This window comes from Bradyrhizobium jicamae (genome assembly GCF_018130695.1).
Classification (GTDB): Bacteria; Pseudomonadota; Alphaproteobacteria; order Rhizobiales; family Xanthobacteraceae; genus Bradyrhizobium; species Bradyrhizobium jicamae_B.
In genome coordinates, this window is record NZ_JAFCJX010000014.1 from 166,043 (window position 1) to 213,314 (window position 47,272).

Genomic DNA, 47,272 nt, shown 5'->3' on the forward strand with positions numbered 1-47,272 from the left:
TAATTCCGGCGGCATCGTCATCGCCCAGGTCGAGCGCGTCGCCGAAAGCGGCAGCCTCGATCCGCGCCAGGTCAAGGTGCCCGGCATCCTCGTCGACTGCGTCGTGGTGGCGAAGCCGGAGAACCACTGGCAGACGTTCGGCACGCAGTACAATCCGGCCTATTCCAGCGAGATACGGCTGCGCGCCGGCGCGCTGCCGCCGATGCCGATGAGCGAGCGCAAGATCATCGCGCGGCGCGCCGCCTTCGAGCTGAAGGCCAACAGCGTCGTCAATCTCGGCATCGGCATGCCCGAGGGCATCGCGGGCGTTGCGAACGAGGAGCGGATCATCGACCTGATCACGCTGACGGCCGAGCCCGGCGTGATCGGCGGCATTCCGGCGAGCGGGATCGATTTTGGTGCCGCGGTCAACACCCAGGCGGTGATCGACCAGCCCTATCAGTTCGATTTCTACGACGGCGGCGGCCTCGACGCCGCCTTCCTCGGCCTGGCCCAGGTCGATCGCGTCGGCAATCTCAATGTCAGCAAGTTCGGCCCGAAGCTCGCCGGCGCCGGCGGCTTCATCAACATCAGCCAGAACGCCAAGGAGGTGGTGTTCGTCGGCACCTTCGGCGCCGGGCGCCAGCGCGTCGGCGTCACCGATGGCAGGCTGGTCATCACGGAAGAGGCGAGGGCACGCAAATTCGTCGAGACCGTGGAGCATGTCACGTTCTCCGGCGCGGTCGCAGCCAGGCGCGGCCAGCGCGTGCTCTATGTCACCGAGCGCTGCGTCTTCACGCTGCGGCCCGACGGGCTCGAACTGACGGAGGTTGCTCCCGGCATCGATATCGAACGCGACATCCTCGCGCTGATGGATTTCAAGCCGCTGATCCCGCGCGATCCGCTGCCGATGGATGGCCGGATCTTCCGCGACGGGCCGATGGATTTGCGCGAGGACCTGCTCGCCATTCCGCTCGAAAGGCGTTTCACCCTCGACGATCAGCAGAACCTGTTCTTCATCAATCTCGAACGCTTTGCGGTGCGCGGCCAGCCCGATATCGATGCGATCGCGAGCACGGTGGCGGACCGGCTCGGCGGCCTGGATCGACGCGTCTACGCGATCGTCAACTACGACAACTTCTCGATTCTTCCCGAATTGCTCGATGCGTATTCGGCGATGGTCCGCAGCCTGACCGACCGCTTCTACTCCGGCGTCTCCCGCTACACCACGTCAGGCTTCCTGCGCATCAAGCTCGGCGAAGCCCTGGAGAAGCGCGGCCTCGCCGCCCACATCTTCGAAAGCGCGGCCGATGCGCAGTCGGATTGGCGGAGTGTGGAGGAGGCAACACGATCGTAGGGCGGATTAGCGAAGCGTAATCCGCCGTTCTTCGCAGCGACACGCGTCGGCGGATTACGCTTCGCTAATCCGCCCTACGGTTTTCGCCGGGCTGCGGACCTGCGCCAAAAATCGAAATTTCTGAGCACGATCAAGGCGATTTGCCCTGTCCAGTCTCGCATGTAAAAATATTCTCCTTTTCAGAACACCAAATCAGCGGTATAACTCCGTCGTCTCACCCGACACGAGGGGCGCTCGCGAACGCCACGAACGTGGGTGCAGATGCGGTGGCCGCCGAGCGTGCGACAGGCGTATGCGCGCAAGGCGGATGGTGAAGTCGTGTGGGCCTGCCGCCCCGATGCAGGTGGCAAGTCCGTGAGAGGCCCAAAGCCGATTGCGGATGATGGTGGCACAAAAGCAGAGTCTCACCAGGGCGAGCACGTATAAGCCGTAAGACCATCGCGCAGGGAAGGCCGGATGCCTCCGCCGAACCTGTATGCTCGTGTGCGCACTTTCTTTTGTGCACATTGCACGCGAGACCGCGGGTGCGGCGTGCACCCGGCTTTCCCTGCGCCCTCGATTTCGAGAGAGGGCGAAACGAGATGAAAAACTCGGGCAAATCATGTCGCGAGAACGCGGACTTATATCTTCAGTGTCGTCGCCCGCGCATGCGGGCGATCCAGTACGCCGCGGCCCTTCGGCTCAAGCACAACCGTCTCTGGAATACTGGATCACCCGCATGCGCGGGTGATGACACCGTTAGGCTGTTTGACGATTGAATCCGAACAAACCCCTTCGCCCGGACGACACTACAAATACCACGCAAGCACCGCCTTCAACGCTGCGTGCTCGATCACGGGCAGCACCACGATCTGGTTCATGCCTGCCGCCCGCGCCGATGCGGCGGAGATCGTTTCGTCCTGCTTCAGATGCTCGTTGAGCGCGGGCATGCCCGTGGCCCAGGCGCCGCCGATGCTGCCTTCGCCGCGGCGGATCGTCTTGCCGTCATAGAGCGCTGCGAGATCGGCCTGCTTGCTGCAATCGCCGGAATGAAACGTGAGCGCCGATCGCGACGCATCCGGCACCCAGATCTCGAAGCGCCGGGCGATCGGCGTCGCCTGGGCGGACAGGAACGTCATCACCCAGGTCTCGTCGCCGGTGGTGTAGGGAATGCCGACGCCGCAGTTGATGCCGATCTCGGAGGCGTCCTCCCAACGCAGAAAGCCCTTGGCGTTGTGCAGGTCCTTGATGATCAAGGGCATGCCGGCCTTCCAGGTCCGGCCGGGCAGGCCGAAGCCGCGTGGAAATTTGGTGTGGCGCGAGTTGAACTCGAACATGTCGGCGGTGCCGTAATAGCCGTCGACCAGTCCCATCTCGTGCGACTTGTCGGGATCGTTGTGCCAGAGCTCGATCGCCCCGACATGCTTGGCATCGTCGCCGCAGAACAGCACCATCACGGCCATCAGGAATTCGCCGGCGAACACCGGCAGCGCGACGCCGCAGGTCAGCCCGGCCTCGACCGCCTCGTCGGTGCGCTTGAAATAGGAGTTGGCGAATTTGGTCAGGATCACCGGATGGCCGCTCGCCCAGGCCTTGCCCGGCAGTCCCTCGTCATAGGCGAACAGCGCGTTCTCGCTGACCGCACGGAATTCCTCGAACTCCGCGCTGCACAGGCTGCCGCCGAATTCCAGCCGCGTCCGTGTCCGGTCCGGCACCCACAATTCAACCACGCGAATGAAAGTCTTCATCGCTCACGCCTCGCGTCTCGCCGTGCCCAGCATCGGCGATTTAGCGACGAAACGTGCGCTCAAATTGCGGGCAGGCCGCGCCCAAACTTGATGCGAAAATCCGGATCGCCATTGGCGTGCGCGGGCCTTCGATGTCAGTATGCGGAAAAGAACGAAGGCAACCAGATAATGAACAAACGCAACATCCGTATCGCCGTCCTGCACTTCTCGCACGAGACCGTTACCTTCCTGCCGAACGAAACGACGCTAGAGGATTTCATCTATCCGGGTTCGCCGGCCAGCGGTGAGGACCTGCTGCGCTTTGACCCGAAGGGCTACATGGGCGGCTTCGTGCAGGCGGCGCGCGAATTCGCCGAGGTGGAACTGGTCGGGATCGAATCGCCGCTGTGGCCGAAGACCGGGATCGGATCGGGCTGGGTGACCGAGGACGCCTACCACACCTTCACCGGCAAGATGATCGCGGGCCTGAAGGAGCAGGGGCCGTTCGACGGCGTCTATCTCTGCCTGCATGGCGCCATGGCGGCGCACGGCGTGCTGCGGCCGGAAGCCGATCTGGCGCGGCGGGTGCGCAAGGTGGTCGGACGATCGGCCTTCATCGCCGCCACCTTCGACCTCCATGGCAATGAGGACGAGGCATTCCTCGCACAGGCCGACATGGGCTTCGCGGTCAAGTATTTTCCGCACTATGACATGCACCTGCAGGGCGAGCGCGCCGCGCGCACGCTGGTGCGGGCGATCCGCGGCGACTACAAGCCGGCGCATGTCACGATCAAGGTGCCGGTGATCTCGCCGACGGTCCTGCAATGGACCGGCGCCTCGCCCTGGATGGATCTCGTGCAGCGCGCGCTGGTCTGGGAGGCGCGCGAGGTCGACGTCTACGTCAACATTTTCTTTGGTTTCCCCTTCGCCGACGTCCCCGATGTCGGCATGACCGTGCAGGTGTTGACCAACGACAATCCAAAGCTGGCCGAGCAGGTGGCGCGCGATCTCGCCGGCACGATCTGGCGGCAGCGTGAGGCGCTGCTGAAGTCCACCAGGATCCACCGGATTGCCGACGGTGTGCGGCTGGCGAAGCAGGCGGTCGCGGATGGCCGGACGCCGGTCGTGCTGGCCGATCACAGCGACCGCTCAGGCTCGGCGACCTGGATCCTGCGCGAGATCATCGCGCAGGACGTGGGCAATGCGCTGATTGCCACGATTGCGGACGCCAGGACGACCGCCGCCTTGCAGGCCGCGGGTGCCAAGGCGGGCGATGCCTTTGATATGGAGATCGGCGGCCGCGTCGACGACTCCGCCGGCGAGGCGGTGCGCATCCAGGGTACCATCCTGACCGCGGTCGAGGGCTATGGCCAGTTCTGGGTCTGCATCGGCTTCGGCCGCAACAACGTGCTGATCCTATCCACTTATCTGGTGCAGATGATGGAGCCGTTCTCGCTGAAAGCGCTCGGGCTCGACATCGGCAAGTTCGACGTGATGGCGATCAAATCGCGCGTCCACTTCCGCAGGGGCTTTGACGACAACGGGTTTGCCAAAACCATCCTGCTGGTCGAGCCGGACCAGCCGTTCCTCGGCACGACGCGGCTCGACGGACTGCCGTACAAGAACGTCGATCTCGCAAAATTCTATCCCTATGGAAACCCGACCTTCTCGGCGTGATCTATTTTCGATGCCGGCTGCCGAGCGCAATCGCGGCGGTTTCGGGATTGCGGATGCGTTCGGCCAGCATGGCAATGCGATCGCCGCCCCAAAACAGCTCGCCGTTGAACACCATGGTCGGCACGCCGAACACGCCGAGCGTCTCGGCTTCGTCGATGATGCGATCATGCTCGGCGCGCGCGGGGCCGGCGACATAGGCTCCGAAGTCTGCGGCAGAGCCGCCGACCTCGGCGATCACGGCAGAGATGGCCGCGAGATCGTCGACCTCCAGTTCGTGACTCCAGAAACGCCTGAACACGGTCTTGTGATAGGGGCGGAACAGCCCGTGGCGCTGGGCAAACAGCATCCCGGCACTGGCGTAGAACGCGTCGTAGATCCGCCGCGGGCCCTTCATGACGAGGCCCTGCGCATTGGCGAAGCGGCGGGCGTCCATATAGAGGTAGCGGACCTTGCGCCAGAAATGCGGCGTGCGCGCTTCGACTGTTCCCATGAATTCCGGGATGCGCAGCGTGTAGGGCAGCCATTCCAGCTCGACGCCGTATCTGTCCTCGAGCTCGAACAGCCTGTCGTCAGCGACAAAGGCGTACGGACTCTTGTAGTCGGTGTAGATCCGGACCCGCGGCTTCTCCATGACGATTCCCCCGTATCTGCGCGCGATTGTTCACGACGCCTGCCGCCGACGCAATCCGGCGCGTGGTCTCGGTTACGTCGAGATGTGTTCGGGATGTTTGGCGCAAACGAATGGGCCCCGGTGCAGCTATGGCATCGCGGGGCCCTGAATCTTCGTTTTAGCGAAGGGGTTCTGGTAGAGACCAGTGAACTTTCACGATCGAAACAGCGCGTGGCCTTTGCGCTCCGATCCTGCGGATATATTCAGATTGTTGTCGGCGCATCGCGGCTAGCAGCTGCTGTTCGCTCAACCTGCGCCGTTGCCTTGCCGCTGAGCAAGGCCGCTGGCTTGTGCCGGTGGCGTCATGCTCCTCTCCAAGAGTGGGCCGACGGACCTCTGTCCGCTTCGACTGCCTGCCGTTCGACTACATCATCGAACACCAATTCCCGCGCGGTGTGGAGCTGTTCGCTCCTGTACCCCAACAGGTGCAGCATGCGAAATGCTGCGGCAGATATCGGCGGCTGTCAAGCTGATGCGGGCCGGAAATTTCTCGCAAAGTTCCCGTCATTTCCGGGTTTGGCGATATCGGCTGAGATCGGGATCGTGGGTCATTTTCCAGTAATCCACGAAGCGCCATGGCATCGCCGAGAACACGCGTCCGCGGCTGTTGCGGTAGTAGGTGGTCATGCCCGGATGCGTCCAGATCAGCTGCTCGTGCTCGGCATCGACGTCGCGAATGTATCGGTCGTGTGCTTCGGGGCGCACGTCGATCGCGGCGATGTCGTTCTCGATCATCTCGACCAGGCAGGCCGAGATGTAGCGGCTCTGGCATTCCGACTGGAAGATCACGCTGCCGCCATGCGCAGGGCCCGAGTTCGGGCCGAGCATCAGGAAGAGATTCGGGAAGTCGGGCACGGTGAGGCCGAGATACGCAGTCGGGTTGTCGTGCGACCAGGCCTGCTTCAGGGTCTTGCCGTCGCGTCCGGTGATGTTGAGGCGCGCCGCCATCTCCGACACCTTGAAGCCGGTGGAGATCACGATGATGTCGTGCGTACGCGGCTTGCCGTCGGCGGTGACGATGCCATCAGCCGTGAAGCGATCGATCTTGTCGGTGACGAGCTCGACATTCGGTTTGGTCAGCGTCCTGAACCAGTTGTTGTCGAGCAGGATGCGCTTGCCATAGGGCGGATAGGACGGCACGCATTTGTCGATCAGGTCGGGACGGTCCTTCAACTCGGACAGGATGAATGCGGTCAGCTCCTCGCGGTGCCGGTCGTTGCCCTTGTTGACGGCGCGGTCCGGATGCGGCCAGGCCGGGTCCTTGCGCAGGAAGGGCAGCAGGCCGTCGCCGTAGCGCCAGAACATGTTGAAGCGATACCACTGCACATAAAACGGCAGATGCGCGAGCAGCCATTGCGCGCCCTCGGTGATCGGATCGGAATAGCCCTTCACCGGCCGCGCCCATTGCGCGGTGCGCTGGTAGACGGTGACGGAGGCGACGCGATCGGCGATCGACGGCACGAGCTGCATTGCGGTTGCGCCGGTGCCGATCACGGCGACATGCTTGCCGTCGAGCTTGATATCGTCGGACCAGCGCGCGGAGTGAATTTTCAATCCCTTGAAGCTCTCGTCTCCCTCGAAGCGGGCAGGCGAGGGGTCGTTGAGCTGGCCGATCGCGCTGACCAGCGCGGTCGACTCGAAGGTCTCGTCGCCATCAGCCGTTCTGAGCGTCGAGATCCAGCGGCGCTTGGCTTCATCCCAATGCGAGGCGACGAGCTCGGTCTTGAGGCGAACGTTCCTGCGGATGTCGTACTCGCGGACGACCTTGAGCAGGTAGTCCAGCAGCTCCTGGCGCTGCGCGAAATAACGCGTCCAGGGATTGCGGGCGCCGAAGGAGAAGGAATAGGAGTGGTTCGGCGTATCGACGCCGCAGCCGGGATAGCGGTTGACGTACCAGGTGCCGCCGATCTCGGCTTCCTTCTCGACGATGGTGTAGGGGATGCCGAGGCGACCGAGCGCGACGCCGAGCGCGATGGCACAGACGCCGGCGCCGACGATCAGGACGTGCTGCGCGGCGAGCGTCTCGTCGGACGGGCGCGTGCGCCAGCTGATGTCACGGGGCACAAAACCCATCTCCTCGCGCATCAGCGGCGCATATTCCGGTGTGACGTTCTCGCCGAGTGTGGCGCGCATCATCCGCAGCATCAACTCGTCGCCGGGATCGGTGATGACGGGCGTCGGCGTGCCGTCGGCAAACAGATTCAGGACCGCCGCGCGAATCTCGTCCTGGATTTCCCTGGGCACACCGGCATCGGGATCGGGGATCAGGCGAACGTCGCGCTTCGGCTTGTACGGCGGCTCCAGCCACTTCTCATCGCCGGTCATGTGGAACAGGACCATCAGCAGCACGCGGATGTCGCCCTCGGCGATCGCCGACGCCAAATCGAGGGTCTTGCGCGGGAGCTCGATATTCATGTCACGTCCTCAGCTCGCCGGCGCGTCGGGCAGGCCGCCATAGGCGGCCCAGGTGGTGCCGACGATGTAGCCGGCATCGACGGGCAGGTTGATGCCGGTCACGCCGCTGCTCAGCGGCGACAGCAGCCAGGCGATCGCCTGCGCCACCTCCATCGGCTCGACCAGGCGGTTCATCGCGGTCGGACGGCAGAGCAGATCCTTGTTCAGTGCACCCGAGGCAATGCCGGCTTCGAGCGCCACCGTGCGTGTGAAGCCGGGCGACACGGCGTTGACCCGCACGCCGCTGCGGCCCCATTCGGCCGCGAGCGTCTGGGTGATCTGGATGACGCCGGCCTTCGCAGCCGTATAGGCGTGGATCGGGCCCGACGTCATGCCGGCGACGGAGGCGACATTGACGATCGCCCCTAACCGGCGCTTTGCCATCCGTACACCGACGCTGCGTGCCACCAGGAAGGTGCCACGCAGGTCGATATTGACCTCGCGGTCCCATTGCTCCATCCGCACCTTCTCCAGCGAATGCATCTTGCCGAACACGCCCGCCGCGTTGACGAGGCCGATGATCGGCCCATGCGCCGCCTCGATATCGGTGACGCCGGACACCACGGCGTCTTCGCTCGCGACATCGAATGGCGCGGGCCACAGGATGGTGTCGGTGCCGGGAATTGGCTCCGGCGCGATGTCGACGATCACGACCTGTTGTCCGAGATCGGCAAGCAATGTTGCCGTCGCGGCGCCGATGCCGCGGCTGCCGCCGGTGACGAGGATGATGCCGTCAGCGCTCATGGGGAGATCCTTCGTTGAACAGTCCGCGCGTGAGCAGCTTGCGGTAGGCCGAGATCACGTGCTCCGGGACCGCCGTGACGCCGTCCTTGGAGTAAGAATAGCGGCGGCTGAGATAACTGCGCGCGCCCATCAGCACATGCACGATCGCCTCGAATTCCTCATCGCTGAAATCCTTGATGGCGCCCGCGGTGCGCGCGCGGCGGAGGATGCGGACATAGGCGCTCGAGATGTTGTCGAGATGCTTCTGGTAACCCGCCGGCGCGAAGAATTCGGCCTCGTTGAGGATGCGCAGGAATTCCGGCACCTCGCGGATGAAGTCGAAGAAGGCGCCGAAGCGCTCGATCTCCTGCCGCGCCGCGCTGGCGGTGCCGGTGCGTGCGCGGATGAAGTGGACCATGTCGAGGCCGATCTTCGGCAGCAGCTGGTCGAGCAGCTCCTGCCGGTTCTCGAAATGATTGTAGAAGGTGCCCTGCGCGACGCCGGCAGCCTCGGTGATGCGGGCAACGGAGGCTTCTGCATAGCCATACTTGCCGACCACCTTGGTCGCGGCCTCGAAGATCTTCTGCTTGGTCCAGGCGTTACGCTCGACGCGGTTGAGTTTGGTCACTTTGGCAGATGTCGCTTGGGTCATGTGGTCGTCTCGAGTTCGGCGCGCAGCACGCGCTTGAGCACTTTTCCGGATGGATTGCGGGGCAGGCTGTCGCGGATGATGAGTTGCTTCGGGATCTTGAAGCTGGCGAGCCGTGTGCGGCAGTGGTCGATCAGTGCGGGCAGCGCGAGGCTCGCATGATCAGAGAGCACCACGATCGCCACCGGTGTCTCGCCCCAGCGCGGATCGCGCAGGCCGATCACGGCGACCTCGCGCACCTCAGGCATCTCGTAGATGACGCGTTCGACCTCGGAGGAGGCGATGTTCTCGCCGCCGGAGACGATCATGTCCTTCTTGCGATCGGTGAGATAGAGAAAGCCGTCGTCGTCGAGATAGCCGACATCACCGGTGCGAAACCAGTCGCCGAAGAAGGCGGATGCGGTCTTCTCGGGATCCTTCCAGTAGCCCTGCGTGATCTTGGGTCCACGCAGGCAGATCTCGCCGTTCGTGCCGGCGGGGAGGCGCTTGCCGGCATCGTCGCGGATATCGATCTCGACATGAGCGATGGCACGGCCGGTCGAGCCGATCTTCTCGATCTCGCGACCGGCTTCCATGAAGGTGTCTCCGCCGCAGCTTTCGGTCAGGCCGTAGGCATCGATGTAGCGTGCATTCCTAAAATAATCGGAGAAGGCGCGGATGCGCAGCTCCGGCGTCTTCTCGCCGCCGCCGATCGCCCATTTGAGGCTCGACACATCGTAACTGGTACGATTGGGGCAGGTGAGGAGAGCGGTTGTCATCACAGGCGCGAACCAGGCCGCGTTCAGTTTCTCGCGCTCAATCGCGGCCAGCGCAGGCTCGGGCTCGAAATTGCGATGGATGCAGAGCAGGCCGCCATGCCAGAGCACCGCAATGCCGGGCAGGTCGAGCGCGCCGACATGATAGAGTGGGCCGACGACCAGCAGCCGTGTGTCGGCGTTGAGCCCGAGCACCAGCGTCTGATCGGCCGACTTCCAGTACATGTTCTCGTAAGTCAGCATCACGCCCTTGGGGCGATCGGTCGTGCCCGACGTGTACATCAGCCGCATCAGGTCGCGCGGTTGGCGCACATGCATTGGTGCGGGTGCGATGTCGGGCGCGAGCGCGGTGACGCTCGCTTGCGCGCGTTCATCGAGCAGCACCACCGGCGCGTTGCCGGCGGCGATCGCGGCGAGCTCTTCATCGGCGATCAGGAGCCGCGCGCCGGAATTGCTGACGATGTAGCCGACCTCATCGGCCGAGAGGCGATAGTTGATCGGCAGGAACACCGCGCCGACATGGCTCGCTGCAAACACCAGTTCGAGGAAGGCCGTGCTGTTCTTCATCAAGATGGCGACGACGTCGCCTGGCCCGATGCCGCGCGTGGTGAGCCAGCCGCCGACCTGCCGGATCCGCAGGTCGAAGGCCGCGTAGGAGATGTCTTCCCCGCGATACTTCAGCGCACAGCGGTCCGGCGTCCGCCGGGCATGAAACGCGATGAAGCTGGAAAGATTGATCATTTCGCCGCTCGCCGCGCCGGTTCGCCGACGTCGCGCCCTCCTTGATGAATTCTGACTCGTAATTCATCTTTGGCTTGACGTCACCCCCCTTGCTCTGAAAACATTGTGGGCATGGAGACGGAACGATCTCCGGCAGGGAGTTGGCGGTGCCAACCCGAAAAGGGAGGGGAGAATGAAGAGAACCCGCACAACGGGCGTCAGCCGCCGCTCGACTCTCGCGCTGATGGGCGCCGGTGCCGCGACTATTGCGATGCCGTGGGTGGCGCGTGCGCAGGCCAAGACCATCAAGATCGGCATGCCGACGATTCTGTCGGGACGTGTGGCACAGCTCGGCACGTCCTCGCGCAATGCGGTGATGCTGGAGGTCGAGAAGGTCAACGCCGCCGGCGGTCTCGCCGGCCGGCAGATCGAGATGGTGATCCGCGACTCCAAAGGCCAGCCGCAGGAGGCCGCCCGCATCTCCCGCGAACTCGTCAATACCGATGGCTGCGAGCTCCTGATCGATGCCGAAGCTTCATCCGGTGCGTTCGCCGTGCATGAAGTCGCGCGCGACCTCGGCGTGTTCTGCATTCACACCAATTCCGAAACGTCGTCGCTGACCGCCGATCCGAAGCAGCATATCCCGAACGCCTTCCGCACCGCGCGGCAGGGCGTGCACGACTCGATCGTCGGCGGCAGCTATGCGGCCGGGATCGCCAAGGCCAAGGGCCTGAAGAAATGGGCGACGTGCTCGCCTGACTACGCCTACGGCCGCGACACCACCGGCGAGTTCACGTTGTATCTGAAGCGCTTCGCGCCCGATGTCGAGATCATCAGCGATTCCTGGCCAAAGCTGTTTCAGCCCGACTATACCGAGGTGGTGACCAAGATCCTGCAGGCCAAGCCGCAGGCGCTCTATTCATGCCTGTGGGGCGGCGACCTTACTTCCTATATCGACCAGGCCAACATCTACGCGCTGTTCACCCAGATGGAGGTGTTCGCGGTCAACATGGCCGACTACACCGCGCTGACGGTGGTGAAGAACCTGCCGAAGGGCATCCACTCCGGCAACCGCTACATCAAGACCTATCCGGGGACGCCGGAGAATGCCGCCTGGGGCGATGCCTACAAGGCGAAGTACAATGAATATCCGACCAACTGGTCGTGGGAGAATGCAACCGCGATCATGCTGATCGCCGAAGCGTCGAAGAAAGCCAATTCCGCCGACGGCAAGAAGATCGCCGAAGTGCTGCGCGGGCTCACGATCAAATGCCCGTTCGGGGCCGATGGCACGGTGACCATGCGCGGCGAGGACCAGACGCTGATCGGCTATGCCATCGGCTGGGGCACCACGATCCCGCAGGAGCCCTACGTGCCCGAGGTCAAGGCCGGCGACTGGAAAACCATCCTCGAGCTCGAAGCCGAGTGGAAGAAGAGCAAGGGCTATACGTGATCTCGCTCGCGAAGCGGAGGCGGCTGACGCGGCCTCCGCCTGTCACTGAACGTCCGTCGCGCGCGCAATCGCTGCGGCCCGCTGCAATGAAAGTGCTCCCGTGGATCTCGACGCGCTCGCCGGCTGTCTCGCCAGTCCCGCCTGCTTGGTGACGCAAACCACCAGCGGCCTCATCATCGGCATGCTGCTGTTCCTCGTTGCCGTCGGGCTGACGCTGATCTTCGGCGTGCTCAAGGTGGTCAATTTCAGCCACGGCGCCTTCTACATGTTCGGCGCCTATTTCGCGATGACGGCCTATCAGTTCACCGGCAGCTTTGCGCTGGCGATGCTGTGCGGCGCGGCCGGCACCGCGATCCTCGGCCTGATCTTCGAGCGCGTGTTCATGAGCCGCGTCTACGGCGCCGACGTGCTGATGCAGTTGCTGGTCTGCTACGCCTTCGTGCTGATCTTCGATGACGTCGTGCGGATGATCTGGGGTCCGGAATTCAAGTCGATGGGCATGCCCAGCGCGTTTCAGGTGCCGCCGCTGTTCATCGTCGGCGGCGTGGTGCCGCCTTATTACCTGCTGCTGATCGGCGTCGCGCTCGCGGCTGCCGTGGTGCTCGGCCTTGGTCTCGCGCGCTCGCGGATCGGCAAGGTGATCCGCGCGGCCGCGCATAATCCGGGCATGGTTTCGGCGCTCGGCATCAACACCGGCCTGATCTATGGTGGCGTGTTCGCGCTCGGCGGCATGCTGGCGGGGCTTGCGGGGGCGCTGGCGGCCCCCGTGCGCTCGCTGACGCCGGGCATGGGGTTCTCGGTGCTGATCGAATCCTTCATCGTCACCGTGATCGGCGGCATGGGCTCGATCCTCGGCGCGCTGATCGGGGCGCTCTTGATCGGCTTGATCCGATCCTTCGGCTCGCTCGGCTTCCCGCTGTTCACCGAAGGCTTGATGTATCTCTTCATGGTGATCGTGCTGGTGTCGCGGCCGACCGGCCTGTTCGGCAAGGAGGTCGCATGACCGAATTGCAGGCCGGAGAGGGCGCGCAGGCGGTCGGCATCGCGCGGCCCCGGGCGAGGCCACGGCGCAACCGTGATGTCTTGATCGCGCTTATCGCCTTTATCGTGCTCGCGGCGCTGCCGATGATCTTCAGCAGCAAGTTGCTGCTCGACTTCGTGATCCGCTGCGCAGCCTACGGCTTGTTCGCGACGTCGTTGAACCTGCTGGTCGGTTACACCGGCCTGATCTCCTTCGGCCATGGCATGTTCTTCGGTCTCGGCGCCTACGGCTTTGGCCTGATGATGCAGAAGACCGGCGTGCCCGTCCCGGTGGCCTTCGTCGCGACGCTTGCGATCACGTTCGTGGTCGCCGCTGTGATCGGCGCGATCTGCGTGCGGCTGAAGGAGATCTACTTCGCCTTCGTCACGCTGGCGTTCCAGATGCTGATCCACTCGACCATCCTGTCCTGGGTCTCGCTGACCGGCGGCGATCAGGGCCTGCGCGGCGGCATTCCGCGGCCGCCGTTCCTCGGCATCGATCTGTCGAACCATCACCATCTCTACATCGCGGCCTGCGCACTCCTGGTGCTCGGCCTGTTGCTGATGCGCCAGATCGCGCAGTCGCCGTTCGGCTACACCTTGCGCATGATCCGCGACAACGCGACACGGGCGAGCTTTGTCGGCATCGACGTCTGGCGCGCCAAGCTGACGATCTTCGTGCTGGCGGCGCTGTTCGCGTCGACCGGCGGCATCATCATGGCGCTGTTCGTCTCCGGCGCGTATCCCGAATTCGCCTACTGGACGATCTCGGGCGAGGGCATCTTCATCAACATGCTCGGCGGCGTGACGACGTTCCTCGGGCCGATGGTCGGCACCGTGCTGCTGTTGATCCTCAACGACACCGTGACCCGCCTGACCGAATATCACGGCATCGTGCTCGGCATCGTGATCCTGTTTTTTGCGATCGGTCTGCGCAAGGGGCTGATGGATTTCGTCGTCGAATGGGCTGCGCAACGGCGTGGCAAGGCCGAGGAGCGCGCGCCATGAGCAAGGGACGGATCAGCGTCGTCACCGGGGGCGCCAGTGGCATTGGCGCGGCCTGTGTGCGTGAATTGGCGGCTGCAGGCGATCAAATCGTAATCGTCGATCGCGACCTGGCAAAGGCGCAGGGCGTTGCCGCGGAGTTCGGCGGCAGGGCTTACGCGGTCGATGTCGGCGACGAGAAAGACGTCGAGGCTTGCGCTGCGACCATCGAGCGCGAATGCGGCCCGGTCGATGTTCTCGTCAACAGCGCCGGGATCATCCAGGTGCCGCTTCGGCCGCATGATCTGCAGATGACGGCATGGGATGACGTGGTACGTGTCGACCAGCGCGGCACCTACGTCGCCTGTGTGGCCTTCGCAAAGCGCATGATCGCGCGCAAGCACGGCAGCATCGTCAATATCGCGTCCATCGCCGGCATGCGCTCGATGCCGCTGCACGCTTATGCGCCAGCCAAGGCGGCGGTGATCGCGATCACCGAGTGCCTGGCCGCCGAGTGGGGGCCGTCGGGCATTCGCGTCAATGCGGTGTCGCCCGGCTACACGCTGACGCCAGCATTGAAGAACGCCATCGACAAGGGCGAGCGTGATGTCTCCGCCCTCACAGCCAACGCCGCGTTGCGCCGCCTGGTCGATCCTGCCGAGATCGGCCGTGTCGTCGCGTTCCTCGCCTCCGACGCTGCGTCTGCGATGACCGGCGCCAATATCCCGGTGGATTGTGGCTGGCTCGTCGGCACCTCCTGGAGCACCTATGGCGGATTGCGGGAGGCGAACGGCTAGCCATGCTGGAGATCCGCGGGCTTTCAAAATCATTCGGCGGAGTCAAGGCGACGGACAACGTCTCGCTCGACTTCGCCGACGGCTCGCTCACCGCCGTGATCGGCCCGAACGGTGCGGGCAAGAGCACGTTCTTCAATTTGATCACCGGTGCGTTGAGGCCTGATGCCGGGCAGGTCCTGCTCAACGGCATCGACATGGCCGGCAAGACCCCGCCGGAAATCGTGCGTCATGGCATCGGCCGCGCGTTTCAGGTCGCGAGTATCTTCCCGTCGCTGACGGTGGAGGAGACGATGCTGGCGGCGGTCTGCGCCGACCAGCGCCGCGCCGGCGTGCTGCACCGGCGCTTTCCGCTTCCCGAGACGCGCGACCGGGCCGAGCATGCGATGGAGTTGCTGGGGCTTGTCAATAAGCGTGGCCGCACTGCGGCGACGTTGTCGCACGGTGACCAGAAGCTGCTCGACATTGCACTGGCGCTGGTGCTCGATCCCAAGGTGCTGCTGCTGGACGAGCCGACCGCGGGCATGGGCACCGAAGAGCGCTGGCGCATGATCGACAAGGTGCGCGAGCTCTGGGAGCGCGAGAAGATCACCGTCGTGTTCATCGAGCACGACATGGACATCGTGTTCAAGATCGCGCCCGAAATCGTCGTGCTCTGCTACGGCCGTATCCTGGCGACGGGAACGCCCGACGCCATCCGCAGGAACGACGCCGTGATCGAGGCCTATCTCGGCAGCGAGGACCATGCAGGAGCTGTGGCATGAGCGCGCTGCCGGTGGTGCAGGTCGAGGACCTCGACGTCTACTATGGCACCAGCCAGATCCTGTTCGGTGTCGGCCTCTCGGTGCGGCAGGGCGAGACCATGGCGCTGCTCGGCCGCAATGGCGCCGGCAAGTCGACCACCATGAAGGCGATCATGGGGCTGGCGCCGGCGCGGCGCGGCAAGGTCACGCTGCGCGGGACCGTCGTCTCGGGCATGAAGCCGCATCATATCGCTCGCGCCGGACTCGGCTTCGTGCCGGAAGACCGGCAGATATTCCCCGAGCATACCGTGGAGGACAATCTCGTTATCGGCCAGAAGAAGGGGCCTGATGGCGAGGATGAGTGGTCGATCCGCCGCGTCTACGACGTGTTTCCGTTGCTGGAGCCGCTGCGCTACCGGATCGCCGGCCGGCTGTCCGGCGGCGAGCAGCAGATGCTGGCAATCGCGCGCACGCTGATGGGCAACCCGGCGCTGCTGCTGCTGGACGAGCCGAGCGAGGGGCTGGCACCGATCATCGTGCAGCGGATCGGCGAGTTGCTGCGCCAGCTCCGCAGCACCGGTGCCACGGTGCTGATCGCCGAGCAGAACATGCATTTTTGCCTGGGCCTTGCGAGCCACGCGACGGTTATCGACAAGGGCCAGATCGTCTACACATCCTCCATCGAAGAGCTGAAGGCCAACGACAATATCCGGCAGCGCTATCTGGCGCTGTAGCTCTTCGGAAGGGAGGAACGATGGCGGGCAAACTGACGCCGACGCATGAGGCGCCGTATCGGGGCTTGCGGGTGCTGGATTTCGGGCAGGGGATCGCCTCGCCCTATTGCGCGATGCTGCTCGGCGTGTACGGCGCCGATGTCATCAAGGTCGAGCCGCCCGAGGGCGACTGGTCGCGCTTTCTCGGCACCACCTATGGCAATCACACCACGCTGTCGGCGGTCTACAACCGCGGCAAGCGCAGCCTGAGCCTCGACATGAAGCACAAGGACGGCATCGCGATCGCACAGCGGCTGGCGAAGGAGGCCGACGTGCTGATCGAGGGCTTTCGGCCCGGCGTCGCGGCGCGGCTTGGCCTCGGCTACGACAGCCTCTCCCAGGAGAATCCCGGCCTGATCTATCTGTCAGTCAGCGGCTTTGGGCAGAGCGGACCTTATGCGAAGCGGCCTGGCTCGGATTCGGTCGCACAAGCCTTTACCGGACTGGTCTCGGTCAACCTCGGCGCCGACGGTGTGCCGCACCGGGTCGGGACCACGATCTCGGATGTCGTCACCGGCGTCTATGCCTTCCAGGCGATCGCGACGACGCTGTTCGCGCGCGCCACCGTCGGCACCGGCCGCTGGATTGACGTCAATCTCTGCCAGTCGACCTCGGCCTTGCTCGGCCACAAGGTGGCCGAGTTCATCCTCGAAGGTGGCGCGCCACGCGCGCTCAACGTGCCGGCCGGCACCTACCAGACCCAGGATGGCTGGATGATGGTGACGCTGGTCAACGAACCGCAATACAAGCGGCTCTGCGCCGCGATTGGACGCGAGGATCTCGCCACCGATCCGCGCTTCGCTGATTTCACAAGCCGAGCCGACACAGCCGACGCGCTGATCCCGCAATTGCGCGAGGTGTTCCTGACGCAGCAGACGGAGGCTTGGCTGACGCGTCTGCACGCTGCCGACGTGATCGCCGAACGCATCCTCAATCCCGGTGAGTGGCTGCGCAACGCGCATGTCGAGGCGACCAGGGCCGCGGTGTGCCAGGACACGCCGGGTGTCGGCGCGGTCTACGCGCCGCGCACGCCGGGCATCGCGAGCCTGTCCGAGGATAATCTGTGTCCAGCACCCGATGTGGGGCAGGATAGTTATGCCGTGCTGATGGAGGCTGGGTTCGAACGATCGGCGATCGACGAGCTCGTTGCTTCAGGTGCGGTTCGTCAAAAGGGAGCCCAGGCATGAGTGCCGATCTCGTCCGTTATTCGGTTTCAAATCATGTCGCCGAGATCATGCTCGATCGCGGACCGGTCAATGCGCTCAGCATGGACCTGATTGACGCGTTGCTCGCCGCGCTGGCCAAGGCGAGGGACGATCAAGCCGTCCGCGCCGTCGTTGTCGGCAGTGCCCACAAGGTGTTTTGCGCCGGGCTCGATCTCGACATTGTCAGGGGCAAGCCGGGGATCGAGACCAAGAAATTCCTTGAGCGACTGTATTTCGCATTGAACGATATACAGTACCGGATGGGCAAGCCGACGATTGCGGCCGTGGATGGCGCGGTGCGGGCCGGCGGTATGACGATCGCAATCGCCTGCGACATGATCATCGCCGGCGACGCCTGCACCTTTGGCTACCCCGAGATCGACGTCGGCCTGATCCCGGCGATTCATTTCGTGCAGCTGCCGCGGCTGGTCGGCAAGCATCAGGCGTTCGGGCCCTTGTTCCTCGGTGAGCCTTTTGATGCGGCGACGGCGTTCCGCATGGGGCTCTTGAGCGAAGTCGTGCCCAAGGGCACCGCGCTCGATCGCGCCCGCGAGATCGCCGGCAAGCTCGCGGTGAAATCGCCGATCGTGATGAAGATCGGCCGCGACGCCTTCATGCGCGCGGTTGATGCCGATTTCCGCCGCGCGGTCGAAAATGCCGCCGAGAGCTTTGCGCTGGTGGCGACGACGGAGGATTGCCAGGAAGGACTCAATGCGTTCGTCGAGAAGCGGGCGCCGAACTACAAGGGACGGTAACGGTCAGGCAGGGCGGTATGCATTGCCGGCGAATTGACTCCGTCGGCGGATGAGCGGCAAATGCCTCAAACAGAGATAGATGAGAGGAAACCACCATGGCTGACGCGCTGATCATCGATGCATGCAGGACGCCGCGCGGTATCGGCAAGGCCGGCAAGGGTGCGCTGTCCGGAATTCATCCACAGCAGCTTGGCGCCACCGTGTTGCGCGCTTTGGCCGATCGCACCGGCATCAAGACCGCCGATGTCGACGACATCATCTGGGGCACCAGCTCGCAGCGCGGTCCACAAAGCGGCGATCTCGGGCGGATGTCGGCGCTTGATGCGGGCTACGACGTGAAAGCGAGCGGCGTCACGCTGGACCGGTTCTGCGGCTCGGGCATCACCAGCGTGAATATGGCGGCCGCTGCCATCATGTCCGGCTCGGAGGATCTGGTGATCGCCGGCGGCACCGAGATGATGTCGATGGAAGGACGCCGCGGCGAGGGGCCGTTCATGATGGACGCCGGCAATCTGCGCCTGCGCGCGCGGCATCCGCAGTCGCATCAGGGCGTCTGCGCCGATGCGGTCGCCACGCTGGAAGGGATCTCGCGGCAGGGCGTCGACGAGCTCGGCCTGGAAAGCCAGAAGCGCGCGGCGGCCGCAATCAAGGGTGGTCATTTCGACAAGAGCCTGGTGCCGGTCCATCGCGAGGACGGTTCGCTCGCGCTCGACCGCGAGGAGTATCCGCGGCCGCAGACCACGCTGGAAGGGCTTGCGGCGCTGAAGCCCGCGTTTCCCGCGATCGCCGATTACGCACTCGACGACAAGGGTACGACCTATCGCCAGCTGATCCTGGATAAATATCCTGATCTCGACATCAACTTTGTCCACCACGCGGGAAATTCGTCGGGCGTGGTCGATGGCTCGGCGGCGATCCTGCTTGCATCGCCGGACTACGCCAGGAAGCACGGCCTGAAGCCGCGCGCCCGTGTGGTGGCGATGGCCAATATGGGGGATTCGCCGACGCTGATGCTGAACGCGCCGGTGCCGGCCGCGCGCAAGGTGCTGGCCAAGGCCGGGCTGACGCTCGACGACATCGACCTGTTCGAAATCAACGAGGCCTTTGCCGTCGTCGCGGAAAAGTTCATCCGCGACCTCAAGCTCGACCGCGACAAGGTCAACGTCAATGGCGGCTCGATCGCGCTTGGTCACCCGATCGGCGCGACCGGTTCGATCCTGATCGGAACGGTGCTTGACGAGCTGGAGCGGCGCGATCTCAAGCGCGGCCTGGTGACGATGTGTGCGGCCGGCGGCATGGCGCCGGCGATCATCATCGAGCGCGTCTGAAGATCAGGCGGCCGGAAATTCAAGCTCGAAGGTCACGCCGGCGTCTGATGGCCGCAGATGGATCGATCCGCCATGGCTGATCATGATGGCCTGGACGATCGCGAGCCCCATGCCGGTGCCGCCGGTGTCGCGACGCGTGGTGAAGAAGGCATCGAAGATCCGGTCGCGATTGGGCTCCGAGATCGGATCGCCGTCATTGCTCACGGTCATCCTCACGATACTGCGATCGTCGATCGCCTCGATGCGCACATTCCTGGCGTTGTGGCGGATCGCATTCTCGGTGAGGTGCACCAGCACGATCTGGGCCTTCTCGCCGGACATGGCGATAGAACGGTCGAGACAGCCGATGGCGATGATCGCCCGGCCTGGAAAGCGCGCCATCAAGCCGTTGACGACCGCGCCAAGCTGGATCCGCTCGTTCTGGGGGACGCTCTCGGCGCGCGCCAACTCGCGCAACCGGTGGCCCATCGCCTCCAGCCGCTCGGCGTCGCCGAGAATGTTCGAGACGAACGTCTTTTGCTCGGTTCGCGTGAGCGTGTCCGACTTGCTCTGCAGCGAATCGAGCAGCAGCTCGGCAGCGCCCTTGATCGATGTCAGGGGCGATTTCAATTCGTGGGTCAGGTGGGCCGAGAACGTTGCGATGTAGTCGGAGCGGCGCGAGAGCTGCTGCGCCATGCCGAGAAAACTGTCCGACAGCTGCGCGAGCTCGCGCGTGCCGTAATGCTGCAGCGGCCGAAACGCATCGCGATCGCCGCGGCCGATCCGCGTCGCGCGGTCGACCAGCTCGCGCATCGGCCGCGTCACGGTGCGGGAGAAGATCAATCCGATCGCGATGGTCGCGAGCACGACGGTCAAGGCCGCCAGGATGAACTTGCCGCGCTCCAGATAGATGTGCTCGAAGATGTTGCTTGGCGTTCGCGAAGTGTAGATCACGCCGGCCACGCGATTGTTGACGATGACGGGCATCGCGGAAAAGACGTGAACGCCGACGCCGCGGCTGATCGAATAGATCGGAGGTGGCGGCTTGTCGGGAACGCGGATGCGCAGGGCGGCGCTGTACTGCCCCTTTAACGCGGCCGCGACCTCTTCAATATGGGCGAGCGACTGCCCGACCTCCTGGCGCCCGGCGATCACGGTGCCGTTCGGATCCAGGATGCGAAAGCCTGCCAGCGTCACTTTTTGCGTCTCGCGGATGATCGGCATCAAGCGCGCGCCGATCTCTAGATAGGCCGGGTCCGCTGGCTTTGTTGCCGGCAATGCGTCGGGCCGGCGGCGCAGCAAATCGTTGCCGGCGAGATCGAGGGTCGGTCGGATGGGGGTGAGTTCGCCGGGATCAGGCACGGCTTGCGGTGGCAACTCGACCCCTAGGGGAATGCCGCGGTCGAGCCGTGCTTGCACCTCCTGAGCACAGATGGCCGCAAGCACGCGGCTTTGCGCGATCAGCTCGGCCTGGGTCTGGTGGATCAGCTGGTTGTCGTAGAGGCGGAACAGGAACAGCCCGACCAGCGGGAGCGTTGCCACGGTCGCGAGCACGACAAAGACGACGAGGCCGAGCGAAGGCCGCCACTTTTCGCGCGCGCGGAACAGCGTCATGCCTGCAGCTCGCACCGGCCGAGCTTGAAGCCGACGCCATGGACGGTCTCGATGACATTGTCGCAATTCACCGCTGCGAGCTTGGCTCTGATGTTGCGGATATGGCTGTCGATGGTGCGGTCCGAGACCTGGATGTTGAGCTGATAGGCCGCGCTCATGATCTGCTCGCGGCTGAACACCGACGCCGGGCGGGTCAGGAAGGCGCGGAGGATGCCAAACTCGATCGCGGTCAACCGAAGCGGATGGCCGGCGAAGGTTGCCACATGCTGCTCAGGATCGACGGATAGATTGCCCTGCGTGAGCGCGGCAGTCGCCTGTGTCCCATTGCTGCCCCGCGCACTCATCCGGCGCAGGATGACATTGACCCGCGCGACGAGTTCGCGCGGGCTAAATGGCTTGGTGACGTAATCGTCGCCGCCGATCTCGAGGCCGAGGATTCGGTCGATCTCGTCGTCGCGTGCGGAGAGGAAAAGGATCGGCACGTCGGACGACTTGCGGATCTCGCGGCAGACATCGAGCCCGTCGAACTCGGGCATGCCGATGTCGAGCACGATCAGGTCCGGCCGGTCGCTGGCAAAGCGCGTCAGCGCCTCCTTGCCGTCGCGCGCCTCGGTGACGCTCATGCCGGCCTTCTTCAGCGCGACGCGGATGACCTCGCGGATGTGGAGGTCGTCGTCGACGATGAGGATGCGGTGGGTCAAAAGGTCTCTCCGAATCGAAGGTCGTCAACCTGCCGCCGGGCCGGGCTGATCGGCAGCCAGATAACGCTGCAGTCGCCAGGAACGAAAACTCCAGCCGCGCCAGGACGTCGCCTGCTGGCGTTGCTGTTCTACAAGCCAATTGCGGTGCAAGACAAGGCGAGGATGGACGGAGCCGAGCTTGACCGCCTTGTCGATCGCCGGCAGGGCTTCCGGGCCGAGCTGCATGAGATAGTCGATATCGAGTTGTACGCCCTTGCCGGCCACCTCGCTGCTGTGGGCGACGTTGTAGTCGGCGACGAAGGCGGCGAAATTGACCAGCGAGCAGGTGTAGAGGACCGCAGTGAGTGCGAGCAGATTGGCGCAGACGAGCCAATGGTTCGATCGCTGCAGCGCGATCCGCGCGAGAATCAGGGCGAGGCCGACGGCCACCAGCAGCATCCAGACGAAAGCCGCGATGCGCCAGTATGTGAGCAGGTAGGTCTGCACATAGAGGTCAAGGCGCAGCATGGAGGAAATCACGAGCAGGATGTTCTGGCCGACCCAGAGATAGACCAGCGGCCGGATCATCCGCGCGTGCTCGGCGGGACCAGCGGGCCGCATCGCGACCAGGACGAAGCCGGCGGCCAGCAGGGCCGTCACGATCAGCGGATAGGCGCCGCGATGGGCGTAGGACGCAAAGGTGATGTCTGATGGCAGCGCTCCGTTACCCCAGAGATAGATCATGTCGAGGATCGTCTGGACCGCGAACAGCAGGTTGAACAGGACCAGCGAGCGCAGGATGGTCGGGGCACCGAAGAGATCGATGAGTTCGGACGGCCGAGTTGGGAGGGCCTCCCTGACTTCAGCCGGCTTGCTCGCGATCGCAGCCTTCTGCTGCCACCGCGCCTGGATGAAGGGCCAGATCAGCGCCAGCGCCGCCGTCCAGAACAAGGTCCGGCCCAGGCTGAGATAGGACGAGGGATCGCCGGGGTTCAACTGAGTGATCCACTTCGCGATCAGCGGATTGGCGGCTGCGAACAGGAATACGAAGATGCATCCGAACAGGAGGGGCACGAACCACAGTGCGAAGCCTCTGGTGAGGGCAGGCAGATTGAAGGCACGGATAAGGTCCGCGAAGAATCGGAACGGGCCGACCAGATAGAGGTCGAACAGAGCGGCTGCACCGGCCGCGAGGCCGTCAAGATGTCGGTTCGTCGTCAGCACCAGCGCTGAACCGAGTGTCAGCATCACAAACGCCAGGGACAGCGCATTGATGTCTTCCAGGCTGGGGATCAGTCCGAGCATGACGAGGGCGACCGCGATCAGCAGTCGCTTGTGATCGAGTGTTCCTCGATTTGCGCAGAACGAGGTGCAGGCCAGGACAAGCGCGAACAGTGCGGCCGAAATGCCGACGCGCTGATCGTAGAAGAGCCAGTCGGCGAATCCCGCGAGGACAAGCGTCGCGATCGCTTTCGCCGGCGGAATAGGCGCGGGAGATACGCCGGCATCGGTTTCTCGTGAAGCAAGGCTCGTCATCGTGTTCTCTGTCATTGTTCAAATCCATCCTGTCGATGGTGTCACCGGCCGGCTCTTGTTGGAGACGCCCTGACGGTCGCTGCCTGAAACGCCGTGCAGTTTGATTGCTGCTTGTGCAGATAGCGGGAGCGGGCTCTGCAGGAATTCAGGATTCTTATGCAGAGTATGTGCAGGAGTTGTTATTCGTTCGCCTGCGCGCAAGTCGTTTGATAGATGCGGTCACATCGCACTCCTGCGCACAATCGTTGCCTCAGATGTCATTGAGCAAACGCGTCGGCATCGTCCTGCTCTGGCTTGCCGCGCCGGTCCTGATCTTCGTTGGTGTCAAGAATAACGATCCGTATCTGGTTCACCTCCGGGGCGCCGGGAATATCCTGATGACGATCGCCGGTGTTGCGATCGTCCTCCTGCTGGTCAGGCGCGGCTATTGGCGGAGATGGGGCGGGCGGCTCCTCATCGTGTTGTGGGGCCTAGCGCCGCTGATGCTTGCGAATGCGCATCTCACCTTCGAGATCAGGAAGCGTCAGGTCCTGCAAACCGAGTCGGTGCAGGCCCGCCAGCTCGGTCAGCATTTCGCCGTGGGCTATTCGTCATTCGACGATGTTGCGGCGCTGTCCGAGAGAGGCTTGATCTCCGGCATCTACGTCACCGGCCGCAATCTTCGCGGCAGCAAGACGGCCGAGACGCTCAAGGCGGAGATCGCAGCACTGCAGAACAAGCGTCGGTCCGTGGGATTGCCGCCCTTGATGGTCGCGACCGACCAGGAGGGCGGGATCGTCTCGCATCTGTCGCCGGCGTTGACGAGAATTCCCGCGCTCGCCACGCTGACTGAGCTGCCGCCGGCCGAGCGGAAAGCCAAGGCTGAATCATTCGGGCGGACCCACGGACAGGAGCTTGCCGAGATCGGCGTGAACCTGAATTTCGCGCCCGTGCTCGATCTGCGGCCGGAAGCAAAGCGCAACCGGTTTGACTTCAATACCTTGATCGGACAGCGCGCGATCTCGGACGACCCGGCGAAGGTCAGCGAGATTGCCGAGGCCTATATCCACGGGCTCGAGGCGTCCGGCGTCAACGGGACGGTCAAGCATTTCCCCGGTCTTGGCCGCGTCCGTGCCGACACCCATCATTTCACCGCGAAGCTGGCAACGCCGATCGATCAACTCGAGGCGACCGATTGGCGTCCATTCCGCGAGGTGCTGGCGCGGACCAACGCGCGGCTCATGGTGGGTCATGTGGCGCTGACGGCGATCGATCCGGATCGTCCGGCGTCACATTCCAAAGCCGTCATTGACGGGATTATCAGGAAGACCTGGGGCTATCAGGGGATCGTCATCACCGACGATTTCGTGATGGGTGCGATCTACCAGGGCGATGTCTGCACGTCGGTCGTGGAGGCGCTGAATGCTGGCGCCGACCTCGTGCTGGTGGCCTATGATGGTGCGCAGTTCTACCGCATCTTCGCCTGCGCGGCCGCAGCCGCAAAGCAGGGGCAGCTTGATCAGACCATGCTCGATGACAGCGCGGCGCGGCTGCGACGCGCATTTGCCGTCGATTAATCGGCGGCGAAGCAGAGTGGAATCAGGATCGCACGCCGATCGCGGTCTTGTAGTCCTGATGCTTGGACCACGACACGTAATAGGCGACGCCGGTCATGGCGACGATGCCGGCGATGCTGACGAGGACCTGCCGCGTCAGTGAATTCGGTCCGGTGATCAGGATGAAATGTGCGGCGAACGACAGGAACACGCCCGCGCAGAACACCGCCAGCCACTCCTCTCCGCATTTGACGAGCGGCTGCAGCGCGCGCGAGCACAGGCCCTTCCAATCGCGCGGCACGACCAGGGTGAACAGGAAGGTCAGCGCCAGGAAGTGCAGGATGCGGTAGGGCGCGACATTCTCCTTGTCGTTCGGCAGGAAGGTGTTGAGCACCGTGTCCGGGATCAGCTCGGCGAGCGCGGGCAGCCGGGGACTGGCCGTCAGCACGAGCGCGAACAGCAGGTAGGCCAGCGCCGCGGCGCGGAGCGCGGCGATGCCCTGCATCCAGCGGATGACGCGCGAATAGCGTTTGCTGACCAGTGAAAACCAGCCGCCGAGCACGAACAGCAGCTGCCAGCAGAACGGATTGAAGTACCAGCGGCCGTCCGGATAGGCGGCCAGGTTCCAGTCGAGGATGCGTGCGGCGACGTAGAGCGCGATCGAGGCTGCCAAGGTCAGGTTCGGCCAGCGCAACAGGCCGAACAGCGTGAATGGCAGGAAGGCCATCAGGGCGATGAAGAGCTGCAGGACGTCGAGATTGAGCGGCTTGGCCTGCATGAACAGCCCATAGATGATCGTCCGGATCGGATGGTCGATGAAGCCCGTGATGTTGAATTCGCCGATGATCTCGGGAGCCGCGGTCTGCGCCGCGACATAGCCGATCAGGTCGACATAGATCACGAACAACACGATGTAGGCCGCGTAGAGCTGCCAGACGCGCTTGAAGATGCGGGTTGCAGCCACGACATATCCGCGCTCGACGGCGATCCGGGCATAGATGATGGCTGCGGCATAGCCGCCGACGAAGACGAACAGATCGGTCGCGCCGCTGAAGCCGAAATTGCGCAGGGTCAGTGCGCTGACCGCGTTGTGGGGAATGTGGTCCAGGAAAAGAAACCAGTTCGCGATGCCAAGCAGCAGGGCGATCCTGAGATCGCCATCGCGTGCCGCGATCTCGGCCTTGATCGTTGGATTCATCAAAAGCTTTTTTGTTTGCCCGGATAACGATCCGCGAATCTAGCGCAACCGTCCGCTCACTCAGAATAGACTTTGCGTGAGGTACAGGTAGTCCGCCATCGAGCCAATGAAAGCCCGGATCACGGTTTCGCAACGTAATCGTGATCGCCGGCGCCGTCAGACGGGCTCGTGTTTCCGCAGGTCGTGGAGATGATCGAACGTATTGGCCTGCAGGTCGGCGCCGGTCAGGCCGACGTCGGGAAGGGCTGCTTCCGCGAGGACGTCATCCGTGACGTCCTCGACCGCGCTATCCCTGATCTCGTGGATGAAGTTGATATTGGTGTATTCCCCCGAGGCAACCCGCGCGACGACATCGCGGCGGGTCATCTCGGGATCGACGATCGCCTCACGGCCGCGCCGGCCATAGTCGATCATGACGACAAAATACTGCATGCCGGAAGCGAGGGCTCCGCTGACGATTGATTTGCAGTATTGCTGAAAAGAAGAAAAATGTCAAGGCCGAATGTGAAAAATTCGGCCCCGACACCGATTCGCCGCCCGGCGCGGGCATGAGCCGTCGCCCCGGGCGGTAGGCCTTATTTCCCTTTGGCCTTGCGAGCCCGGGCGGCCGTCTTGCCGCGCATCCGATTGATCTGCCCCCGGGGCAGCGTCAGGCAGATCTCGCCGATCCATTCCAGCTTCACCCCGTTGATCGGCTTGGCGTTGAAGCTCTTGAGATTGACCTGGCTTGCCGAACTGCCGCGCTCGATGGTCTTGAGATAGCGCTCGCCGCTCTTCAGGCGGACGACGGCCTCCTCGCCGTAATAGCTCGACAGGGGGTGGCGCTGCTCGCGGTAGACCACGATCACGTCGCCGTTCTCGTACTTCGGCAGCATCGAATCGCCGGAAACCTCGAAGGCGATGGTTTCTTCCGAGAGCGGGAAGGGCAGCTCGATCTCGCCGAGACCGTCCGGCGGGACCTGCTCGAAATCCGGCTCGATCGAGGCGCCGGCGCCGACCCGGCCCATGATCGGCACCATGTTCAGCTCGAGATATTCCACGATCGGGGCGATCTCCGAGGCCTTGATCAGCCTGATCCCGGACAGGATCTCCGATACCGCGCCCGGCCGCACGCCCATGGCTTCCGCCAGGCCTCCCTTTGACTTGCCCGTACGATCCAATGCGGCCACGACCATTTTGACGTCCAACATAGTGCACCTCTGTTCCGAATCCCGGAAGGATATATAGCGTTACGATATTCGGAAAACAAGCTTGACTTTTCCTTCGGAATATCCTAACGTATGTGCAAGCGTCCGGACGCGACAGACAACAAGCAGGAATGATGTATGGAAACGGCAAACTGGCCGCCCGAGCATTCGGCGGCCCTGCGGGATTTGCGTGCCCGTGGAATGTCTTACGCGGATATCACCAGGACGATCAACGCCCGGTTCAAGACCAGCTATAGCCGCAACGCCACGCTTGGCCGCGCCCAGCGTCTGGGGCTGGGAGCGCCCATCGAGGGCGGGCCAGCGCGCGGGGAGCGGGTTCCGGAGCTACCAAAGGTACGATCAGGCCCGAATCGACCACCGGAGGTCGAGGCGGCGGCGCGGGCCAATCTGTTTCAGGTTCCGAAGCCGTTCGTTTCAAACAAGAAAGCGCCTCCGCTGCGCTGCGTCGAGATCACGCCGCGCCATTGCGCGGTGACCGAGCTCGAGGCCGAGAATTGCCGGTATCCGTATGGCGGCGACGCCGAAGGCGAGCCGATCACCTTTTGCGGCCATCCCCGGCGACCGGGCTCGAGCTACTGCACCCCGCATTTTCATCTCAGCAGGGATCCCGAGGCCTCATTGCAGCCGGTCCTGACCGCCGCCTGGCTCGAGTTGATCACCCGCTGAGCGCCGGGCGGTCCGCATTCCTTCTCCACGACCTCATCTGCCGCGGGAGCGCCTGGCTCCCGCGATGTCTTTCCTATTCCATGGAGCCCAATTCATGCCCCGAGCCAAACGCCGAAAGCCGCATCATCCCCTTCACGATCGCAGGGCGCAGGATGTGCCGTTCAATGCCGAGGTCGCCTCGGTTGAGGTCGACGATCCCCTGGCGCTGGAGCCGGGCGACAAGATTGTCGCGCTGCGCTCAATTCGCAACGATCCGCTGGCCCGCTTGCATACGCATCACCAGATCGACGATGCCCAGTTCCGGGGCGGCCGGGCCTTCCAGAACGACTGGGAGAAGGCCGAACGCGGTCCGCGGGCGGTCGATCCGACCCGGGAATATGTCGATGGCGGCCAGCGCCGCGAACCGATCACCGAGGGCCAGCGCCGCGCGGTGCTGCGGCTCAACCGCATCGAGCGTGAGCTCGGCGCCGACGGCTCGGCACTGGTGCATGACGTGCTGATCCTGGGCATGACCATGGAGCAGGTCGGACAGCGGCGCGGTCTCCTGACCCAGCGCTGGCGCGATTATCTGGCGCGGCGCCTGCAGGAGTGCCTCGACCGGCTGGCGCTGGTGTACGGATTTGCCACGCCCCATCCGGTTCCGGTCAAGGAGATCGTTCGCTGACGGCGAGACCGGTCGCCGCGCGGCCGATCAAGTCAGGCCGGCGCGGCGAAAGCCTTCCAGATAATGCTCGCGGTCGGCATCGAGCTTCCACGGTAGTTGCGTCGCGATCCAGCTCAGCGAGATGCTGGGCTGGGTTCGCCGCAGTTCCTGCAGCGCGGCCTTCGCCATCTCCGTCTCGCCGCTCATGCCGGCGGCCACCGTCAACACCCGATAGGCGCCGCTGAGATCGCCGCGCTGGCGGATCGCCTCGCGCGACAGCCGGATCGCCTCGGCGTAGTTCCTGCCGACGAATTGTGCGTAGGCTGCAACGCCATAGTAGATCGCCGAGGAGGGGTCGCGCGGGCTCAGGCGGATCGCGCGTTGCGTCGCCTCATAGGCGTCCTGCCAGCGGCCGGCATAGCACAGCGCCAGACCATAATAGCCCTGCGCGAGCGAGAAGTTCGGGTTGAGCTGCAGCGCCTGCTCGAATTGCGACAGCGAATCATCGAGCCGGCGCGTCGAGAAGCAGACGCTGCCGAGCGCATTGTGCGCCCAGGCGTCCTCGCTGTCGGCGGCGATCGCCGCAAGCGCGGCGCGCTCGGCAGCCGGGGCTACCGCGCGGATGTCGGCCCAGCCGAGATGGACGCCGAACATGTGGTTGGTGGCGAGTAGCGAGAGCGCCTGGCAATAGTTCGGGTCGATCGAGATCGCCTTCTCCAGCAGCGCCTGTGCCAGGATGTTGTCCGGCCGCGTCACCCGCCAATGATGCGACAGTGCGCGCATGGTGAGGTCCCATGCGTCGACATTGCTCGGCGGCTTGCGGCGGCTGCGGAAATTCTCGGCCGCATAGATCTGCGGCTCGATGGCAGCAACGATGGCGTCGGTGATCTCGTCCTGCACTGCGAAGACGTCGATCAGATCGCGGTCGTAGTGCTCGGCCCAGATATGACCGCCGGATGCGGTGTCGTTGAGCTGGGCGGTGATCCGGACGCGGTCGCCGCTCTTGCGCACGCTGCCTTCGAGCACGTAGCGCACGCCGAGCTCGGCGGCGACCTGCTTCATCAGCACCGCGCGACCCTTGTAGGTAAAGGACGAGTTCCGCGCGATCACGAAGAACCATCGCAGCTTCGACAGCGCGGTGATGATGTCCTCGCTGATTCCGTCGGAAAAATACTCCTGCTCAGGCTCGCCGCTCATGTTGTCGAACGGCAGCACCGCGATCGCCGGGCGGTCCGGCAACGCAAGCGGTGGCCGTGCCGGTTCGACATTGGCGAGAACGACGGTCGCAGGGACAGCGTCCGCCGCCGGCTCATCGACCTCGCCGATGAAGCGAACGCCCTTGCGCGGAATGGTCCGGATCAGCCGCTGCTCCTTGCCGCTGTCGCCGACTGCGTTGCGGGCGGCGTTGATGCGGCTGTCGAGCGTCGAATCCGAGACGATGCGGCCGCCCCAGACCAGCGTAATGAGATCGTCGCGGCTGACCACACGATCGCGGTTCTGCAGCAGATGAACCAGCAGGTCGAACACTTGCGGCTGCATGGCGACCATCTCGCCGCCGCGACGCAGCTCCCGAAGATCGGTGTCGAGGAGGTGGTTGTTGAAGCTGAATTTCACGTGTGCCGCCGTGTCTCAAGAAACAATCAAGTGCATCTCATGGTGAGGTCAAGCGCAGGGCAAAGCCTTGCGGCAGCGTTTCAGGCAATTTGCAAAAATCAAAGTTGTGATCCCATTACCGTTACCGGAGTCAATTTTATGGCCGAAACCCACGTCATTGGCCCCGCCACGACGGGACGTCGAACGCTAAGATTCATCGCATTCGTCTACGGCGCTGTGGCCTACCTCACATTCCTCGTCACGATCCTGTATGCGATCGGCTTCGTCATGGGCCTCGTCGTGCCCAAGGCCATCGATACCGGCTCGGAGACCCGGGTGATTTCCGCGCTGCTGACCAATCTCGTGCTGCTCTCGCTGTTCGCGGTCCAGCACAGCGTAATGGCCCGCAAATCGTTTAAACAACGCTGGACGCGATTCATTCCCCAGCCGGTCGAACGAAGCACCTACGTCCTGTTCTCGAGTCTCGCTCTGCTGCTGCTGTTCTGGCAATGGCGGCCGATGCCCGCCATCGTCTGGCACATCGCGCAACCGGAGCTGGCCGCTGTCGTTACCGGCCTGTCGCTGCTCGGCTGGGTCATTGTCTTCACCAGCACCTATCTGATCAATCATTTCGAATTGTTCGGATTGCATCAGGTGACCAGCAATCTTGTCGGTCGTGAAGTGCCTGCGCCGAGATTCCGCACGCCACTCTACTACAATTTCGTGCGGCATCCGATCTATCTCGGCTTCATCATCGCGTTCTGGGCCGCGCCGACCATGAGCGTCGGGCACCTGTTGTTCGCGGCGGTGACGACCGCATACATCTTCGTCGGCATCTGGCTGGAAGAGCGCGATCTCGTCGATCTCTTTGGTGACCAGTATCGCGACTATGCGCGGCGCGTGTCGATGTTGGTGCCGTGGCGAAAATCAGCCTGACTTGGGTCCTTGATCAATCCCTGGAGAATGAACTGATGAAGCATGCTGGAAGCTGTTTTTGCGGTGCCGTGGAACTGCAGGTCACCGGTGCACCCGAGGCGATGGGATACTGCCATTGCCGGTCCTGCCGCTCCTGGTCGGGCGGGCCGGTCAATGCGTTCAGCCTCTGGAAGCCGGAGGCTGTCGAGATCACCGCAGGGGCGCAGTACGTCGCGACCTTTGAGAAGACGCCGCTCAGCCAGCGCAAATACTGCGCCAAATGCGGTGGTCATCTCATGACCAACCATCCGCCGCTCGGGCTGATCGACGTGTTCACGGCGACGATCCCGACGCTTGCTTTCGCTCCCGGTGTCCATGTGAATTATGCCGAGACCGTGCTGCCGATGCGCGACGGGTTGCCGAAGCTGAAGGATTTTCCGGCCGAGTTCGGCGGCTCCGGCGAGATGGTCGCCGAGTAGCAAGCCCCTCAATACGCAGGAACGACGCGGCGGCGCGTGCCCGCGGCGCAACCGATCCGTCCTTGCCGTCCGATCCCTGTCCCCGGGTTCGGGCGGCCATTTGCCGTGCGCGTTGCGCTGCCGAGAGCCATGTTGGGCTGTTATCCCGCCCTGCAAAATCGAGATTTGGCGCTGGCGGCCGGCTTCCGTTAAAAGGCAATAGGCGATGCCGCGATCAGCAGAATTTCGCCTGACAAAATAAATAACAAGAGGAATCGCCCAATCATGACTGCCAGACCAGATTTGCCGGAACGCGCACCGCGCGGTGCGGTCGTTCCGACGGCCCTTGATGGTCTGCTTGTGGTCGATTTCACCCGCGTCGTCGCCGGACCCGCCTGTACCCAGACCCTGGCCGATTTCGGCGCCGAGGTGATCAAGATCGAGAATCCCGATGGCGGCGACGATACGCGCCACTATGAGCACGCCGAAATCGGCGGCGAGAGCGCGGCCTATCTCAGCCTCAATCGCAACAAGCGCGGCATCGTGCTCGATTTCAACAATCCCGCCGCGCTCGACGTAGCACGCGCGCTGATTGCCAGGGCCGACGTGGTCGTGGAGAACTTTTCCGGCGGGGTGATGAAGAAGTTCGGGCTCGACTACGCTTCCGTCGTGCCGACCAATCCGCGGCTGATCTATTGCTCGATCTCCGCTTACGGCCGCAAGGGTGAGTTTGCGCTGCGCCCGGGGTTTGATCCAATCACGCAAGCCGAAAGCGGCTTCATGTCACTGAACGGTTTTCCGGATAGCGAGCCGGTGCGGACCGGACCGCCGATCGTCGATATGGCGACCGGGATGTCGGCCTGCAACGCCATCCTGCTCGCCCTGATCGCCCGTGACCGGCTGGGCCGCGGTCAGCAGGTCGAGGTTGCGCTGATCGATACTGCGGTCTCGATGACCGGCTTCTACGGAATGGCCTATCTGGTCAGTGGCAACAATCCGGGCCGCTTCGGCAACTCGCCGAATGGTTCGCCGACCGTCGGTGTCTATCGGGCATCCGACGGGCCGCTCTACATGGCCTGCGCCAATGATCGCCTGTATCGCCGGCTGGTCACCGACGTGCTCGAGCGACCCGACCTCGTCACCGATCCCGAGTTCGCCCATCGCAAGGCGCGCACCGCGAACAAGGAGAAGCTTCGCGCCATCATCGCCAGCGTATTCGCGACCGATACGCTGGAGAACTGGATGGCCAAGATGAAGAAGGCCAACATTCCGGTTGGTTATCTGCGCACGGTTGAGCAGGGCTTCAATGCGCCCGAAGTGCGCGACCGCGATCGCCTGAGCCGAATCCCGCATCCTACCGCAGGCACGGTTCCCAATATCGAAACGCCGGTCAGCATGAGCCTGACGCCGGCGATCGATCCCGTCGCGGCGCCGCTGCTTGGCCAGCACACCAAGGATGTGCTGCGCACGACGCTCGGCTACGACGATCGCAAGATCGCGGTCCTCGCAGCAGCGGGCGCGTTCGGCAAGAGCGAGACCGCAGGTTAGCACGCAGCAAGGTCGGCAACTCGCGACAACGTGATCCGTTGCGGTCGCGGGAACTCGCACCGCTGCAGGGCGAGCGGATCATCTCCCGCTCGCCGCATCCGCCTGCGTTGGACGATCAATTCCAACCGGATGGACGGGCGCCAATCGGCGCCACGGCCAAAGATGGGGCCGTTTCGGCCCTTCAGTTCGGCTTGCTGCGCAGGTTGTTCCTTGGCATACTTTCAACTTCTTCGGGTTCCGCTCGATCGATCTCGAGGCGTGCCATCCGAAGAATCAAGGTCGCTGTCGTCAGGCCAAGGCTCTCGGCCTCCCGGGCTGCGGTATCGACCTTCTGGGCCAAGCCTTCACGTTTGACTGGGTATGCCATTCGTAATCCTCACTAAGGTGCGAGATGAAAAATCCCACTTGGGTTGCAGAGCTACAGAAGAAACTCGGAGCTCCATCGAGCGAAACAATTGAAAGCCTGCGACTGCTGAAGGCCTTCATTCGGCTTGCGCCCGACCAGCGCGGCGAAGTTGTCGATCTGGTCGAGCGTTTGGCGGTGATCCCGCCGGTAAATCCTCCATTGTCCTGAGCGTACTGACCTTCACTGACGTTCAGATGTTGAGCGGCTTGGCCGGAGGCTGCGTCGCGATCGCATAGACTGCGCCGCCTTCGAGTGCTTCCGATTGATGCCGCGTGCCGGCGGGCAGCAGAATGGTGTCGCCGGCGCTGACGACGCGCTCGCCCCCATCCCACCAGAAGTTGAGCCTGCCGCTGATGATCATCAGGATCTCGTCCACGGGGTGGGTGTGAAACGCATGCACCTTGCCGGCGGCATCGTGCTGCAGCTCGATGGATCCCTGCGCGGGAAGCAGATTCAGGATCGCCGGATCGACTGCGAAATCGGTTCGGGTGCCTGCGATGATACGCGTCATGCTGCCTGCTCCTTGTTCGCGATGGGCGCCGTCTTGTTCTGCGCGAGCTTGGCGAAGGGACATCCGCCGCCGCTCGAATTGTCGTCGTGCAGGAAGTACTGCAGGTATTCGCGCCCGTCGCTCGCGCCGTAGCGGCCAAGCATCGGCGAAGGGCTCGCGCTGTCGTAGGGGATCAGCCGTTTGCGCACCTCGGCGAAGGCGGCGTTGGCTGCCTTTTCGGTGCCGAGGATCTTCTCGAACACCCAGCGCGGCTGGAAGGTCAGCATGAAGGCGCTCGAGCGGCGGCTTTGCCGCATCACATGGGCCGGCGTCGTGCATACGACGAAGATCGGCTCGCCCGCGAAGGAGAACTCCCACATCGGATGGTCGATCTGCTCGGGAATCTCGGCCGGCCACGGGCTCTTGTCGAGCCGTGCGAGCTGGTCGAGCGTCAGCCACATCTTGCGGTAGTAGGCATCGAGCGTCTGCACCGGACGCGGGCGCGTGAACACGATCAGCGAGGTGTTCGGACCGAACGAGCGCGATTGCGCGACATACTGCGCGAGCTGCTCGCCGAGGATTCCGACGTCATAGGGATCAAGGAAGAGATAGCGGAGCTGATCCTGGCGGTGGCCGGTGACGCCGAAGATGCAGGGAAAGGGCCGTGCCTCGCTGCTCATCTGGGCTTCAAATTCGGAAAACATCACGGCCTGCCAGCTGCTCACCGGATAGGTCGAAGCAACTTCACCTTTTCGTAAAAATAGACGTTCCATAACGGCCCCTTTACCCACAATGTGACTACGCGATTATCAATTTGTTCCTCATCAGCAGCGGTCCGGCGATGCCCGGCAACGACATGAGCAGGAGAATGACGATCAGCATGCCGTAACCGGCATCACCGATCGCAGCCGTGTTGCGCACGGCATCGGTTCCGGAGGCATGACTGACGGATAGCATCGCGTAGCCAATGACGGGCTGCGCGATCCCGGCGAAGATTCCTGCCGCCGTCGTATTCACCGACGCGCCGACGCCGATCAGGTCCGTGGTGTAGAGCTTCTTGACGCATTTCAGCACCAGCGGAACGGTGCCGCCGGCGACGAGGCCAAGCGCCGTGAATACGATCGTCACATAGACGAGGCCGAGCGTGTGGGCGATCGCGGGCAGGAGCATTGCGACCAGGATCATGCGCAGCACACAGATGCGGATCAGCGCGCCATCAAGCGCCGCGGCCGCGCGGTCCGCGACATGGCCGAGGAAAATCGAGCCGATCGCATTGCCGATCATGAAGGCGAGAAGCGGCGTGCCTGCGGCCGTCGGCGAAATGTTGAAGACGTGGGCGACCATCGGGATGCCCCACACGCCCGACAGCGTCGTGACGACTGCGAAATGCGATGCAAATGTCATGGCGCAGCCCCAGTTCGCCACATGCGACAGCGAGTGCCGCGCAGCACGGATGACGCCCGCCAACGTCTTGTTGCTGTGCGACGCCGGATCAGGCTTCAACGCAAGCTTGGCGAAAGCAAGGTTGGCGAGCCCGATGCACGCGATAAGCAGGAAGCAGGCCCGCCAGCCGAAGCCGGTCACCGCGGCTGCAAGCGGGGTGGTCGCGATCACGCCGCCGACATAGCCCGACACCTGCGAGATGCCGGACATGACGCCGAAGCGCTCGTCCGAAAAGCTTTGCGCCACGAGCTTGAGAAGCGCGGTGAACACAAGCGCGTCGCCGCAGGCAACGATGAGGCGGGCGGCGAACACGTCGAGCAGGTTGGGCGCGAGCGCGAATGCGGCACTGCCGAGCGAGGAGGCCATCATGCTGGCCAGCACGACACGCTTGACGCCGTAGCGGTCGACCAGCAGTCCCGCCGGGATCTGCATCAGCGTGTAGCCCCAGAAATAGCTCGAGGCGAGCATCGCGACGCCGGCGGCATCCGTGTCGAAGTCGTGAATGAAGGGCAGGTTCATCGACTGCGGCGACACGCGCTGCAGAAAGGCGATCGCATAGGCTACCGCCACCGTTCCCCACGCCAGATAGGCGCGATCGACCAGTCGCGAGGTGGGGGTGAGTATGGCCTGTTGTCCCGACATCGCCGTCACACCCGCGCGTAACCGACTGAGAACAGCGCGTCGGCGGTATCAGGGATCTTGCGCGACATCGCTGCGTCTACCAGCGATGCCGTGCCGTGATAGGCCTGCCGATGATGCTTGATGTGACCATAGGCGCCGCGCATGATCATATCGGGCAGCTCGAGCGGCTTGCCCGGATAGAGCGAGGCGCACATCTCGACGCAGGCCGCCTGCAGGGCTGGATCCTGGGCGTCGTCGAGCAGCGACGGCGTCACCTTTTCGCAGATCTTGGCATTGGCAGCCCAGACGATGGGATTGCGGGTGCGCCAGCCATAGAGCACGCTGCCGTCACCCTTGTCGGCCGCTCCCGAGCATCTCAGCACTTCCGATGTGAAGAATCCGTAGAGGCCGCGTCCCTGATGGGCGGGCAGTACCTCGGTGCCGCTGCGGTAGATCGCGGGGCCGGCGGTCATCTGCAGCACGCGATAGACCGAGAAGGCCACGAGGCCCGACGCGTCGTAGACCAGGATGAGGCTGTATTTCCGGTCGAAAGGGGAGGACGCGGCCGTCCAGTGCGGCTCGATCGCCTGCCAGTTGACGGCGATAATCCCGTTCATCGCATCCATCACCGGTTGCCGGTCGGCTGCGACAATCTCGGAGGCATCTGGGTAGCTATAAATCGCGTAACCTGACCAGGGCGATTTGATCGCCTGATATTGGCTGCCCAGATTTCGCGACATGGCAGAACTCCAGTATTCCACCACGACCTATACAGGGCGGCCTCTGATGGCCTAAAGGACAATATGCCCTCGAAAACTGCCAAGCCGTCCCGGTTGAAGCCGGCAGAGAAGGCGCCTGCGCGGCGGATCGCGATCGTCGCGTTTCCGGGCGTGACCCTGCTCGACATCTCCGGGCCGGCGCAGGTGTTCGCCGAGCTGGAAGCGATCGAACTGCCGGGGCCGGGTTACGCGCTATCCTATCTGTCGGCTGCCGGCGGGCTGGTGACGACGGATGTCGGCATGATGGTCGATACCGCCTCGATCGACGGCGTGCGACCCGACGAGGTCGATACGCTGGTGATCCCGGGAGGTCCGGGTATCTGGGAGATGCGCAACGACGCCAGGCTGATGAAGTGGATCACGCAGGCGTTGCCGAAGGCGCGCCGCGTGGCCTCCGTCTGCCTCGGCGCCTTCGCGCTGGCCTGGACCGGCGTGCTGGATGGCAAGCGTGCTGCAACGCACTGGCGCTATTGCCCGCGCCTGCAGGACAGTTTTCCGAACATCCGGGTCGAGCCCAATGCGATCTTTGTGAAGGATGGCCGGGTCTGGTCGTCGGCGGGTGTCAGTGCCGGGATCGACCTGGCGCTCGCCATGATCGAGGAGGACTTTGGGCACACCATCGCGCTCGATGTCGCGCGGCGGCTGGTCGTGTTTCTGAAGCGGCCGGGTGGCCAAAGCCAGTTTTCGACGGTGCTTGCCGCGCAGGCCTCCGACGTCGAGGGGCGCTTCAGCGCGCTGCACGCCTGGATCATCGAGAATATCGCAAGCGACCTGAAGGTGGAGACACTGGCTGAAAAAGCCGGGATGACGCCGCGGACCTTTGCCCGCACCTATGTCAGCCGCACCGGGATGACGCCGGCGAGTGGCGTCGAGGCGTTGCGTGTCGAGACTGCGCGCCTCTTGCTCGAAAGCCGCCAGATCGGCGGTGTGGTCGAGGTGGCCAAGCGCGCCGGCTTCGGCGACGATGAGCGGATGCGGCGCGCCTTCCTGCGCCATCTCGGCGTCTCGCCCACGGAGTATCGAAGCCGCTTTTCGGGGCGATAGGATTCCCGCAGCACGGTTCGTCCGTCGATCCATCCCGTCAGCGAATGGCTGGCGGTCGCGCTATCCGCTCAAAGCGGTAGCCTTTTCGGTTTTCCTGCGGCTAATGTGCCGCCGAACCGGGAGAGAAACACCATGAATGACGGGACCCCAACGCGGGCGGAACGCAACGTCGAGCTCGGCGCGAGCGGCGAAGAATACCAGAACCTGCACGAGTTTATCCGCAAGGCGCGCGCCAAGCTGAACCAGAACGCCTGGGACTATATCGTCGGTGCGGCGGAGACCGAGACCACGATGCGCCGCAACCGGATGGCGCTGGACGAGATCGCGTTCCGGCCGCGCGTGCTGCGTAACGTGGCCGAGGTGGATCCTTCCGCGAACGTGTTCGGTCGCAAGCTGCGGCTGCCGGTGATGATCGCACCGGTCGGTGCGCTCGAGATCTTCGATCCCGATTCCGGAGCGGCCGTTGCGCGCGGGGCCGGGACGTTCGGTGCGGCGCACATGCTGAGCTCGGTGTCCGAGCCCGGATTGGAGGCCGTCGCCAAGGCTGCGCCGGATGCGCTGCGCATCTACCAGCTCTACGTGCGCGGCGACGACGCTTTCGTCGAGGACGTGGTCAGCCGGACCATCTCGAACGGCTATGCCGCGTTCTGCATGACCGTCGATACCGCCCACTACAGCCGGCGCGAACGCGACATCGCCAAGCGTTATGTGCGCGAAAGCCGCATCCGCGCCACCGGCGGTGACTTCCAGAAGGGCCTGGAATGGCGGACGGTGAAGCTGATCAAGGACAAGTTCAAGATACCGCTGATCCTCAAGGGCATCGCCACCGCGGAGGATGCCAAGATCGCGGTCGACCATGGAGTCGACTGGATCTACGTGTCCAACCATGGCGGCCGCCAGCTCGATCACGGGCGCGGTTCAATGCATGTGCTGCCCGAGATCGTGCAGGCCGTCGCGGGGCGGGCCAAGATCATGGTCGACGGCTCGATCTGCCGCGGCACCGACATCGTCAAGGCGATCGTATCGGGTGCCGATCTGGTCGGCATCGGCCGCATGCAGTGCTGGGCGCTGGCGGCGGCGGGCGAGGCGGGCATCGTGCGTATGCTCGAATTGCTCGAGGATGAGGTGATGCGCTGCCTCGGGCTGCTCGGCGTGACCAGCTTTGCCGAATTGGACAAGTCCTATTTGCACCCGGCCATGCCGACCAACCTGCCGAGCGTGTTCAGCGCGTTTCCGCTGGTCGACATCGAGCCCTATCGCTACTGACGGCCCGATCGTCATCCGCGATCGCGCTTCCTCGGGATCGCGGTCGCGGTCTTCGCATTATTTCGCGGCGCCCATAAAGGCGCCGCCGCGAAGACAAAGTCTGATCGAATTGCCGCAATAGTCGATGCGAATGGCAGACGATCGATTCGCTGAATTTTCCTTGGAGAGAGCCATCGGTCTTCGCTGGACGCTGCGGGACATTCAGGCGCGCCGCCTCAAGATGTCGCCGCCCAGCGATGAGGATTTGGGTGTCCTGGCGGAACTCGGCCTGGTCGAGCTGCGCGATGACGGACCCGTCGTCACGCCGCAAGGCGCTGCTGTCTTGAGCAGGTAGGCGAGGGCCAGCTAGCGGGCCTTCAAAAAACTTTCGCCGGAGTCGCAGGGCGTGCAGCGGTAGGTCAGGATGTCATAGACTTGGTCGCGCGGCTCGATCAGGGCGAGCCGCATCTGCGCACCGCACTTCATGCACGGCATTTCGATACTGGTCTGAAAGCGCGTGCAGGTCGGCGTCGGCCGTAACGTATGCAGCATCGAATCCCCATGTGCCCATCGCAGACGCAACGCCACCGGTGTCCGAATCACCCCGCCGCAATGTTGACACGGTTGGAATCGCAGCGGTAGTGGGGTGCGGTCGACTGAAATAGGAACAAAATCCTTGCCAGAGGCCGTGGACGGGACGTTGATTTCTGCGACGAACATCGGCGCGACCGGCGCTGACGCCGTGGCAATCTATGCTAACGTCGGCCGCGTACGTTTCAGGGAGCGACCATGATCGAACCGAAACTTGAAGTGCCCGCCGAGTTGCGTGATCTCGCGGAGAAAACCATCGATCAGGCCGAGAAGGCCTTTGCCATGTTCTTCGACGCGGCCGGCAAGTCGATGACGGCCATGCCGGGCGCCGGAACGGATATTTCGAAGCAGGCGCTGACGTTCACCGAGCAGAACATGAAAGCGGCGTTCGAACACGCCCGCAAGCTCGTTCACGCCACCAATCTGCAGGAGGCGATGCAGATCCAGTCGGATTTCCTGCGCAGCCAGTTCACCACGGCCGGCGAGCATATGCGACAGATCACCGGCAATGTGATGTCCGCAGCGAAGGATGCGACCAAGGGCAAGTTCTAGCGCCGGCGCGCGACCGCTACGCCGAGCAGGAAGGCGACGAACAGGCTCGCCAGCGGCGCTTCGCGGGTGACCGCGCTGACGGTCGCAAGAACGCCGCCCGGCCGGCGCGAGGCGGCGATGGCCTCGCTCAGGCGATCGACGGCGGCCCGAAGCCCATCCGAAACGTCCGAGATCGTGCGCGACACATCGGCTGCCGTGTCGATCGCGCGCTCGCCGAGGCTTGGCTGCAAGGGTGATTCCGGGGTTTCATAACTCATGAGGCGTGCCGCGGCTTGAGCGGGGAACGAAGGCGGCCGTCACCTTTGGCTATCCGCGCGTGCGCGTGTTTTGAACAGCGGGCCCGAAGACCTTTGGCTATCCGCGACAGGCGCCGTTATGAACGGCGGGTGACGGCCACATTCGGGAAATGCGCCGGCAAGAGAATTGTTCCCGTCCTTTCGTCGACTCTTTCGCGCGCCGGAACTGGAAACTTCGGCGCCGGGCGCGACTTGTCGTAACAACGATCATTGCCAAGGGTGGATTCCATGACCGACAGCTCGATCGGGCATCGCAATCGACACGGCGGTACGCCGCTCATCGTCGCTGCTGCCGTTGCCGTGTTCGGCGTGCTGGGCATGCTGATCGTGGATCACGGTCCCTGGAACAAGCCGAAGGCGCAGAACCCCGTCGTCGCCAACTATTCGACGACAGGCGAAGCCGCGCGCGCCGCCGGTGCAAAGGTCACACCCACGGACCCGAAGCCGGAGGTTGAGCCTGAGCCTCCGGGACCGAAGCCGGTCCATCCCGCAAATCCGCCTCCGCAATAGGCGCGCTCACCTCGCGTCGAGCAGCCACGTTCCGGTCTGCCGCATCAGATCGCGCTTGCTCTCGAGCCCGACGGTCCAATTGGCGTGAAACACGAAGGGCTCCAGCCTGCCCTGGAGCGAGGTGGCTGGCTTCGGCTGATCGAGCAGGCTGCGATAGCCGATGCCGTTGACGAACAATCCTTCCGACAACAGATGAACCGACTGCAGCATCATCGGATCGCGCGCGATCATCTCCGTCAGAGTCTGCTGCTCGTCGACCGGAGCTGCATTCGGCGGACGCTTGTCGTAGTCGCGCAGCATTCGTTCGAGCAGTTGCAGCGTGGTCCGCGACGACTTCGCCGACAGGAAGCCCCAGCACAGCACGGGAGGAAAGCGCCGCACTGCTTCGGTCTGGAAGGCGAGCGGAAAGACCTTGCCGATCGCGTCGAGATACCACAAGGGATCGGCGAGCCAGCCGACGTCGAGATCGGCATAGACGACGTGGCGGTACTGGCCGAGCAGCCAGTGAATGAAGCGGACCTTTTCCCAGTTGATCGCGACAAACGGCGCCGTCCCATAGTCCACATACTGATCCGGCATGGTGCGAGGCCCGCCTGCGCTGAACTCGGCGAAGGAGTGCCGGATCGTGCGCGCCTTGAGAATGAGGGGATCGACCGTGGCGGCGGCATTGTCGGGCCGCGCGACATGAACGATGCGGGGATCGATGCCGGCGCGGGCCAATCCCAGCAATGAATTCTCCAGAAAATCCTCGACGCCCCTGGTGGCGACCAGCGCGACAATAACGTGCTCTTTCATCCCGATACCGCATCAGGCGGCGGCCCGGCTGTCCAGTCCCCACGGGCTTGCACTTTGTTCCAATCTCCGTGCAAATCGGCCGCCCCATCCAATCCCCTTGCATAGGCGTTGATGATCCAGGAATCCAGCCAAACCGAGCCGCCTCGCCCCGATCGTATCGTACGCTGCTTCTGGCACGGGCGGTTCTCGCCCTACGAGGCGCTATGCCTGTCGAGCTTCGTGGCGGCCGGCATCACGGTCGAGGTATTTTCCGATGGACCGGTCGAGGGGCTGCCCGCAGGCGCGGTGTTGCGCGACGCACGCGAGATCCTCGACCGCGACGTCGCCTTCTACAGGCACGAATTCGATGGACCGAGCCCGTCGCTGCACTCCAACCATTTCCGCTATGCGCTGCTGGAGCAACTCGGCGGCTGGTGGATCGACACCGATGTGTTGCTGCTGGCGTCGGCGTTGCCGGCACAAGAGGCTTTCATCGCGCGGCAATCCGATCATGAACTGAACGGTGCGGTGATGCGCTTCCCGCCGGCGCATCCGCTGATCGCCGCCGCGCGCCGACAGACCGAGGACAAGCTCGAGGGCGCCACATGGGGCGACGTCGGACCGAAGTTGCTGACGGCACTGCAGCCGATCCATGCGCCGGCGATGCCGATCGCACCGCGTGAGAGCAGCTATGGGATCGGGCCCGACGAGTTTCAAAAGTTCTTGCTGCCGGAGGCGCGCGAGGAGGTCGAGGCGCGCACGGCAGATGCCACCTTCGTGCATCTATGGAACGAGATGTGGCGACGGGCCGGCATTCCGAAGACGATCGCACCGCCGCGAGGGAGCTGGCTTGATGTGATGTTCGAGCGTTCGCATCCCGCGGTGACGTGGGCGGACCGGCTCGATCCCGGGCATGTCGTGCGATGGGCTGCGCTGAGGCGCGACCGCGATCACGCCGGATACTACAACCTCGTCCATGATCGGGAGCTCAAGCGTCTCCAGGCAGAACTCGATGAGCAACGCCGGCGATCGCGGGGTGTATCCCGGTTCATCCGCGGGCTCATGAGGCGGCTTCGCAAAAGCTAGAGGGCGACAAGACGATTTGACACGTCGGGCAAATCAGCGAGACAATACCATGATCACCCCAATCTGACGTGGAGCGGATCAGCGCACGCTGACGAACATGCCCCATGCTCCGGCAAGCCCGGCGAAGACCAGCACCATGAACGGATTGTCGCAGAAGGTGCTGCCATAGGAACAGACCGTCGCGCCGAACGATCCGAGTTCATGATGACCGGCTGCGTAGAACAAGCCCGACAGGGCCGCGAGCACGGCAGCAACGAGGTACATCGATAGCCTCCCGCTTCGATCAAGGGCGAGCAATGCTCGCGCGTTTCGTCGCGATGTCGGTGCTGGTGTCCGCAATCTTCGACGCGTCGGGCAAATCAGCGGCACGCGACATCATCGCCATGGATCATACGATCGTTTGATCGAAAGCCGGCAGCGCAATTTCCGGATCGCGCCAAATTTCGACAAAGTCGGTTTCACTTTGTCGAAGCCGGTGTGTCGCATTTTAGGGATTTTGTTCGTCACGCGGAGAGTTCAACGTGGCACATCTCCGCGGGGAGGTGTCATGATGCTGAAAAGTCGAAGGATTTTCGTTCTGATCGCGTTTTCAGAAATAGCTGTTGACCCGTCGGGCAAATCAGCGCTATAACATCATCATCGCGAAATTCATCAAGCCCGCAGCGGAGCCATCCGCAGCGGGCTTTTGTTTGCCTTTCACCGATTGGACGGCGGCCGCCTCCACGATGCCGCACCTCCGCCCGGGCGTCGAGGCGTGCCGTCGTCCGAACCATGTCGATCCATCATCCTTTGGCCGGTACGCGCGAACGTGCCGGTCCCGTGGCGCGGGTGAAAGCCCGGCGCCGCACGCGGCTCCGGCATCAGGGATAAGGTTCGCGCCCCAAAGATCGCATCGTCGGCGATCTGCCGCACATTTATTCGCGCAGCATGAGGCTGCCATTGGCACATCAACAGAGACCGGCGAGGCCTCGATGACCGCGTATCTGATATCGCTCGCGCTCGGCAGTATGGCCGCGTCCGACCGATCGGGCCGATGCTCAAGGTCGCGGCGAGTTCGGAGGCCATCTGTGCAATTGCCATTCTCCGTTCACGCGAACAACTTCGGCGGGCCACGTAACAAGCTCCGGATCTGACCCGACGCGCCAGTCGACCTTGACCAATAGACGATCGTCGCTGTCCCAGCCCACATACTCCCAAGTCTCATAGTTCGCAGGTCTATAGTGGAAGGCCGGTTCGGTCGAATCTCCGTTCGCCGGCACGATGTCGATGCCGTTGTTTCCATCGCTGGCCATCGGTCCAGAAGACGGACGCGAGCCATTTCCTGTCTGGCGAGTAGCGCGGTGGTGCGACGATCCGTTCCTCCCTTCCGTCTTGCTGTCGGACCAGCAGCCATTCGTCACTTTCGTAATACATCACGTGCACAAGCAGTAACCCATGTTCGGGGAAATAGTCATAGAGCATGTAGCTCTTGCAGCTCTCGTAGGACGCTCCAGCGCATGCTGCCTTGGTCTGATTATCTTTGTAGAGTTTCATTGCGCCGTTAGCCAATTTAAGACGAAGTTCGCCGCCTCGACGAGCCGTCAATGACTTGGTCTTCGCAATGCAGGCCTTTTCGGATGCGCGCGAGTAGGGATCGCTCGCGTAGCTTCCGGTTTTCGCCTTTTCGTCGAGAACGATCGCGGGATGCTGACATTCGCCGTCCTGCGGATACGGCTCAACACAACTGAAACCGGGTGGAACATGTTGCGTTCGCGGAGGTTTCCGCGAAGGCGAGACGTCCTCCTGTCGACAAGATCAGAGCGCCAAAGAGAATTGCTGAAATCGTCGTCGGCGAAACCAACGCGCGAATGGCTAAAGCCGATATCAACTTGCCGTCTCCATCGATGATACATTGATAACGGATACGCTCTGGTATGCTGCCTCATCAATGGCCGGTCGCAGGGGAGAGCTGGACCGCAGCCAACGTCTCGTTTGACGATGTTCCGATTTTGTTCTAAATCAATCATAGATGGTCGCGCAATTCGTGCGCTCTTCTGCCGCGAGCGGTGTTGAGTGCGGTGGCTCGCGTGCAATCGCGTGTTTTCCGCAACTGTGCGCGGAGCGACGCCTAGCAGAGGCAAGCGATCTTCGTCGCGGAGAATCCTGGGATGTCGAGAAAACCCCACCTTCCCATCCTGAACGTTCTCTCGCTGCTTGCACTTGCTTTCATGATCTCCGGGTGTTCAGCATTTTGGTCCGGCCCCTGGCCGCGCGTGACCGTGAATACAGAAGGTTTGGGTGTAAGCCCGCTTGCGAATGCCATTAGCCGTCAGACCGGGACGGGTGTCGACGACTTGAAGAAGGCCGTCGCACAGTTCGTCGTGGAGCAGACGTCGGCCAAAGGCATCTCCCACAACGATGCAGAAGCCCTCGGCATGCAATGCGCCCCGGCACGCAGTAAGGAATGTACTTATTCGGGCGCGTTCTGGATTCGAGACGACCAGCGCTACATCCGGCAGGATTCTCCCTATTACGGCAAGAGAACTATCACACACATAGATGTGCGCTTCTCTTACGCGAGGCCGCATGATGTTGTCGTGCAAGCAAATGAGTCTCTTGTTCCCGATGAATGAGTAGGTGAAGTATGGCAGAAGGCCAATATCGAATCGTCAAGGTGGAGCTTCCTCTTGTCGCTGGATTCGCCGGTCACAATTTTCTTGTGCTGATTGATCCGAATGGGACAGTTGTCGGCGAACTTCATGGTCTGGCGACAGATGCGATGGGAAATTCGAAGCTATCGGAAATTTGCGGTCTGACAGGTTGAAGGGTTACGATAACAGGCATTACTACCAACCCGATTTTGCTCAGGCAGAGGTGGCTTCCGGCGATCAGGCCGGGATCATGAATTTGTGGAATGCCGCCAGAGCTGCCCGCGCCAAAATGGACGCGCGGGATATCCAATATCCCTGGATGGGACTTGGGCAGAACAGCAACTCGTTTTTGAGTACGTTGATCGCGGCCATGGGCTTGACTGAGCCGCCGCTGCCCGGCGGCGCGCCCGTGAAGCCAGGCGCACGAAGCATGTTGCTGGACCCGAAGGACATTGAGGATATCCAGCGTCAGTTCAATATCGGTGCGCCACGGTCTGAGGATACGCCGAACACCGGTTCGCAGCTGGACAATGTCCGTCTACCGAGCCCGCTCGATTCGACGAGACGGCCACCCGGCCCTGTTGGCACGCCAGGCGGCAGAACAGCTTCACCATCGGCCCGCGATCCGCGTTCTCCTCTCGCAGTCCCTGGTACAAGCGGTCCGACGTCGATCGGCGGGCCGAATGGTCCAGCGCCATTGGTGCCTCCTGCGCGCTCGCCGAGCCTTCCGAGTCCCGCGCCAACTGCTGATCCGGGTCTGCCGCAGTTGCGCGTCGCTCCCGAGGAACTCCGGAATTTCAGTCCGCTCGCGTTGCCGAAACTGTCTCGCTCCGATGCTCTCGGCGGGTCAGGCATCGCGTCGGCCGTATCCGGGCCGAAAGCGCTGGCTCCGATAACCCCATCGTTCGGTGCACCAGGCGTGTCGCCGGAAGCGACGTCGCCTGCCGTGCCGGGGGCCGGCCCGATCGGTGTTGGCAACGGGAGCGGCGACTTGATGACTGACGTTGCACTGGCACCGTCCTCGAATCCTGCGCAGGCGCCGGTTCGCATGCTCGTCCGGCTTCCGAGCAGCCCCTCGACTGATCCAAGCGGGTCGCGGGAGGCCGGCGTGGCGCCGGCGGTCAGCCATCGTGCGCGATCGTTTCCACCTGTGCGGTTTCCACTCGAGGCGCTGCTTGCGCCCGACCGCAATCGGGCCCTGGATGAATGGGCCTCGTTCCCGCGGCGGGGCGATCCATCCAAGCGCGATCGGCAGAAGGTCGGCGGATTGCTTGGCATGATCGCGGACTACATGCGCCCCAACGGCTAGACTAATTAGCCTTGCTTGGCGATCGAGCGAGGTTCGGTCCGTTCTGATCGTATTTTCCGAAATGCCGCTTGACCCGTCGGGCAAATCAGCGCTATAACATCATCATCGCGAAATCCATCAAGCCCGCAGCGGAGCCATCCGCCGCGGGCTTTTTGTTTGCAGTTTACCCGATCGGACG

The 47,272-nt window shown here is 63.5% G+C and carries 49 protein-coding genes (1 of these 49 only partly in view); 27 read left to right on the forward strand and 22 right to left on the reverse strand.

The features are described from left to right. On the forward strand, positions 1–1,336 hold the 3' portion of the coding sequence (locus tag JQ604_RS21725; RefSeq protein ID WP_212361332.1) for an acyl CoA:acetate/3-ketoacid CoA transferase. It extends 677 nt beyond the left edge of the window; the window shows 1,336 of its 2,013 coding nt (coding positions 678–2,013); its start codon lies off the left edge, out of view; the stop codon is at positions 1,334–1,336. A 788-nt stretch (positions 1,337–2,124) separates the two neighbouring features. Here the strand turns inward: JQ604_RS21725 and JQ604_RS21730 are convergent. After that, complete coding sequence (locus JQ604_RS21730; protein ID WP_212361335.1) at positions 2,125–3,063, reverse strand: GAF domain-containing protein; 939 nt, start codon at positions 3,061–3,063, stop codon at positions 2,125–2,127. A 168-nt stretch (positions 3,064–3,231) separates the two neighbouring features. Between JQ604_RS21730 and JQ604_RS21735 the strand changes: the two genes are divergently transcribed. Beyond that, a complete protein-coding gene (locus JQ604_RS21735; protein ID WP_212361338.1) occupies positions 3,232–4,719 on the forward strand; it encodes a M81 family metallopeptidase in 1,488 nt (495 codons plus the stop codon). A 1-nt stretch (position 4,720) separates the two neighbouring features. Here JQ604_RS21735 and JQ604_RS21740 read toward each other — a convergent pair whose 3' ends face one another. From JQ604_RS21740 to JQ604_RS21760, 5 genes are all read right to left on the reverse strand, one after another. Next, a complete protein-coding gene (locus JQ604_RS21740; protein WP_212361342.1) occupies positions 4,721–5,350 on the reverse strand; it encodes a 2-hydroxychromene-2-carboxylate isomerase in 630 nt (209 codons plus the stop codon). A 543-nt stretch (positions 5,351–5,893) separates the two neighbouring features. Further along, the gene (locus JQ604_RS21745; RefSeq protein WP_212361345.1) at positions 5,894–7,804 is read right to left on the reverse strand and encodes a flavin-containing monooxygenase; all 1,911 of its coding nucleotides are present in this window, start codon (positions 7,802–7,804) and stop codon (positions 5,894–5,896) included. A gap of 9 nt (positions 7,805–7,813) precedes the next feature. Continuing rightward, a complete protein-coding gene (locus tag JQ604_RS21750) occupies positions 7,814–8,587 on the reverse strand; it encodes an SDR family NAD(P)-dependent oxidoreductase (protein WP_212361348.1) in 774 nt (257 codons plus the stop codon). Beyond that, positions 8,577–9,218: a TetR/AcrR family transcriptional regulator gene (locus JQ604_RS21755; protein ID WP_212361353.1), complete on the reverse strand. Its 642-nt coding sequence runs from the start codon at positions 9,216–9,218 to the stop codon at positions 8,577–8,579. Before JQ604_RS21755 ends, JQ604_RS21750 begins: the two co-directional genes overlap by 11 nt. Continuing rightward, the gene (locus JQ604_RS21760; protein WP_212361356.1) at positions 9,215–10,711 is read right to left on the reverse strand and encodes an AMP-binding protein; all 1,497 of its coding nucleotides are present in this window, start codon (positions 10,709–10,711) and stop codon (positions 9,215–9,217) included. Before JQ604_RS21760 ends, JQ604_RS21755 begins: the two co-directional genes overlap by 4 nt. A gap of 172 nt (positions 10,712–10,883) precedes the next feature. Between JQ604_RS21760 and JQ604_RS21765 the strand changes: the two genes are divergently transcribed. The 9 genes from JQ604_RS21765 to JQ604_RS21805 all read left to right on the forward strand — a co-directional run bounded on the left by JQ604_RS21765 (position 10,884) and on the right by JQ604_RS21805 (position 19,745). Further along, positions 10,884–12,143 (forward strand): ABC transporter substrate-binding protein, encoded by a 1,260-nt coding sequence (locus tag JQ604_RS21765; protein WP_212361359.1) that lies wholly within the window; start codon positions 10,884–10,886, stop codon positions 12,141–12,143. A gap of 100 nt (positions 12,144–12,243) precedes the next feature. Then, a complete protein-coding gene (locus JQ604_RS21770; RefSeq protein ID WP_212361362.1) occupies positions 12,244–13,146 on the forward strand; it encodes a branched-chain amino acid ABC transporter permease in 903 nt (300 codons plus the stop codon). Further along, positions 13,143–14,171, forward strand: coding sequence for a branched-chain amino acid ABC transporter permease (locus JQ604_RS21775; protein WP_212361365.1), 1,029 nt, complete (start codon positions 13,143–13,145; stop codon positions 14,169–14,171). Before JQ604_RS21770 ends, JQ604_RS21775 begins: the two co-directional genes overlap by 4 nt. After that, on the forward strand, positions 14,168–14,944 hold the full coding sequence (locus JQ604_RS21780; RefSeq protein WP_212361370.1) for an SDR family NAD(P)-dependent oxidoreductase: 777 nt from the start codon (positions 14,168–14,170) through the stop codon (positions 14,942–14,944). Before JQ604_RS21775 ends, JQ604_RS21780 begins: the two co-directional genes overlap by 4 nt. 2 nt (positions 14,945–14,946) lie before the next feature. Continuing rightward, positions 14,947–15,705, forward strand: a complete 759-nt coding sequence (locus JQ604_RS21785; protein ID WP_212361373.1) for an ABC transporter ATP-binding protein — start codon at positions 14,947–14,949, stop codon at positions 15,703–15,705. Next, a complete protein-coding gene (locus JQ604_RS21790; RefSeq protein WP_212361376.1) occupies positions 15,702–16,418 on the forward strand; it encodes an ABC transporter ATP-binding protein in 717 nt (238 codons plus the stop codon). The genes JQ604_RS21785 and JQ604_RS21790 overlap by 4 nt, the downstream gene beginning before the upstream one ends. 20 nt (positions 16,419–16,438) lie before the next feature. Continuing rightward, positions 16,439–17,644, forward strand: coding sequence for a CaiB/BaiF CoA transferase family protein (locus JQ604_RS21795; protein WP_212361381.1), 1,206 nt, complete (start codon positions 16,439–16,441; stop codon positions 17,642–17,644). Continuing rightward, on the forward strand, positions 17,641–18,417 hold the full coding sequence (locus JQ604_RS21800) for an enoyl-CoA hydratase/isomerase family protein (protein WP_212361384.1): 777 nt from the start codon (positions 17,641–17,643) through the stop codon (positions 18,415–18,417). The genes JQ604_RS21795 and JQ604_RS21800 overlap by 4 nt, the downstream gene beginning before the upstream one ends. Positions 18,418–18,512: 95 nt before the next feature. Further along, the gene (locus JQ604_RS21805) at positions 18,513–19,745 is read left to right on the forward strand and encodes an acetyl-CoA C-acetyltransferase (protein ID WP_212361388.1); all 1,233 of its coding nucleotides are present in this window, start codon (positions 18,513–18,515) and stop codon (positions 19,743–19,745) included. Between the two features lie 3 nt (positions 19,746–19,748). On the opposite strand, the gene JQ604_RS21810 is transcribed toward JQ604_RS21805, so the two are convergent. The 3 genes from JQ604_RS21810 to JQ604_RS21820 are packed head-to-tail and all read right to left on the reverse strand — an operon-like array spanning position 19,749 to position 23,569. After that, positions 19,749–21,338, reverse strand: a complete 1,590-nt coding sequence (locus JQ604_RS21810) for an ATP-binding protein (protein WP_433996271.1) — start codon at positions 21,336–21,338, stop codon at positions 19,749–19,751. Further along, the gene (locus JQ604_RS21815) at positions 21,335–22,039 is read right to left on the reverse strand and encodes a response regulator transcription factor (RefSeq protein ID WP_212361392.1); all 705 of its coding nucleotides are present in this window, start codon (positions 22,037–22,039) and stop codon (positions 21,335–21,337) included. Before JQ604_RS21815 ends, JQ604_RS21810 begins: the two co-directional genes overlap by 4 nt. A 24-nt stretch (positions 22,040–22,063) precedes the next feature. Then, positions 22,064–23,569, reverse strand: coding sequence for a DUF4153 domain-containing protein (locus JQ604_RS21820; protein ID WP_249158544.1), 1,506 nt, complete (start codon positions 23,567–23,569; stop codon positions 22,064–22,066). Between the two features lie 239 nt (positions 23,570–23,808). Here JQ604_RS21820 and JQ604_RS21825 point away from each other — a divergent pair, with 239 nt between their 5' ends. Then, positions 23,809–25,110 carry a glycoside hydrolase family 3 protein gene (locus JQ604_RS21825; RefSeq protein WP_212361396.1) on the forward strand — a complete coding sequence of 434 codons (1,302 nt, stop codon included), beginning with the start codon at positions 23,809–23,811 and terminating at the stop codon, positions 25,108–25,110. Between the two features lie 22 nt (positions 25,111–25,132). Here the strand turns inward: JQ604_RS21825 and JQ604_RS21830 are convergent, their stop codons facing one another. From JQ604_RS21830 to JQ604_RS21840, 3 genes are all read right to left on the reverse strand, one after another. Next, entirely contained in the window at positions 25,133–26,287 is a 1,155-nt protein-coding gene (locus JQ604_RS21830; RefSeq protein ID WP_212361399.1) for an OpgC domain-containing protein, read from the reverse strand. Positions 26,288–26,443: 156 nt separating this feature from the next. Then, complete coding sequence (locus tag JQ604_RS21835) at positions 26,444–26,719, reverse strand: hypothetical protein (protein ID WP_212361402.1); 276 nt, start codon at positions 26,717–26,719, stop codon at positions 26,444–26,446. A gap of 143 nt (positions 26,720–26,862) precedes the next feature. After that, a complete protein-coding gene (locus tag JQ604_RS21840; protein WP_212361405.1) occupies positions 26,863–27,477 on the reverse strand; it encodes an XRE family transcriptional regulator in 615 nt (204 codons plus the stop codon). A 135-nt stretch (positions 27,478–27,612) separates the two neighbouring features. Here JQ604_RS21840 and JQ604_RS21845 point away from each other — a divergent pair, with 135 nt between their 5' ends. Beyond that, positions 27,613–28,161 carry a GcrA family cell cycle regulator gene (locus JQ604_RS21845; protein WP_212361410.1) on the forward strand — a complete coding sequence of 183 codons (549 nt, stop codon included), beginning with the start codon at positions 27,613–27,615 and terminating at the stop codon, positions 28,159–28,161. 94 nt (positions 28,162–28,255) lie between these two features. Then, positions 28,256–28,825, forward strand: a complete 570-nt coding sequence (locus tag JQ604_RS21850; RefSeq protein ID WP_212361413.1) for a hypothetical protein — start codon at positions 28,256–28,258, stop codon at positions 28,823–28,825. 27 nt (positions 28,826–28,852) lie between these two features. On the opposite strand, the gene JQ604_RS21855 is transcribed toward JQ604_RS21850, so the two are convergent. Next, positions 28,853–30,418 carry a winged helix-turn-helix domain-containing tetratricopeptide repeat protein gene (locus tag JQ604_RS21855; protein WP_212361417.1) on the reverse strand — a complete coding sequence of 522 codons (1,566 nt, stop codon included), beginning with the start codon at positions 30,416–30,418 and terminating at the stop codon, positions 28,853–28,855. A 138-nt stretch (positions 30,419–30,556) separates the two neighbouring features. Between JQ604_RS21855 and mddA the strand changes: the two genes are divergently transcribed. The 3 genes from mddA (at position 30,557) to JQ604_RS21870 (ending at position 33,318) form a co-directional block, all read left to right on the forward strand. Continuing rightward, complete coding sequence (gene mddA / locus JQ604_RS21860) at positions 30,557–31,333, forward strand: methanethiol S-methyltransferase (RefSeq protein ID WP_212361420.1); 777 nt, start codon at positions 30,557–30,559, stop codon at positions 31,331–31,333. 35 nt (positions 31,334–31,368) lie between these two features. Next, a complete protein-coding gene (locus JQ604_RS21865; RefSeq protein ID WP_212361423.1) occupies positions 31,369–31,791 on the forward strand; it encodes a GFA family protein in 423 nt (140 codons plus the stop codon). A 264-nt stretch (positions 31,792–32,055) separates the two neighbouring features. Continuing rightward, positions 32,056–33,318 carry a CaiB/BaiF CoA transferase family protein gene (locus tag JQ604_RS21870; RefSeq protein WP_212361425.1) on the forward strand — a complete coding sequence of 421 codons (1,263 nt, stop codon included), beginning with the start codon at positions 32,056–32,058 and terminating at the stop codon, positions 33,316–33,318. 181 nt (positions 33,319–33,499) lie between these two features. Here JQ604_RS21870 and JQ604_RS21875 read toward each other — a convergent pair whose 3' ends face one another. Continuing rightward, the gene (locus tag JQ604_RS21875) at positions 33,500–33,685 is read right to left on the reverse strand and encodes a hypothetical protein (RefSeq protein ID WP_212361429.1); all 186 of its coding nucleotides are present in this window, start codon (positions 33,683–33,685) and stop codon (positions 33,500–33,502) included. Between the two features lie 24 nt (positions 33,686–33,709). Here JQ604_RS21875 and JQ604_RS21880 point away from each other — a divergent pair, with 24 nt between their 5' ends. Continuing rightward, positions 33,710–33,892, forward strand: coding sequence for a hypothetical protein (locus JQ604_RS21880; protein ID WP_212361433.1), 183 nt, complete (start codon positions 33,710–33,712; stop codon positions 33,890–33,892). A gap of 22 nt (positions 33,893–33,914) precedes the next feature. Here JQ604_RS21880 and JQ604_RS21885 read toward each other — a convergent pair whose 3' ends face one another. From JQ604_RS21885 to JQ604_RS21900, 4 genes are all read right to left on the reverse strand, one after another. Beyond that, a complete protein-coding gene (locus tag JQ604_RS21885; protein ID WP_212361436.1) occupies positions 33,915–34,235 on the reverse strand; it encodes a cupin domain-containing protein in 321 nt (106 codons plus the stop codon). Continuing rightward, a complete protein-coding gene (locus JQ604_RS21890) occupies positions 34,232–34,918 on the reverse strand; it encodes a YqcI/YcgG family protein (protein ID WP_249158547.1) in 687 nt (228 codons plus the stop codon). The genes JQ604_RS21885 and JQ604_RS21890 overlap by 4 nt, the downstream gene beginning before the upstream one ends. Before the next feature lie 94 nt (positions 34,919–35,012). Further along, positions 35,013–36,299, reverse strand: coding sequence for an MFS transporter (locus JQ604_RS21895; protein ID WP_212361444.1), 1,287 nt, complete (start codon positions 36,297–36,299; stop codon positions 35,013–35,015). Positions 36,300–36,304: 5 nt separating this feature from the next. Next, complete coding sequence (locus tag JQ604_RS21900; protein ID WP_212361448.1) at positions 36,305–37,018, reverse strand: hypothetical protein; 714 nt, start codon at positions 37,016–37,018, stop codon at positions 36,305–36,307. A 63-nt stretch (positions 37,019–37,081) separates the two neighbouring features. Here JQ604_RS21900 and JQ604_RS21905 point away from each other — a divergent pair, with 63 nt between their 5' ends. From JQ604_RS21905 to JQ604_RS21915, 3 genes are all read left to right on the forward strand, one after another. Beyond that, positions 37,082–38,101 carry a GlxA family transcriptional regulator gene (locus tag JQ604_RS21905; RefSeq protein WP_212361452.1) on the forward strand — a complete coding sequence of 340 codons (1,020 nt, stop codon included), beginning with the start codon at positions 37,082–37,084 and terminating at the stop codon, positions 38,099–38,101. Positions 38,102–38,233: 132 nt separating this feature from the next. Beyond that, the gene (locus JQ604_RS21910; RefSeq protein ID WP_212361455.1) at positions 38,234–39,367 is read left to right on the forward strand and encodes an alpha-hydroxy acid oxidase; all 1,134 of its coding nucleotides are present in this window, start codon (positions 38,234–38,236) and stop codon (positions 39,365–39,367) included. 130 nt (positions 39,368–39,497) lie between these two features. Then, positions 39,498–39,701, forward strand: a complete 204-nt coding sequence (locus tag JQ604_RS21915) for a hypothetical protein (RefSeq protein WP_212361458.1) — start codon at positions 39,498–39,500, stop codon at positions 39,699–39,701. An 11-nt stretch (positions 39,702–39,712) separates the two neighbouring features. On the opposite strand, the gene JQ604_RS21920 is transcribed toward JQ604_RS21915, so the two are convergent. Further along, positions 39,713–39,898 (reverse strand): hypothetical protein, encoded by a 186-nt coding sequence (locus JQ604_RS21920; protein WP_212361461.1) that lies wholly within the window; start codon positions 39,896–39,898, stop codon positions 39,713–39,715. A gap of 237 nt (positions 39,899–40,135) precedes the next feature. On the opposite strand from JQ604_RS21920, the gene JQ604_RS21925 reads away from it, so the two are divergent. Next, positions 40,136–40,489, forward strand: coding sequence for a phasin (locus tag JQ604_RS21925; RefSeq protein WP_212361464.1), 354 nt, complete (start codon positions 40,136–40,138; stop codon positions 40,487–40,489). Here JQ604_RS21925 and JQ604_RS21930 read toward each other — a convergent pair. Beyond that, positions 40,486–40,746, reverse strand: coding sequence for a hypothetical protein (locus JQ604_RS21930; protein ID WP_212361467.1), 261 nt, complete (start codon positions 40,744–40,746; stop codon positions 40,486–40,488). The genes JQ604_RS21925 and JQ604_RS21930 overlap by 4 nt on opposite strands. 267 nt (positions 40,747–41,013) lie before the next feature. Here JQ604_RS21930 and JQ604_RS21935 point away from each other — a divergent pair, with 267 nt between their 5' ends. After that, entirely contained in the window at positions 41,014–41,295 is a 282-nt protein-coding gene (locus tag JQ604_RS21935; RefSeq protein ID WP_212361470.1) for a hypothetical protein, read from the forward strand. A 6-nt stretch (positions 41,296–41,301) separates the two neighbouring features. Here JQ604_RS21935 and JQ604_RS21940 read toward each other — a convergent pair whose 3' ends face one another. Continuing rightward, complete coding sequence (locus JQ604_RS21940; RefSeq protein WP_212361474.1) at positions 41,302–42,090, reverse strand: putative nucleotide-diphospho-sugar transferase; 789 nt, start codon at positions 42,088–42,090, stop codon at positions 41,302–41,304. Positions 42,091–42,201: 111 nt separating this feature from the next. On the opposite strand from JQ604_RS21940, the gene JQ604_RS21945 reads away from it, so the two are divergent. Beyond that, on the forward strand, positions 42,202–43,155 hold the full coding sequence (locus JQ604_RS21945; protein ID WP_212361477.1) for a hypothetical protein: 954 nt from the start codon (positions 42,202–42,204) through the stop codon (positions 43,153–43,155). Between the two features lie 78 nt (positions 43,156–43,233). Here JQ604_RS21945 and JQ604_RS21950 read toward each other — a convergent pair whose 3' ends face one another. Further along, a complete protein-coding gene (locus JQ604_RS21950) occupies positions 43,234–43,419 on the reverse strand; it encodes a hypothetical protein (protein ID WP_212361480.1) in 186 nt (61 codons plus the stop codon). Positions 43,420–45,302: 1,883 nt separating this feature from the next. On the opposite strand from JQ604_RS21950, the gene JQ604_RS21955 reads away from it, so the two are divergent. Genes JQ604_RS21955 through JQ604_RS21965 form a run of 3 tightly spaced genes read left to right on the forward strand, consistent with a single transcriptional unit; the run spans position 45,303 to position 47,094 of the window. After that, positions 45,303–45,767: a hypothetical protein gene (locus tag JQ604_RS21955; RefSeq protein ID WP_212361483.1), complete on the forward strand. Its 465-nt coding sequence runs from the start codon at positions 45,303–45,305 to the stop codon at positions 45,765–45,767. 11 nt (positions 45,768–45,778) lie between these two features. Then, on the forward strand, positions 45,779–45,958 hold the full coding sequence (locus JQ604_RS21960; RefSeq protein WP_212361486.1) for a hypothetical protein: 180 nt from the start codon (positions 45,779–45,781) through the stop codon (positions 45,956–45,958). Beyond that, positions 45,955–47,094: a hypothetical protein gene (locus JQ604_RS21965; RefSeq protein WP_212361489.1), complete on the forward strand. Its 1,140-nt coding sequence runs from the start codon at positions 45,955–45,957 to the stop codon at positions 47,092–47,094. The genes JQ604_RS21960 and JQ604_RS21965 overlap by 4 nt, the downstream gene beginning before the upstream one ends. Positions 47,095–47,272: the final 178 nt, after the last annotated feature.

Coding starts and splice junctions, on each gene's coding strand:
- JQ604_RS21730 (WP_212361335.1), bottom strand. CDS start 3,063: ATGAAGACTTTCATTCGCGTGGTTGAATTGTGGGTGCCGGACCGGACA.
- JQ604_RS21735 (WP_212361338.1), top strand. CDS start 3,232: ATGAACAAACGCAACATCCGTATCGCCGTCCTGCACTTCTCGCACGAG.
- JQ604_RS21740 (WP_212361342.1), bottom strand. CDS start 5,350: ATGGAGAAGCCGCGGGTCCGGATCTACACCGACTACAAGAGTCCGTAC.
- JQ604_RS21745 (WP_212361345.1), bottom strand. CDS start 7,804: ATGAATATCGAGCTCCCGCGCAAGACCCTCGATTTGGCGTCGGCGATC.
- JQ604_RS21750 (WP_212361348.1), bottom strand. CDS start 8,587: ATGAGCGCTGACGGCATCATCCTCGTCACCGGCGGCAGCCGCGGCATC.
- JQ604_RS21755 (WP_212361353.1), bottom strand. CDS start 9,218: ATGACCCAAGCGACATCTGCCAAAGTGACCAAACTCAACCGCGTCGAG.
- JQ604_RS21760 (WP_212361356.1), bottom strand. CDS start 10,711: ATGATCAATCTTTCCAGCTTCATCGCGTTTCATGCCCGGCGGACGCCG.
- JQ604_RS21765 (WP_212361359.1), top strand. CDS start 10,884: ATGAAGAGAACCCGCACAACGGGCGTCAGCCGCCGCTCGACTCTCGCG.
- JQ604_RS21775 (WP_212361365.1), top strand. CDS start 13,143: ATGACCGAATTGCAGGCCGGAGAGGGCGCGCAGGCGGTCGGCATCGCG.
- JQ604_RS21780 (WP_212361370.1), top strand. CDS start 14,168: ATGAGCAAGGGACGGATCAGCGTCGTCACCGGGGGCGCCAGTGGCATT.
- JQ604_RS21785 (WP_212361373.1), top strand. CDS start 14,947: ATGCTGGAGATCCGCGGGCTTTCAAAATCATTCGGCGGAGTCAAGGCG.
- JQ604_RS21790 (WP_212361376.1), top strand. CDS start 15,702: ATGAGCGCGCTGCCGGTGGTGCAGGTCGAGGACCTCGACGTCTACTAT.
- JQ604_RS21795 (WP_212361381.1), top strand. CDS start 16,439: ATGGCGGGCAAACTGACGCCGACGCATGAGGCGCCGTATCGGGGCTTG.
- JQ604_RS21800 (WP_212361384.1), top strand. CDS start 17,641: ATGAGTGCCGATCTCGTCCGTTATTCGGTTTCAAATCATGTCGCCGAG.
- JQ604_RS21805 (WP_212361388.1), top strand. CDS start 18,513: ATGGCTGACGCGCTGATCATCGATGCATGCAGGACGCCGCGCGGTATC.
- JQ604_RS21810 (WP_433996271.1), bottom strand. CDS start 21,338: ATGACGCTGTTCCGCGCGCGCGAAAAGTGGCGGCCTTCGCTCGGCCTC.
- JQ604_RS21820 (WP_249158544.1), bottom strand. CDS start 23,569: ATGACAGAGAACACGATGACGAGCCTTGCTTCACGAGAAACCGATGCC.
- JQ604_RS21825 (WP_212361396.1), top strand. CDS start 23,809: ATGTCATTGAGCAAACGCGTCGGCATCGTCCTGCTCTGGCTTGCCGCG.
- JQ604_RS21830 (WP_212361399.1), bottom strand. CDS start 26,287: ATGAATCCAACGATCAAGGCCGAGATCGCGGCACGCGATGGCGATCTC.
- JQ604_RS21835 (WP_212361402.1), bottom strand. CDS start 26,719: ATGCAGTATTTTGTCGTCATGATCGACTATGGCCGGCGCGGCCGTGAG.
- JQ604_RS21840 (WP_212361405.1), bottom strand. CDS start 27,477: ATGTTGGACGTCAAAATGGTCGTGGCCGCATTGGATCGTACGGGCAAG.
- JQ604_RS21845 (WP_212361410.1), top strand. CDS start 27,613: ATGGAAACGGCAAACTGGCCGCCCGAGCATTCGGCGGCCCTGCGGGAT.
- JQ604_RS21850 (WP_212361413.1), top strand. CDS start 28,256: ATGCCCCGAGCCAAACGCCGAAAGCCGCATCATCCCCTTCACGATCGC.
- mddA (WP_212361420.1), top strand. CDS start 30,557: ATGGCCGAAACCCACGTCATTGGCCCCGCCACGACGGGACGTCGAACG.
- JQ604_RS21865 (WP_212361423.1), top strand. CDS start 31,369: ATGAAGCATGCTGGAAGCTGTTTTTGCGGTGCCGTGGAACTGCAGGTC.
- JQ604_RS21870 (WP_212361425.1), top strand. CDS start 32,056: ATGACTGCCAGACCAGATTTGCCGGAACGCGCACCGCGCGGTGCGGTC.
- JQ604_RS21875 (WP_212361429.1), bottom strand. CDS start 33,685: ATGGCATACCCAGTCAAACGTGAAGGCTTGGCCCAGAAGGTCGATACC.
- JQ604_RS21880 (WP_212361433.1), top strand. CDS start 33,710: ATGAAAAATCCCACTTGGGTTGCAGAGCTACAGAAGAAACTCGGAGCT.
- JQ604_RS21885 (WP_212361436.1), bottom strand. CDS start 34,235: ATGACGCGTATCATCGCAGGCACCCGAACCGATTTCGCAGTCGATCCG.
- JQ604_RS21890 (WP_249158547.1), bottom strand. CDS start 34,918: ATGTTTTCCGAATTTGAAGCCCAGATGAGCAGCGAGGCACGGCCCTTT.
- JQ604_RS21895 (WP_212361444.1), bottom strand. CDS start 36,299: ATGTCGGGACAACAGGCCATACTCACCCCCACCTCGCGACTGGTCGAT.
- JQ604_RS21900 (WP_212361448.1), bottom strand. CDS start 37,018: ATGTCGCGAAATCTGGGCAGCCAATATCAGGCGATCAAATCGCCCTGG.
- JQ604_RS21905 (WP_212361452.1), top strand. CDS start 37,082: ATGCCCTCGAAAACTGCCAAGCCGTCCCGGTTGAAGCCGGCAGAGAAG.
- JQ604_RS21910 (WP_212361455.1), top strand. CDS start 38,234: ATGAATGACGGGACCCCAACGCGGGCGGAACGCAACGTCGAGCTCGGC.
- JQ604_RS21915 (WP_212361458.1), top strand. CDS start 39,498: ATGGCAGACGATCGATTCGCTGAATTTTCCTTGGAGAGAGCCATCGGT.
- JQ604_RS21920 (WP_212361461.1), bottom strand. CDS start 39,898: ATGCTGCATACGTTACGGCCGACGCCGACCTGCACGCGCTTTCAGACC.
- JQ604_RS21925 (WP_212361464.1), top strand. CDS start 40,136: ATGATCGAACCGAAACTTGAAGTGCCCGCCGAGTTGCGTGATCTCGCG.
- JQ604_RS21930 (WP_212361467.1), bottom strand. CDS start 40,746: ATGAGTTATGAAACCCCGGAATCACCCTTGCAGCCAAGCCTCGGCGAG.
- JQ604_RS21935 (WP_212361470.1), top strand. CDS start 41,014: ATGACCGACAGCTCGATCGGGCATCGCAATCGACACGGCGGTACGCCG.
- JQ604_RS21940 (WP_212361474.1), bottom strand. CDS start 42,090: ATGAAAGAGCACGTTATTGTCGCGCTGGTCGCCACCAGGGGCGTCGAG.
- JQ604_RS21945 (WP_212361477.1), top strand. CDS start 42,202: ATGATCCAGGAATCCAGCCAAACCGAGCCGCCTCGCCCCGATCGTATC.
- JQ604_RS21950 (WP_212361480.1), bottom strand. CDS start 43,419: ATGTACCTCGTTGCTGCCGTGCTCGCGGCCCTGTCGGGCTTGTTCTAC.
- JQ604_RS21955 (WP_212361483.1), top strand. CDS start 45,303: ATGTCGAGAAAACCCCACCTTCCCATCCTGAACGTTCTCTCGCTGCTT.
- JQ604_RS21960 (WP_212361486.1), top strand. CDS start 45,779: ATGGCAGAAGGCCAATATCGAATCGTCAAGGTGGAGCTTCCTCTTGTC.